Here is a 46106-nt window from a genome sequence, read left to right on the forward strand (position 1 = left end):
TTTGAGGGAACAAACCCTTAATTTTATACAGTCTGGTAATTATGGCGAGAAGGTCACACCCGTTCCCATCCCGAACACGGAAGTTAAGCTTCTCAGCGCCGATGGTAGTTGGGGGCTCTCCCCCTGCAAGAGTAGGACGTTGCCAGGCAAATGAAAAACACAGAGTGTATGCTCTGTGTTTTTTTGTTAAAAGATAATGAGATATAAAATTTGCGGTCTACCACGGTCATTAGGGCTATGGTATTTTTAAAAGATAAAATTTTGTCATGTCATAGTCCTTGATACTATGGTGTTTCATATATATATGAAGAAAATTATATTAAAACGTATTTTTTTCGCTCATCATCAACATAGGGAAAAATTTAAAACGAAAATAAAAAGGAAGATTCAATCAATAGTAATCAAGGAATTGGAGAAATTAAAGGATTGTAGTAATCCTAAAAATGGTTTCAAACTTTTTTTCTTGAGGGTATTGTTCTTTTTAAATTAGTCATTTTAAAAATGATTTTGTACCTTCTTTTGATATTCTCTTAAACTTATTATTTATAATCTATTATACATAACATAATGTCGATGGATGGGTATAAAAGAATATGCTCAATTAATATGAGAAAACTTTTATTTAGAACAATTATTATTAAAGATGCATAATCAAACGAAGATAGACCCTAGTAAAATAGTAAGAAAGTGTCTCATTAAAAAGGAAATTAATCAACAGAAAACTTTATTTAATTTGAGAAACGATGTCTATGTCTTGCACTGGGTATCCGAAAGGGGTTTGTATCAAAAAAATAAAATCCTTGGATATTAGAAAATCCAAGGATTAAAATAATCATTTATAAAATATACAAAGTTTACAGGGTTTAAAAAAACAAATACCAGACCCATAAGTAGATAATACTTCCACCAAATAAAACACCAATCAATATTGTTAAAAATACTGATGACTTTTTTTGTGGTATCTTACTGATAGAAACCATAAGTAAAATTAAAAACAAAACAGATATTACTAATAATTCTATTAACATATATATACAACCTTTTTAATCATATAGTAATTCGTGCAAAATAGTATTTAGAATCCTTGTATGCATTGTACATTGCTTTGCCTTCTGCATATGCAATTGCACCTGAAATAACTGTTAATAATCCAGCTAATATTTTTGTCCATGTAGGTTCTGGCACTAGATATAATGTAACAATTGTCGCAATAATTCCACTACCAACTTTAGCTACCATTTGATCTTTGTTACTCATAAAACTATCTACTGATGATTTAAAAAATTATTTAATTCGTCTTTATTTTTGGTTTTTTCTGTAGGATTTTTTGATACACCATTACGAAGTTTTGTTACCCAAATGTATTTTCCTGATTTCTTATAAATCCAATAACCATATACATCTTTTAATGTATTTTTTCTAATTAAAGATCCAGCCATAGTTTGTACTTTTAATTCGTTTTGAGAGGATGGTTTATCTGTTATTAATTCCTCATTTATCAATGTTCTATCTAAATTATATGTTTCGTACTTCATTTCACCGGTTTTTTTATAATATGTTGCAACAAAAATGTTATTGTCGTCTTTAGTTTCAACCTTTTTTACATCTTCATTATCTTCTAATGTCTTAGCTGTAATTCCATCTTTAAAAGTAATTTCCTTTCCAACAGACTTATTCTCTTCTGCATGAACTTGTGACAATGGAACTATTACCATAAATAATATTGATAATAAAGAAGCTAAAAATACTTTAATACTTTTCAAACTAATCTTCTCCTTGTTGAATATAAAATTGTGTCTATTAAATAATACATTATATTACTACTGAAGGATACTAAAAATAGATATATTTATGAATAAACAGTAAAAACGACAAAAAGTGACAAAATTTTAGTATCAATTTTTTTAAAGATTTCAACAAAGAATCATTGGCAGTTAAATGATCATACAATTTTCTTAAAGGAACAAAAAATCATAGCGAAAGGAGTGGGCAACATTCTGTATACGATTTTTGGATTTAAGCTTTGTCTTAACTACTCACATTATCTATGAAAGTGTGTTCACTTAAATACAAAGTTTTTCTCACCTTTTTATTGTTATGTCCTTCAGCAAGTAAATCTAGGATTATGTTTTCTCTTTCTGTTAGGTAAGGATTAGGAATTTATATTGCATCTCTGCCACTTCTAGATAAATAAAGCCCTAATCGAATTCCGTTCTCCTCTAGCAAATATTGTTCTTCTAATTCCTCTTTTAAATAATTAAATGATAACCATCCGATATTTGCTATTTAAACGTCATAGGTACAAAAATGGCGGGTGAAAGATTAAAAAATTCAATATACTCTTCCTTTAAAAACTCTTTAAGTTTTTTTATAGAGACACAAAACTTAACGTAATAGAATTCCTATAAGAAAGATTTATACAATAATCGTAAAATAAAATAAAGAGATTGATACTAGTGGGTATTAAGGATGCGGTATGACAAAATTAAAAAAATGTGTAATACCCAATTTTTTTAATTACATACATTTTGTTAGTAACAATTATTAATTTTACTCAAATAAATAATATTTCTTTTGGTTCTTCGATGTTAATGCAAGCTATTATATATTCTGGGTGTAGTAAGTCCGATGATTACTGCCCTAACAGTTATTAAGAAAACGAATTTTAAAGAGAATTTATTATGCAAAAACATAAGTGTTTTTCATTTTGATTTTAGCGGAAGCATATCAATTTATTCCATTTTATTTATCTATTTGGTGGAGAAAAAATTGGACCACTGTATCTGTTAGTTTTTGTATATAGTTTACATAAAAAAATGCAATGAAAAGACATTCTATTATGAAACCGTTTAAAAAATAAAAAGACCGATCAAAGAAGGGTGCAAACCAATCGAAAATAGTTACGAATCTCTCAAAATAAACGAAAATCCATTAAATCATGAAAAACAAATCCATCCAGTACGGAAAATCTTAAATAATTATTATTCATCACATAGATCAAATGTATAACCGGATAATTTTCAAATAAAAATATTTCTAAAAAACTTGTTTGTTATAAGCATTTTAGGAAAAATATAAAGAAAGAATGTAATTTTAAAGGAGTGCTTAATTTGCTTCAAAACAGCATTGTCATGGTAATTATTATATTAATTATAAATATCGTCTATGTATCATTTTTTACTATACGCATGATTTTAACTTTAAAAGGATACCGCTATGTTGCGGCTTTTGTAAGTATGATTGAAATTGTAATCTATGTGATGGGGCTAGGATTAGTGCTTGATAATTTAAATCATATCCAAAATGTCATTGCTTATGCAGTAGGATATGGGATTGGTGTCATTGTTGGAATGAAAATCGAGGAAAAGTTGGCATTAGGGTATATAACGGTAAATGTGATAACTAAGGAATATGATAAGGATTTGCCGAGACAGCTACGAGACAGTGGGTATGGGGTAACAAGCTGGGCCGCAAATGGTCTTGAAGGAGATCGAATGGCTTTGCAAATATTAACACCAAGAAAATACGAACTGAAATTGTATCAAAAGATAAAAGAATTAGATCCTAAAGCATTTATTATTGCATATGAACCGAAAACAATATATGGTGGATTTTGGGTGAAAAGTGTGAAAAGAGGTAAATTGAAACATGAGTAAAAAAAAGCAATTTGAAGTGTTAGCAAATGAAACAATAGCTGATTGTCTAACACGAATGGAAAATGAGGGATACCGTCCAGTCCGCAGAATTGAGAAACCAATTTTTAAAGAAGTGCTAAAAAATAATCAAACAGAATATCAACCCGTCAGCAGAAAAATAGTGTTTGACGCACTAAGGATTGAGTAAAACACGAACATTAATTATACCAAAATCCTAAATGTTCGATTTTTAGTTGACATGTAAATAGCCTATTGTTAAGATGTAATTGTCGAAGATAAATACAACTCTCATATATAATGGGAATATGGCCCATACGTTTCTACCCAATTACCGTAAATGATTGGACTATGAGAGAAAGTGGATTTTGGGAATTATTTTCCGTTTATTTGTGTTGTTTTTCCCCAGATGAGCTGCTTTCTCTTTATGAATGCAGTTTGTCTGGTTTTTTGATTTTATTTGAACCTTTAGTAAAAATTTGACGGAGGCCTATTATGATAACCAAAGTTGGAGTAATAATGGGAAGTATTTCTGATTGGGAAACAATGAAGCATACAAGTTCTATATTAGAAGAATTAGAGATTCCGTACGAAAAACAGGTCGTATCTGCACATCGAACACCAGAATTAATGTTTGAGTATGCAGAAAATGCGAGAGGCAGAGGAATTAAAGTAATTATTGCCGGTGCAGGTGGTGCTGCTCATTTACCGGGAATGGTCGCTGCGAAAACGACTCTTCCGGTTATCGGGGTACCTATACAATCGAAGGCATTAAACGGACTTGATTCTTTATTATCCATTGTGCAAATGCCTGGTGGTGTTCCAGTAGCTACAGTAGCAATTGGAAAAGCTGGTGCACAAAATGCCGGATTGCTAGCTGCGCAAATTTTATCAATAGATGATTCTGAGATAGCAAATAAACTAGAAAAAAGACGAGAAAAAATAAAAGAAACTGTAATCGAAAGTAGTGATCAACTTGAATAGGGAAATCATTCAGCCAGGGAAAACAATTGGGATTATCGGCGGTGGCCAGCTTGGCAGAATGATGGCTCTTGCTGCAAAGGAAGCAGGCTTTCGAATCATTGTTTTAGATCCTACGAATGACTGTCCATGTGGTCAGGTTGCTGATGAACAAATCACGGCGGGCTATGATGATTTACAGGCACTCGAACATTTAGCGAAAAAATGTGATGTTATTACTTTTGAATTTGAAAATATTGATTATGAATCATTACTTTCACTTTCGAGAATAGCAAATGTTCCTCAAGGTGCAGAAATTATTCGTATCACTCAAGATCGCATAATTGAAAAAAATACATTAGTAGCTTCAGGTGTAAAGGTGGCACCATTTAAAGTCATACACTCAGAAGCTGAAATGAATAAAGCTATTCAAGAGCTCGGATTCCCTTGTGTGTTAAAAACAAGCCGTGGGGGCTATGATGGTAAAGGGCAGCATGTCATCCAATGTGCGGACGATAGTATTGAGGCTAAAAAACTGTTAGAATATGGGGCATGTGTTCTCGAATCTTGGGTTGAATTCGAAAAGGAAATTTCTGTGATTGTTACTAGAAATGTAAATGGGGACATGGAATGCTTTCCAGTAGGGGAAAATATTCATGTTGATAATATTTTACACCAAACAATTGTCCCTGCTCATATCAATAAGCACATCGAGGTTGCTGCCTTTCAACTAGCGGAAAAAATAGCAGAACATATCGAACTCATCGGTACATTAGCTGTAGAAATGTTTCTTACAGCAGATGGTCAAATTTTTGTGAATGAGTTAGCACCTAGACCACATAATTCAGGTCACTATTCAATTGAAGCATGTGATTTTTCTCAATTTGACCAGCATATCCGTGCGATCTGCAATTGGCCTTTAAAATCGCCATCACTTTTAAAGCCGGTAGTAATGGTCAATATTTTAGGGCAACATGTGGAAAAATTAATGGAACAAATTCCTTTACAATCTGAATGGTCTATTCATTTATATGGGAAAAGTCAGGCGAAATATCAAAGAAAAATGGGACATATTACAGTTTTAACAGATAATATTGAGAGGACACTCTCACAACTAAATGATAGTGGAATTTGGAAGTAGAATCGGAGGAAATAATTTATGATCGAGCGTTATACACGTCCGGAAATGGGCGCAATTTGGACAGAGGAAAATCGCTTTAAGGCATGGCTTGAGGTTGAAATTTTAGCTTGTGAAGCATGGGCGGAACTTGGAGATATTCCAAGAGAAGATGTAGAGAAAATACGCCAACATGCAACATTCGATGTGGCAAGGATTAAGGAAATTGAGGAAGAAACACGCCATGATGTTGTTGCTTTTACAAGAGCGGTTTCTGAATCACTCGGCGAAGAGCGGAAATGGGTTCATTATGGCTTAACTTCTACGGATGTTGTTGATACAGCTTTATCGTATATTTTGAAGCAGGCAAATGAAATTCTTTTAAAAGACATTGAGAATTTTATCGGGATTATTGGTGAAAAAGCAAAAGAGTATAAGTACACCGTGATGATGGGGAGAACCCATGGTGTCCATGCAGAACCAACAACTTTCGGATTAAAGCTTGGCCTATGGTATGAGGAAATGAAACGCAATCTGGAAAGATTCAAGCAAGCTGCTGCAGGTGTTGAATTTGGGAAAATCTCGGGTGCTGTCGGTACATATGCAAATATTGATCCATTCGTTGAGAAATATGTTTGTGACAAGCTTGGCTTACAAGCGGCGCCGATTTCTACACAAACATTGCAAAGGGACCGTCATGCACATTATTTAGCAACGATTGCTTTAATAGCTACTTCTATTGAAAAATTTGCGGTAGAGATCCGTGGATTACAAAAAAGTGAGACTCGCGAAGTAGAAGAGTTTTTTGCAAAAGGACAAAAAGGTTCATCTGCTATGCCGCATAAACGAAATCCAATTGGCTCGGAAAATATGACAGGAATGGCAAGGGTCATTCGTGGATACATGATGACTGCATATGAAAATGTAGCATTATGGCATGAAAGAGATATTTCTCATTCATCTGCGGAACGTATTATCTTACCTGATGCGACAATTGCACTAAATTATATGTTAAATCGCTTTGCGAATATCGTGAAAAACCTAACTGTATTCCCTGAAAATATGAAACGGAATATGGATAAAACACTTGGTTTAATTTATTCGCAACGTGTATTGCTTGCGTTAATTGATAAAGGAATGGTACGTGAAGCAGCTTATGATACAGTACAGCCAAAAGCAATGGAAGCATGGGAAAAGCAAGTGCCTTTCAGAGAGCTAATTGAAGCGGATCCAACAATCCAAAGCAAACTAACGAAGGAAGAAATTGCCGATTGCTTTGATTATAACTACCACTTAAAAAATGTAGATTTCATCTTTGAACGACTTGGACTATAGCAGGATCACACTCACGGTGCCTGACACCGTGGGTGCCTGACACCATAGGGGGCATGTGTGATGGAAAAGCTAGGTTTATTGTATGAAGGAAAAGCAAAGCGGATTTTTGGTACTGAACGTGATGGTGTGCTGTTGGTGGAGTATAAGGACTCGGCTACAGCTTTTAACGGAGAAAAAAAGTCTGAAATTACTGGAAAAGGGCAGCTGAATAACGAAATTAGCAGTTTACTATTTGCTAGTTTAAAAGAAAGTGGGATTGATAGTCACTTTATTGAAAAGATTTCAGCATATGAACAACTTGTACAGCAAGTCTCAATCATTCCTTTGGAGGTCGTCACACGGAATATTGTGGCCGGCAGCTTATCAAAACGACTTGGTATCGAAGAAGGAACTCCATTAAAGCACCCAATTGTTGAATTTTATTATAAAAATGATGATTTAGGCGATCCATTAATAACAGAGGATCATGTTGAAGTACTGGAGATTGCTAGTCCGCAAGAGTTAACCCTTCTAAAGCAGAAAGCAATCAAAATTAATGAAGTGCTATCAAACCTGTTTTCAAAACTTGGCATCCATCTAGTAGATTTTAAACTTGAGTTCGGCAAGGATTCGAATGGAGAAATTTTACTAGCTGATGAAATTTCACCAGATACATGTCGACTTTGGGATAAAAAAACAAATCAAAAGCTCGATAAAGATGTTTTTCGTAGAAATTTAGGGGATTTGACAACGGTATACCAGGAAATATTAAACCGCTTGAGAGGAGAAACGACACATGTTTAAAGTAAAAGTGTATGTAACTTTAAGAGAAAGTGTTTTAGATCCACAAGGTACAGCTGTAAAAAGCTCACTTCACAGCATGAATTACAATGAGGTTGCTGATGTCAGAATCGGAAAATATATGGAGCTAACGATTGAAAAAACAGAACGTGATATTGAAGAAGTAGTTAATGAACTATGTACACGTCTTCTTGCAAATCCTGTTATTGAAGATTATCGATATGAGATTGAGGAGGGTGTTGTACAGTGAGGTTTGCGGTAATCGTTTTTCCTGGTTCTAACTGTGATGTAGATATGTTTCACGCCATTAAAGACGAACTTGGAGAAGAGGTCGAATATGTGTGGCATGATTCAGAAAATCTGGATTCTTTCGATGGCATATTACTGCCCGGCGGTTTCTCCTACGGTGATTACTTACGATCAGGCGCGATTGCTCGTTTCTCCAATGTGATGAAACAAGTGGTGAAAGCGGCGGAAGCTGGAAAGCCTGTTCTAGGTGTTTGTAATGGATTTCAAATCTTACTTGAATCCGGGTTACTTCCTGGTGCGATGAGACAAAATGAAAGCTTGCAATTTATTTGCCAAACTGTTCAATTAAAAGTTGAAAACAACAATACAATGTTTACCTCTCAATATAATCAAGACGAAGTCATACGAATTCCAATCGCCCATGGCGAAGGAAATTATTACTGTGATGCCGACACACTTAAGCGCTTAACAGATAATAATCAAATCGTATTTACGTATGACAACAACCCCAATGGCAGTGTTGCCAATATTGCAGGCATAACGAATGCAAGAGGTAATGTCCTTGGCATGATGCCTCATCCAGAACGAGCGGTTGATGATTTACTAGGAAGTGCAGATGGACTTAAATTATTTCAATCGATAGTGAAAAATTGGAGGGAAGCACATGTCGTTAATGCTTGAACCACATCCATCCCAAATTAAAGAAGAAAAGATTTATCGCGAAATGGGTTTAACCGATGAAGAGTTTGCGATGATCGAAAACATTTTAGGTAGATTACCAAACTATACAGAAACCGGCCTGTTCTCAGTTATGTGGTCGGAACACTGCAGCTATAAAAATTCGAAGCCTATACTAAAAAAATTCCCTACTTCCGGTGAAAGAGTCCTTCAAGGACCTGGTGAAGGTGCTGGAATTGTCGATATCGGTGATAATCAAGCGGTCGTATTTAAAATCGAAAGCCATAATCATCCTTCCGCGATTGAACCCTATCAAGGTGCAGCAACAGGTGTTGGCGGAATAATCCGTGATGTATTTTCGATGGGAGCAAGACCTATTGCTATACTAAACTCCCTTCGTTTTGGAGAGTTAGAGTCTTCAAGAGTGAAATATTTATTTAAAGAGGTAGTCGCAGGTATTGCAGGCTATGGAAATTGTATTGGAATTCCAACAGTAGGCGGAGAGATTCAATTTGATCCATCCTATGATGGAAATCCACTTGTTAATGCGATGTGTGTTGGCCTTATTGATCATAAAGATATTCAAAAGGGGCAAGCAACAGGTGTTGGTAATACAGTCATGTACGTCGGTGCCAAAACAGGCAGAGACGGCATCCATGGAGCAACGTTCGCCTCGGAAGAATTAAGTGAAAAATCAGAAGAGAAACGACCTGCAGTCCAAGTGGGAGATCCATTTATGGAAAAGCTGCTTTTAGAAGCATGTCTTGAACTTGTTAAATCGGATGCATTAGTCGGTATACAAGATATGGGAGCAGCAGGTCTTACAAGTTCATCTGCTGAAATGGCAAGTAAAGCGGGTTCAGGTATCGAAATGAATTTAGACTTTATTCCACAACGTGAAACAGGGATGACTGCATATGAAATGATGCTTTCTGAATCACAGGAAAGAATGCTGATCGTTGTAAAACAAGGGAGAGAACAGGAAATTATCGATTTATTTTCAAAATACGGCTTGGAAGCAGTTTCGGTTGGACGGGTAACCGAGGATAAAATGCTTAGACTCATTCATCATGGTGAAATTGTAGCAGATGTTCCAGCTGATGCACTTGCTGAAGAAGCACCTGTATATCATAAGCCTTCAGCTGAACCAACGTATTTCCGAGATTTTCAAGCGATGGAAGTGGAGATTCCGAAAGTAGTAGATTACAAGGAAACTTTGTTAAATCTTTTACAACAGCCGACGATTGCTAGTAAGGAATGGGTGTATAAACAATACGATTATCAAGTGCGAACAAACACTGTGGTTACACCAGGTTCAGATGCTGCAGTAGTACGAATACGTGGAACACGAAAGGCGCTGGCAATGACAACTGACTGTAACTCCCGCTATCTTTATCTAGATCCAGAAATGGGAGGGAAAATTGCTGTCGCAGAAGCTGCAAGAAATATCGTTTGCTCTGGAGGAGAACCGCTTGCAATCACTGATTGTTTGAACTTTGGTAATCCGGAAAAACCTGAAATTTTTTGGCAAATTGAAAAAGCAGCAGATGGGATGAGTGAAGCCTGTCTTGCGCTGAATAGTCCAGTCATCGGAGGGAATGTTTCCCTTTATAACGAAACAAATGGAGTAGCTGTCTATCCTACCCCTGTCGTTGGGATGGTCGGTTTGATTGAGGATTTAGACCATATTACGACCCAACATTTCAAACAGGCTGGGGACTTGATTTATATGATTGGTGAAACAATGCCTGAATTTGGTGGCAGTGAGCTTCAAAAAATGCAGAATAATAAAATTTTTGGGAAATCGCCAGCCATCGATTTAGAAGTTGAAGCTAGAAGACAACGACAATTGTTGACAGCGATAAAAGAGGGGCTTGTTTCCTCAGCCCACGATATTGCTGAAGGTGGAGCGGCGATTGCAATAGCTGAATCTCTATTTGGCACAACAGGCTTAGGAGCAGAAATCGTGTTGCAGGGTGATCCGGTTGTTTCATTATTTAGCGAAACACAATCTCGTTTTATTATATCGGTGAAAAAAGAAAATAAAGCTAAATTTGAAGCAATTGTCAAAGATGCAGTATTGATTGGTGAAGTAACGAGCAATGAAAGGCTTCAGATTAAAGATGAAAATAATTCAGTCTTAATTGAAGCTGATGTAAATGAATGTGAGAAGGCTTGGAAAGGAGCTATTCCATGCTTGCTGAACTAAAAGGGTTAAATGAGGAATGTGGTGTTTTTGGAATTTGGGGACATCCAGATGCAGCGAAAATTACTTACTATGGCCTGCATAGTTTGCAACATCGGGGCCAAGAAGGTGCTGGCATCGTTGTATCTAATGGCGGCAGACTGCAAGTTTTAAAGGGAGAAGGACTCGTTACTGAAGTTTTTAATGAAGGAAAAATTGAAAAATTACATGGAAAGTCTGCGATTGGTCACGTTCGTTATGCAACTGCGGGTGGGGGAGGAATTGAAAATGTTCAACCCCTCCTCTTTAATTCACAAAACGGCAGCTTAGCACTTGCTCACAATGGAAATATTGTCAATGCGAATGCACTGAAGCATCAGCTTGAAGCTCAAGGAAGTATTTTTCAAACAAGCTCGGATACTGAAGTATTGGCACATTTAATCAAAAGAAGCGGTTACCTATCGTTAAATGATCAATTAAAAAATGCGCTGACTATGCTTAAAGGGGCTTATGCGTTTTTACTAATGACAGAAACGGAAATGATGGTCGCCTTAGATCCTAATGGTTTACGTCCATTGTCAATCGGTCAAATAGGTGATGCTTATTGTGTTGCATCTGAGACATGTGCTTTTGACATTATTGGAGCTGAATTTGTGCGAGATGTTATGCCCGGAGAACTAATTGTCATTGATGATCGTGGTCTCCATTCAGAACCATTTACCCTTTCTACTTCAAGTGCAATTTGTACGATGGAATATGTCTATTTTTCACGACCAGATAGTAATATTCACGGAATTAATGTTCATACGGCAAGAAAAAGTATGGGGAAACAATTAGCGATGGAAGCACAAATAGATGCGGATGTTGTAACAGGTGTACCAGATTCAAGTATATCGGCTGCCATTGGCTATGCTGAATTAGCAGGAATCCCTTATGAGCTCGGGTTAATTAAAAATCGTTATGTCGGGCGGACGTTTATCCAGCCTTCTCAATCGTTAAGAGAGCAAGGCGTTAAGATGAAATTAGCTCCGGTTCGAGGTGTAGTTGAAGGCAAGCGTGTGATCATGGTTGATGATTCAATCGTAAGAGGAACGACAAGTCGGCGAATTGTGACCATGCTAAGAGAAGCAGGTGCGAAAGAGGTGCATGTATGTATTAGCTCACCCCCTATGAAAAATCCATGCTTTTATGGAATTGATACGTCAACTCATGAAGAATTAATTGCATCGAAACATAGTGTCGAAGAAATTCGAGAAATGATTGGAGCCGATTCCTTAACATTTTTAAGCGTGGATGGAATGTTAAAGGCGATTGGTAGACCTCAAGATGGAAATCAATGCGGTCAATGCTTAGCATGCTTTACGGGTAACTATCCGACAGAAATTTATCCAGACACTGTACTACCTCATGAAAAAGAACTTGTGCGCTAGGAGGCTGTGAAGGAAATGGCAAATACGTATCGTGATGCAGGAGTCGATATTGAAGCTGGTTATGAAGCGGTGGAAAGGATTAAAAAACATGCTGCACGTACTAATCGATTAGGTGTTCTTGGCCAATTAGGGAGCTTTGGCGGTGTGTTTGATTTATCATCGCTCAATCTTAAAGAGCCTGTGCTCGTTTCGGGTACAGACGGTGTTGGAACAAAGCTGAAATTAGCTTTTCAAATGGATCGGCATGACACGATTGGCATTGACTGTGTAGCGATGTGTGTGAATGATATTGTTGTCCAAGGTGCGGAACCTTTATATTTTCTTGATTATATTGCTTGTGGGAAATCCATTCCGGAAAAGATTGAAGCCATTGTTAAAGGAATTGCAGATGCCTGCGAACAGGCTGGCTGTGCACTAATTGGCGGGGAAACTGCAGAAATGCCGGGACTTTATGAAGTAAATGAATATGATTTAGCTGGTTTTTCCGTGGGGGCATGTGAAAAAACGGAACTTATTACGGGTGAATATCTACACGAAGGCGATATTTTAATCGGATTGGCTTCGAACGGCATTCATAGTAACGGTTATTCATTAGTAAGAAAAATCTTTTTTGAAGACCATCAGTTTTCTCTTGAAGAAAAGCTTCCTGAATTAGATGATCCCCTTGGCATTGAATTACTAAAGCCTACCAAAATATATGTTAAGCCAGTTTTAGATGCGATTACTCAATTTGAAATTAAAGGAATGGCGCATATAACTGGCGGAGGCTTCATTGAAAATATTCCGAGAATGCTTCCGGAAGGATTAGGGGTAGAAATTAAGCAAAACTCCTGGCCTATCTTACCTATTTTTAAAGCAATCGAAAAATATGGTGAAATCGATCAACTAGAAATGTTTAATACATTTAATATGGGGATTGGCTTTGTCGTTGCGGTTGATCAGGAAATAGCGAATCAAGCACTTGAATTCTTCGGTAATGATGCTTATAAAATTGGTGTAATTACAAAACAACCAGGTGTTCGTTTTGTTTCAGGGAGTTAACAAGATGAACAAAATAGCGATATTCGCCTCCGGAAATGGAAGTAATTATCAAGCAATTGTTGATGCCGTAAAAAATGGGGCATTAGATGCATCAATAGAGCTGCTTGTGTGTGACAAGCCAAATGCGTTTGTTATAGAGAGGGCCAAAAAGGAAAGTACACCTATCTTTGCATTTGAGCCAAAAACATATGAAACGAAAGCTGCATTTGAAAAGGAAATTGTGTTGGAATTACAAAAACGTGAGATTGAATTAATTGTGTTGGCGGGCTATATGAGACTGATTGGGCCAACATTATTACATGCATTTTCAAAGCGAATCATTAATATTCACCCATCACTTCTACCATCTTTTCCCGGAAAGAATGCGATTGGGCAAGCCCTTCAAGCCGGCGTTAAAGTGACAGGAGTAACTGTTCATTTTGTTGACGAAGGAATGGACACGGGTCCAATTATTGCCCAAGAGTCTTTAAAGGTTGAAGAATCAGATACAGAGCAATCGTTAGCTGAAAAGGTACATACAATTGAACACCGATTATACCCAGAAACGATACAATTACTATTTCAAAAAAGTTTTTTGTGGGAAAAGGAGGAAGCTTCACGATGAAACGTGCACTCATTAGTGTTTCAGATAAAACAGGAATCGTTGAATTTGCTCAAGGATTACTTGAATTAGGGTTTGAAATTATTTCAACAGGCGGAACGAAAAAAGCATTAGTTGAAGCGGGGTTAACGGTAATAGGAGTAGAAGATGTAACGGGCTTTCCGGAAATTTTGGAAGGTAGGGTAAAAACGCTTCATCCTTTTATTCATGGGGGACTATTAGCTAAACGTAACCCCAAACACTTGGAGCAATTAGATCAACAAGGAATTTCACCAATCGATCTTGTTTGTGTCAATCTTTATCCTTTCCAGCAAACTATTGCAAAACCAGATGTAACTGAAGCAGACGCCATTGAAAATATTGATATTGGCGGACCAACCATGCTTAGATCTGCTGCGAAAAACCATGAGTATGTCACAGTTGTTGTTGATTCCCACGATTATGAAGGTGTATTAGCAGAATTGAAGAGGAATGGGAATGTTTCTAAAGAAACGAACAAACGATTAGCCGCAAAAGTTTTCCGTCATACTGCTGCTTATGATTCCTATATCGCAGATTATATGACAAAACTTGTAGATGAGGAAAATCCTGAACGTGTCACGTTTTCATATGAATTAAAGCAAACGTTACGTTATGGGGAGAATCCGCATCAAAAGGCTAGTTTTTATGTCAATCCGATTGGTTCTCCGTTTTCTATTGCTCATGCAAAACAATTACATGGGAAGGAACTATCTTACAATAATATTCATGATGCAGATGCAGCCCTTCAAATTGTAAAAGATTTTTCTGAACCGGTTGCTGTAGCTGTTAAACATATGAATCCTTGTGGCGTTGGGGTTGGAAGTAGTCCATCGAAAGCATTTGCTAAAGCCTATGCTGCTGATTCAACCTCAATTTTTGGCGGAATTATTGCTTTTAATCGTGAGGTTGATAAAGAAACGGCCGAGCAATTACATGAAATTTTCTTAGAAATTATCATTGCTCCTTCATTTTCAGATGATGCCTTAGCAATTTTAACAGCCAAAAAGAATTTAAGGTTATTAACGGTTCCGTTTAATCATGAAAATAAAGGTGAACGTGTCATCACATCAGTTGAAGGTGGCTTACTCGTACAAGATCAAGATTCGTTTACTTTGGAAAACGCTAATATTACTGTTCCAACAAAAAGGGAACCAACTGAAGAAGAATGGAAGGCACTTAAATTAGGATGGAAAGTCGTTAAACATGTGAAATCAAATGCCATTGTTGTGACAAATAAGGAAATGACACTCGGAATAGGTGCCGGTCAAATGAACCGAGTAGGGTCAGCGAAAATTGCGTTGGATCAAGCCGGCGAGCAAGCGAAAGGGGCGATCATGGCCTCGGATGCGTTCTTCCCAATGGATGACACCGTTGAAGCTGCAGCAAAAGCCGGGATAACAGCGATCATTCAGCCAGGCGGATCGATTCGTGATGAGGACTCCATCAAGAAAGCAGATGAATTTGGGATAGCGATGGTATTTACCGGCATCCGCCATTTCAAACATTAAGGTTATTTTACAATTCAAAGGGACATGGGTTCGAATAAATAAACCATGTCCCTTACTTCCTAAATTAATGAGGTGAATTCCGATGAATGTTTTAGTAATTGGCCGTGGTGGAAGAGAACATGCAATATGTAAGAAGGTTAAAGAAAGTTCACTTGTTGAAAATGTGTACTGTGCTCCTGGAAATGCGGGGATTCGTAAGGATGCGGTAATCGTTCCAATTTCAGAGATGAATTTCTCTGATTTAATTGCTTTCGCAAAAGATAACGAAATTGATTTGACCATCGTTGGTCCGGAAGATCCTTTATCAGCGGGAATTGTGAATGAGTTTAAGCAAGCAGGTTTAAACGTATTCGGTCCAACTAAAGAAGCAGCATTAATAGAAGGAAGTAAATCTTTTGCTAAGGACTTAATGAAAAAGTACCTCATTCCAACCTCCGCTTATGAGACGTTTGAACAATATGATGAAGCTAAAAAATATATCCAAGAACATGGCGCACCTGTAGTGATAAAAGCGGATGGTCTTGCAGCTGGTAAAGGGGTAATCGTTGCTCTCACAGTAGAAGAAGCTTTAGAAGGACTTGAGCAATTAATGGTCAATCAAACCTTTGGCGTTGCTTCTACAAAGGTAGTGGTTGAGGAATTTCTTCTAGGCGAGGAATTTTCCTTAATGGCTTTTGTGAATGGGGAAGCCGTTTATCCAATGGTGATTGCTCAAGATCATAAACGGGCATTTGATGGAGATAAAGGTCCGAATACAGGTGGAATGGGGGCGTACTCTCCGGTTCCGCAAATTCCGCAGCAAGAAGTAGAACGAGCGGTGCAAGAAATACTTATTCCAACGGTCAATGCCTTAAAAGCGGAAGGCCGAAGCTTCTGCGGGATTCTTTATGCGGGATTAATCCTAACGAATGAAGGTCCGAAAGTGATTGAATTTAATGCAAGATTTGGGGATCCTGAAACACAGGTTGTGTTATCAAGATTGGAATCTGATCTTGTCCAAGTTATTCTTGATTTACAAAACGAAACAACACCGACGCTTTCTTGGAGTAATGATTGTTCTGTTGGTGTAGTCCTTGCTTCAAATGGCTATCCAAGTACGTATGAAAAAGGAATAGAAATACCGAATTTGAATAAATTCGAATCATCTACACTTGTTTTTCACGCGGGAACTGAACGAAATGAAGAGAATGCCATCGTATCGAACGGAGGAAGGGTATTACTCATTGCCGCAAAAGGAAATGATCTTAAGGACGCCGTTAAAAAGGTATATGTAGAAATGGATAAAATAAAATCAGACCGCTTTTTTTATAGAAGTGATATAGGATTAAAAGCGTTGTAAATAATCGGACTCGAAGTTGAGTCCGATTTTCACCTGTTAATTAATCTTCTAATTGATCTTGGAACTTTTTCATCTCACCCATCAAATCAATCTCATTTCCACCGCTTTGAGTAGATTGCTGTTGATGTTGACCTTCGTTGCTATTACTACTAGAAGTTGTTTGTTGAGGTTTTGCCCATGGGCAGTTTTTTAGTAGCTCTGTCACGGGACAAAATCTAACAATGCCTTCAGCAACTTTCATTGCACTTAACAGCATCACTAATACATATGAATTACATCGAGGTCTTTTGGATAACTTCGCAGTAGACCAAGCAAGAAAGGTCAACCCGCAGGTGATTCGAATCATTGCATTAACGATTCCGATGTTTTTGTTCACTTTCATCTCATTCCCACCCATTCACAAAATTTTTACAATTTATTTCAAAACTTTAATGCGTTAAAAGGTAAAATATGATACGATTGTAAATAAAAAGAGAAAACTCCCTAGGGAGGGATGTTCATGTTAGATCAACGATACCGATGGAAAAATAAGCAAATCCGTGATCATGTAGCAGTTGTCAGCGGTAAAAAATCCCCGACATTACTTTTGAAAAATGCACGGTATTTACACTCAATGTTTCGTAAATGGATGAATGGTCATATTTGGATATATGAGGATCGGATTGTGTATACCGGGGACGAGCTTCCTGAAAATACGACTAACTGTGAAGTAATTGATTGTTCAGGTCTCACACTTGTTCCGGGATATATTGAACCGCATGTTCACCCATTTCAGTTATATAATCCCCAATCATTCGCGCGATATGCATCACAATCGGGGACAACAACAATTATTAATGATAATTTAGTGCTTGCTTTACAATTAGGAAAAAAGAAAGCGTTTTCTCTAATTAGGGAACTAAGACATTCACCAGTAACAATGTATTGGTGGAGCCGATTTGATTCACAAACAGAGCTAAGGGAAGAAGAGACCATTTTCTCACATGGTGAGGTGAAATCGTGGCTTGAGCATGATGCGGTTTTACAAGGAGGAGAATTGACAGGATGGCCTAAGCTGCTTGACGGAGATGATTTAATACTTCACTGGATGCAGGAAGCGAAGCGAATGAGAAAGAAAATTGAAGGCCATTTTCCGGGTGCATCAGAGAAAACACTCGCAAAAATGATGCTATTTGGAGCTGATTGTGATCATGAAGCAATGACTGGTGAGGAAGTATACAAACGTCTAATGCAAGGCTATATGGTTTCACTTCGACACTCCTCGATCCGACCAGATCTTCCTGTGCTTTTGGAAGATATGAAGAGATTAGGGATCGATCAATATGAATCGATGTTTTTCAATACAGATGGTTCGACGCCAGCCTTTTACGAAAATGGAATTATCGATCGTTTGATTCGAATGGCCATTGAACATGGGGTACCTGTTATAGATGCATATCATATGGCTTCATTTAATGTGGCGAAATATTATAATATTGAACACCTCCACGGATTAATTGCAACCGGCCGTGTTGCCAGCATTAATTTCCTTGAGGATGAACACAATCCGACACCAATTTCCGTACTTTCTAAAGGGAAATGGCTAAAAAAAGATGGAACAGCAATAATAGAGGATAAGGATATTGTGTGGGAAGAGTATGGATTTGCTCCACTACAATTCGATTGGGAACTTGATCACGATGATTTACAATTTTCGATGCCATTTGGGATTGAAATGATTAATGATGTAATTACTAAGCCATATTCCGTTACTTTTGATATTGCAACGGATGAATTAACGACTGACCATGATGAAAGCTTTCTAATTTTGATTGGACGGGATGGATCGTGGAGAATTAATACAATGGTGAAAGGTTTTTCAAATAGCTTAATGGGCTTTGCATCCTCGTTTTCAAGTACCGGAGATATTATTTTAATTGGTAAAAATAAAAATGATATGGTTTGTGCATTTAATCGGATGAAAGAACTTGGCGGGGGGATTGTGATGACTGAAAAAGGAAAAGTCATTCACGAAATTCCATTAAATCTTTCCGGATTTATGTCAAATAAGCCAATGGATATATTAATTAAAGAAGAGAAGAGGCTTAAAGAGCTTTTAATTGAAAGAGGCTATCCGCATAATGATCCGATCTATTCGTTACTATTCTTCTCAGCGACGCATTTACCATATATCCGTATTACGCAAAGAGGAATATTTGATGTAATGAATAAAACGGTACTTTTTCCAACGATTATGAGGTAAAATTACATGTGGTAAAACGGCTTAACTAAAGGGGATGCATGAATTATATATGATCAAGAAAACTTTTTTACTTGCGATAGTACTTGTTTGTGTATTATCGGCTTGTAGTCATAAAAGGGAAACAGAAAAAAATGAAGCCGCTAAATCTCCTGAAAGAGGGGAAGTTTCAGGAAATAAAAAGCCAAACGTGAAATTCACTTTTCCATTAACAGGTTTAGAAGCTAATGAAAAACCAAGAACCCGTGCCGTTTCCGTGATGATCAACAATCACCCAAAAGCACGTCCGCAATCGGGTTTAACTGAAGCTGATATTGTTTACGAAATATTAGCTGAAGGTGATATTACAAGATTTTTAGCGATCTTTCAAAGCGAACAACCAAATAGAATTGGTCCAGTTCGTAGTTCAAGGGATTACTTTATCGAGTTAGCAAAAGGATATAATAGCTTTTATATTGCCCATGGCTATAGCCCTGAGGCTAAAAAAATGCTCGAGAGTGGATATATTGATAATATAAATGGTATCCAGTATGATGGTACTCTATTTAAGCGATCAAGTGATAGGCAAGCACCCCATAATTCCTATATTACGTATGAAAATATACGTAAAGGTGCAACAATGAAAAATTTCAATATGGATACACCACCGAAAGCTTTAAGTTTCGCTTCTGAAACGGAATTAAAGCAAATTACAGGACAAAAAGTAAAACATATACTCATTCGCTATTCAACTAATTCTATATTTAATGCTGAATATAAATATGATGAAAAATTGCAGAAATTTAAACGATTCTCAGGTAATGAGCAAACTATTGATTTGGAAACGAAGAAACCTGTTTTGCTGGATAATTTATTGGTTGTTGAAATGCAACACAAAATTATCGATGATTACGGACGTCGCAGTATTGATTTAACTTCTGGAGGAAAAGCTTATTTTATCCAAAAGGGGACATACCGTGAAGTAGAGTGGCGCAATGTAGAAGGGAAGATAATTCCTTACGAAAACGGGATTCCAGCTAAATTTGTACCGGGGAAAACATGGATCAACATCGTACCAAATTTAAAAGATGTGTCATTTTCAGAGTAATGGGTTAAAGAGGAGAGGATAAAATGCAAATAGATAAATTACGTGGGAAAGCATTGGATCAATTATTTGAATCCATACTTTCGCTAAGAGATAAAGAAGAATGTTATCGATTCTTTGATGACCTATGCACGATAAACGAAATCCAATCACTGGCACAGCGTTTAGAAGTAGCCAGAATGCTACGTGAAAAGAAAACCTATCACATCATTGAATCCGAAACAGGCGCCAGCACAGCCACAATATCACGTGTGAAACGATGCTTGAACTACGGAAACGACTCTTATGAGATGGTATTGGAACGGATTAAAGGGTCAGATCGGGAAGAAGCAGAGGAATAAAATTGGAATAAGGGCATGCTATTGCATGCTTTTTTGTTTGGAAAGGGGAAATAAAAAAAGAAGTAATTGGGATTACTTCTTTTTTAGTAACTCTTATGCGGCTTTTGGAACTTTAATAGAGAGTATGCTAGGTTCTCTTTCTCCGCCACCTGCAGCAATATTTTTTACATGAGAATTACTTTGATTATTATTTACAATAACTCCCCCGACAAGTAATAAAAACCCTGCGGATAATGATAAAATTAATTTTTTCATTATATTCCTCCTAAATTTGAACAATTTGTTTATAGGAAAAGTTAACCAGTTTATAATAGGTTGATGCACTTTTATACTTATGGATACTTTCAAAATGATTTCCAAGCATTTCTGCAAAACCTGCTAATTTTGCATAATTTTTTTGCTCTTTTAAATAAGGAATAAATTCATTAATCATAAGATTTTCAAATTTTTCATGTTCTTTCTCAATTAAATATAAATGGCTAAGTATTTCGTAATAAAAAGAAAGATACCTATTTTTATTTTCAGCATTTATTAAATTTAAACCTTGATTGATTCTTTTTTTTGTTTCCTGTATATCATTATTAATATATGATTCACCTATAATAGATGTTAAAGCTGCAAGGCGGTCAATTAATGGTGCATCTTTTTCATTTACAATAATATCAAGATGTTTAATTGCTTGATTATAATCTCCTTTTGTAAAGTAAAGATAACCCATATTTAAATGAGTAAGATGTACTAACCTTTTGTTATCTGTACTCTCCGCAAGCTGCTTAGCTAATTGATAATTTTTTTCGGCCTTCTGATGATTATTGATCCGTCTATAACAAATTCCTAAAACTATGTGGCACTCAGCACATCTCGAAAAATTATAAACTTGACGATAGTATTCTAATGCCCTATTAGCGTAACTTTGTGCTTCGGATGTTAACCGATGTTTACTGTATGTAACAGCAAGTGAATAGAGAATATCTGCTATTTCATCTTCTGGGAGGTCGAGATGCGGGATAAAATCCTCTGAAAGTACGTACTTTTGAAGGGCCTCATTCTCTTCCTCAACAATCGAATAGTAATTCCCATTAAACTTATACCAATAATACTTCTGCAAATTATTAAATGTACCGCTTACATCTTTTAAATTATTAATTTGTTCTAATGCTTTCGTTGTTTCGCCAATTTTTAAATAGTATCTGATCATGTGAATCTTGATTAATAACTGTAATTCGGAATCGTGTATCGTTTTAGATACTTCATTGATTTCTTTGTATTTCTGTTTAATTTCTTCGATGTTTGAAGAAGTTAGCAAGAGGTGAAACCATTCATTGCATATTACTTTTGTACTGTCATCAATCTGATTGTTGATTTGAATGCCTAGTTTGCGACAGAGAAGCTTTATGACTTCTTCATTAGGTTCAATTTTCCCATTTTCAATTTTTGAAAGATAGGAAATTGAGATAATTCCATCGGCTAGTTCCTCTTGTGTTAAATTTTGATTTATTCTATTTAACTTGATAATGGCACCGATATTCATAGTAATCACCTAAACCTGCATATTTACCTTATTATATATTAAAAATTATGTGAAGTGGTAATAATAAGATAATTTTTTTGAGATTACTATAAATCTAGTAGAAAAGATAGATGAGAATAGATGTATTACTTATTATATTTAGAATATCTCGAAAATATCCCAAAAACAATAAGAAAATAAAAGAAAGGGCTTTTGGTCTATGCCAAAAGCCTTTGTTTTATTATGCTTTTTGCAATTCGTTAGTTTTCTTTTCGCTCAATAATCGATCAATCTTGAATATCAATGTGTCGATTTCCCTTTTAGTAATTTTCGCTGGTTTCTTTTCTTTTATCATTTTTTCATCCTCCTAACAAATTTTATTGCTTGGTGGAAAAGTTCTTATCCTTATAATACCATACTTTCTAGGACATTTAACTTGGGAAAATAACACGAAATTATTGTGATAAATCACCATTAAATTTTCAAATTTTCCTAGCTTGAACTAATAATTATACAAATTCATACATTTACATGTAAATAATAGGACTTTTGCCTTTAATCAGTCTCTGTTGGGTAGTTCTAATTATATCGTTTCAAATAATTACCTTCTAATATCATTGGAAACTCTTTTTAGCTTGTTCAATCAAATGCTATAATGATGAAGGAATATAGAATGGAGGATTTTTTACGGATGTATGACGTTCGCGAGTGGCGCCACGCCTTTAAATTAGATCCTAATAAGGATATATCAGATGCAGATTTAGAAAAAATATGTGAATCAGGAACAAGTGCGATCATTATTGGTGGTTCAGACGGAGTCACATTGGAAAATGTTCTAAATTTAATGTCTCGAGTAAGAAGATATACGGTACCATGTGTGCTGGAAGTGTCTACTATTGAATCTATCACACCGGGTTTTGATTTATATTTTATCCCAACAGTACTTAACACGACAGATGCTAAGTGGATTAAGGGGATTCATCATGAAGCGGTAAAAGAATATGGGGTTTTAATGAATTGGGAGGAGCTTCTCGTAGAAGGCTACTGCATTTTAAATAATGATTGCAAGGCAGCGAAGTTAACAGGAGCTAATACTGATTTGAATGAAGAGGATGTTGTCGCCTATGCAATGATGGCCGAACATTTATTTAAAATGCCTATTTTCTATTTAGAATACAGCGGAAAATATGGAGATATCGATCTAGTAAAAGCTGCAAAAGCACAGTTAAATCAAACGAAATTGTTTTATGGCGGGGGAATTTCTTCTGCGGCTCAAGCGAAGGAGATGGGTCAATTTGCCGATGTAATTGTTGTTGGCAATGCCTTGTATGAAAATTTCGAGGAAGCACTGAAAACAGTCAAAGCTGTAATGGATTAAGGTAATAGACATAGTGTAAAATAAACATATATAATAGGAACAAATGTTCTGAATGGTGGTGTAAAATAATGCAATTTTTAACGGATCGACTTTTAAATGGGCTAAATCCCGAGCAACAAGAGGCTGTAAAAACAACGGACGGTCCACTTTTGTTAATGGCCGGTGCCGGAAGTGGAAAAACCCGGGTTCTTACCCATCGTGTTGCCTATTTAATGGTGGAAAAAGGCGTCAATCCTTATAATATTTTAGCGATTACCTTCACAAATAAGGCAGCGAAAGAAATGAAGGAACGGATTGGAAGTATTATGGGTGGGGCTGCAGAAGATGTATGGATTTCCACTTTTCACTCAATGTGTGTTCGTATTTTAAGACGTGATATTGATCGAATCGGGTTTAATCGTAATTTTACGATTTTGGACCCTACAGACCAACAATCAGTGGTAAAAGGAATCTTGAAAGATAAAAATATTGATCCGAAGAAATTTGATGCCAGGTCTATTCTCGGAACAATCAGCAGCGCCAAAAATGAATTAGTTGACCCAGAAGAGTATTCCAAACTTGTAGGGGGTTATTACGAACAAGTTGTCAGTGATGTGTATGAGGAATACCAAAAGCGGCTTCGCAAAAATCAAGCACTGGATTTTGATGATTTAATCATGAAAACTATTCAATTATTTCAGCGTGTTCCAGAAGTATTAGAATACTATCAACGGAAATTTCAATACATTCATGTGGATGAGTATCAGGATACGAACCGCGCCCAATACATGCTTGTGAAAATGCTTGCGTCAAGATTTCAAAATCTTTGTGTTGTCGGTGATTCGGACCAATCGATATACCGTTGGCGTGGTGCAGATATTGCCAACATCTTATCGTTTGAAAAAGATTATCCCCGTGCAAAGGTCATCTTATTAGAACAAAATTACCGTTCGACGAAACGGATTCTGCAGGCTGCTAATGAAGTGATTAAAAATAATGCAAATCGCAAACCGAAAAATTTATGGACGGAAAACGAAGATGGACCAAAAATCGTTTATTATCGTGCAGATAGTGAACAAACGGAAGCACAGTTTGTTGCAGGAAAAATTAAAGAATTAACTAATTCCGGCAAGCGGAAACTTTCCGACATCGCCATCCTTTATCGAACAAATGCACAATCACGTGTAATAGAGGAAGTCCTCTTAAAATCAAATATAGAATATAACATCGTCGGTGGAATCAAATTCTATGACCGTAAAGAAATTAAGGATATTTTGGCTTACTTACGGTTAATTGCAAATCCGAATGATGACATCAGTCTACAACGGGTAATAAATGTACCTAAACGAGGGATCGGTGCAACTTCATTTGATAAAATAGCCAGATATGCAGCCGATCATGACATTTCCATTATGGATGCGTTAAAGGAAATCGATTTTATCGGAGTAAGTCCGAAAATCGCCAACGCTGCCAATGGATTTTACGAGTTGATTAAAGGGTATACTGCAATGCAGGAATACCTCTCTGTCACAGAATTAGTTGAAGAAGTGTTAGAGAAGTCGGGTTATCGCGAAATGCTAAAAGCGGAAAAAACGATTGAATCACAAAGCAGGCTTGAAAATATCGATGAATTTTTATCCGTAACAAAGAATTTTGAAGAAGCTAATGATGATAAAAGCCTAGTGGCATTTTTAACAGATCTCGCCCTTGTTGCAGATATTGATCGACTAGACGAGGAAGAAACGAAAAATGAAACATGTGTATTAATGACATTGCACTCTGCCAAGGGATTAGAGTTTCCTGTCGTATTCCTAATTGGACTTGAAGAAGGTGTCTTTCCACATAGCCGTTCTCTTATGGAAGAAGCTGAGATGGAAGAAGAGCGTCGGCTCGCTTACGTTGGGATTACGCGTGCAGAGGAAGAACTATACTTGACAAATGCCGGTATGCGTACATTATTTGGACGGACGAATATGAATCCCGTTTCACGATTTATTAGTGAAATTCCTGAGGATATATTGGAACCTGTTCAAAAAGAAGCGAGACAAATTAATAAGCCATTCGGTTCCGCGCGTAAGCCTGCTATGAATCGTCCTGTGATGAGACCTGTATCAGCTAGTACGGGCGGCAATGAAGTTTCTTGGACAGTTGGCGATAAAGCGGAACATAAAAAATGGGGAATTGGTACAGTTGTTAGTGTAAAAGGGGAAGGAAAAAGCGTGGAACTGGACATTGCGTTCCCAAGCCCAGTTGGAATTAAACGCTTGTTAGCGGAATTTGCACCAATAACAAAAGTATAATACAACTAATGATAGTTGAAATTTGAATAGAAGTTGATGAATCGCGGAAATCGGCAATTTTGCCGATTTCTCCAACCTTGGGCCCAACCTCCAACTTCTATATGGAAGGGTTGTTGTTATGGAAAAAAAGGATGCTGAAAAACGAATAAAGGAACTTCATAATCTGCTGAACCAATATAATTACGAATATCATGTATTGGATCAACCATCGGTTCCCGATGCTGAATATGATCAGTTAATGAGAGAGCTTACTAACATTGAAGAGCAATTTCCAGAATTGATTTCACCCGATTCGCCGACCCAGCGTGTCGGCGGAGAAATTCTCTCGGCATTTCAAAAAGTGGAACATCATATCCCGATGCTAAGCTTAGGAAATGCCTTTAATGAAAGTGATCTTCGTGATTTCGATCGTAAAGTAAAGCAAGTGGTTGGCGATGAGGTTGAATACGTTTGTGAATTAAAGATTGATGGATTAGCGATATCACTTCGTTATGAAAACGGACTTTTTATACAAGGTGCAACAAGAGGGAACGGAACGATTGGGGAAGATATTACCGCTAATTTAAAAACGATTCGATCGATCCCGCTTAGAATCAAGCAACCGATGTCAATCGAGGTACGCGGCGAAGCGTATATGCCGAAAAAATCATTTGAACAATTAAATAAAGTGAAAGAAGAAAATGGGGAAGAGCCTTTTGCTAATCCGCGAAATGCTGCAGCGGGGTCATTGCGCCAATTGGATCCACGGATTGCAGCTTCAAGAAACTTAGATATTTTCCTTTATGCGATTGGAGATTTTAGTGAAACAGGCGTCACTACACAGCATGATGGATTGAATTTTTTAACAACACTTGGCTTTAAAGTGAACAAGGAAAGAGAAAAATGTGCAAATATTGATGAGGTTCTCCAATATGTAGAAAAATGGGTAGCAAAGCGGGCAAACTTGCCATATGAAATTGATGGAATCGTCATTAAAGTAAATTCATTTGAGCAACAAAAAGCCCTTGGTTTTACAGCGAAAAGTCCAAGGTGGGCTATTGCTTACAAGTTTCCCGCAGAAGAAGTCGTGACAAAGCTTCGTGATATTGAATTAAGTGTTGGACGCACAGGAGTAATCACACCGACCGCGCTACTTGATCCGGTTCGCGTTGCAGGAACAAAGGTTCAAAGGGCATCTTTGCATAACGAAGATTTAATCCGCGAGAAGGATATCAAACTTGGTGATTATGTTGTCATTAAAAAGGCAGGAGATATCATTCCTGAAGTCGTCAATGTGTTAGTTGAAAGACGTACGGGTGAGGAGAAAGAATTTTTGATGCCAACACACTGTCCAGATTGCGAAAGTGAACTTGTTCGTTTAGAAGGGGAAGTGGCCCTGCGTTGCATTAATCCGAAATGTCCTGCCCAAATCCGTGAGGGATTGATTCATTTTGTCTCAAGAAACGCCATGAATATTGATGGTCTTGGTGAAAAAGTGATTAGTCAATTATTTGCGCATGAACTTATTCATGATGTGGCAGACATTTATCATTTACAACAGGAACAACTTTTAGCACTAGAACGGATGGGTGAAAAATCTGTTTCTAATCTGTTAGCAGCAATTGAAAGCTCCAAAACGAATTCATTAGAAAAGCTCCTTTTTGGTCTTGGAATTCGCCATGTTGGTGCAAAAGCAGCCAAAACATTAGCACAAAAATTTGGAACGATGGATGCCTTAGCTGCTGCCACAAAGGAAGAACTTACAGCCATCCAAGATATTGGCGAAAAAATGGCCGATTCTATCGTTACTTATTTTGAAAATGAAGAAGCCGGTGAGCTTATTCAAGAATTGAAGAATGCGGGTTTAAATATGGAATATAAAGGTCCTATGCCCGTTGAAACAGAATCGATTTCCTCCATCTTTGCAGGAAAAGTCGTCGTCTTAACCGGTAAATTGGAACAGCTTACGAGAAACGAAGCGAAAGAAAAACTTGAAGCTTTAGGTGCAAGTGTTACAGGAAGCGTGAGCAAAAAAACTGATTTGGTTATTGCGGGCGCGGATGCAGGCTCGAAATTGACGAAAGCAAACGAGCTTGGAATCGAAGTTTGGGACGAAGAAAAAATGCTGGAAGAATTTAATCGTTAAATGAAACTTTATCTTACTATATAAAGTCTATTAAAATGATTAGTATTAAAAGTCCAGCCGAAGTAGGAATAACGGACGAAATAAAGGTGGCAAATAAGCATGAAAAAGTGGTTGCCGGTGTTCGCTGCTGTTTTGCTTCTTATAACAGGATGCGCACCAAAATTTGAAACAGAAAATAAAGTCTTACAAAATAAAAATAATAAAAAGGAAACAGCGATTATTCCAAATTATCAAGTTTCTGATCAATATTATCGAACAATCATACCTTTCAAACCAAGTAAGGCAAGAGGAAGAATTGTCAATAATTTAAATACTCGTTATGATATCCAAGAGTTTGAAACGGGATTGATGCGAGTTGCACAAAAATCTTTTTCAACGGACACGTACTTATTTCAAGAAGGTCAATATTTAGATAAAGATACAATTGATGCGTGGTTAAATCGGAAATATACTAAAAGCCAGCTTAAAGAAAAGAAACTATCAGCAAGTGAAAATGTAGGCTTGAACCCGGTAATTAATGAAAAAGGTTCGATTGAAGAACAAAATAAGAAAAGCCCGATTTACCTTGCACATATTTTAGAACATGACTATTTAATTAAAACAAAAAAAGGGACAGGAAAATTAGGTGGAGTGGTCATTGGTCTCGCCTTGAATACAGTCCATTATTATCAAAAAGAACAATATGGTGCCGTGTACCAGCAAGATATTAAAAACACGGAAAGAGAAGGGAAAAAGATTGCTCAAGAAGTCATTAAACGTCTTCGGAACATGAATGGTTTAAAAGATGTTCCCATTACGATTGCCCTTTTCGAGCAAAAATCGAAAGACTCCGTCGTGCCGGGTAATTTTGTGTCCTATGCGGAAGTAGGAGCAGGAAGTTCCACTATTGATAACTGGAAAAAGATAAAGGAAAAATATTATTTATTCCCTGACGATACAACAACGAAAGCATATCGAGACGATGCAAACATGTTTGAAAAATTTAAACAAGATATTGAAGAATATTTTCCAAACTACAATGGGGTTATTGGTCGTGGATTGTATAAAGATAAGCAACTAAGCCAATTAAGTATTGAAATCCCAATTCAATTTTATGGTCAGGGCGAAGTCATTGGCTTTACACAATATATTACGGGTTTAGTTATCAATACATTCCCTGATTATATCTCACTTGAAGTAAGTGTCACCTCCGTAAACGGACCAAAGGCATTAATTGTCCGTAATCCTGGAGAAAAAGAACCCGAAGTGCATATTTATCAATAAAACAGACGGAATTTCCGTCTGTTTTTTTTGAGGCAATAGGGTGGATAAATTGGCTAACCTGGTCAAATAAAAACAAAACCAATCCCACAAGAAATTATGGTAGAAGCTTCAGAAGGAAAAAGATTACTTTTTCACGAGCAATGACTCGGAACTTTGCCGAATCGAATTTTGTCGATTGATTTCTGAATATTTTTCAAAATTTCTGTTGCACTTTTGCTGTTCTGTTATATAATACAATTATTAATATTAATCTGTAGTATAACAATATTGAGGAGGGAATCATTTGGGAACCCAAACAGCTGGAATTGAAGTGAAAGGAACTATGAAACCAGGGTATGAAGAAATAGTAACTCCAAAAGCATTGCAATTTATCGAGCAGCTAGAGAGACATTTTGGTACAAGACGAAGAGAACTTCTAGAAGAAAGAAATAAGCGACAGAAAGAGATCGATCAAGGAAAGTTACCTGGATTTTTGCCAGAAACGAAACATATTCGAATGGGAGATTGGACCATTGCTCCATTGCCGGGTGATTTGCAAGATCGACGAGTAGAAATCACAGGACCGGTTGATCGAAAAATGATTATTAATGCCTTGAATTCGGGTGCGAAAGTTTTTATGGCATGTTTAGAAGATGCGACATCTCCGACTTGGGATAACATCATGGAAGGGCAGATTAATTTAAGGGATGCTGTGAATCGAACCATTTCATTTGAAGGAACGAATGGAAAACAATATAAATTAAATGAAAATCCGGCTGTATTAATGGTCCGACCTCGAGGCTGGCATTTGGAAGAGAAGCATGTATTAATGGATGGTCAGCCGATTTCGGGAAGTTTATTTGATTTTGGATTGTACTTTTTTCATAATGCCGTTCGATTAGTACAGAGTGGAACAGGACCTTATTTTTATTTACCGAAACTTGAAAGTCATCAGGAGGCACGTTTATGGAATGACGTGTTCTTATTTGCACAAAAATATGTCGGTATTCCAAAAGGTACGATTAAAGCAACAGTGCTCATAGAAACGATCATGGCAGCATTTGAAATGGATGAAATCTTATTTGAACTGAAAGAACATTCTGCGGGTCTTAATTGTGGCAGATGGGATTATATTTTTAGCTATTTGAAAAAATTGAAAAACACCGAGGATGTGCTTTTACCTGATCGTTCTGCTGTCACGATGACAGTGCCATTTATGCGTTCGTACTCATTACTAACAATCAAAACATGTCATATGAGAAAAGCGCCGGCGATCGGGGGGATGGCTGCACAAATTCCTGTAAAGAATAATCCGGAAAAAAATGAGGCAGCTTTTGCTAAAGTACGTGCAGATAAGGAAAGGGAAGCAAGCGATGGTCATGATGGCACATGGGTCGCTCATCCCGGTCTTGTTCCTGTAGCACTGGAAGTATTCAATCGGGAAATGCAGACACCAAATCAGATTCATTCAAGCAAACAGCTAAATATCACGATAACTGAGTCTGATTTGTTAGAGGTTCCAAACGGCGTGATTACTGAAAAGGGCGTTCGCCAAAACATTAATGTCGGAATTCAATATATTGAGTCGTGGCTAAGTGGCAGGGGGGCTGCACCGATTGACAACTTAATGGAGGACGCAGCGACAGCAGAAATTTCACGTGCCCAACTTTGGCAATGGATCCGTCATCCGAAAGGAATTTTAGAGGACGGCAGAAAGGTAACTTTTGAACTATATGAGCAATTGAAAGAAGAAGAGCTCGAAAAAATTAAAAATGAACATGGTAGCAAACTTCAACGTTTGGAAGAAGCAATTAAACTTTTTGACCAACTCATTAAAGAGGATGAATTCATTGATTTTCTAACCATCCCTGGTTATGAAATTTTATAAATAATAGATTAGGAGGAATATAGAATGACAAACGAAAAGGTGTCAAGATTACAAGAATCATGGGAGCTTGATGAAAGATGGAAAGGAATTGAACGTACGTATTCGGCAGAGGACGTATTAAAGCTTCGTGGATCGATAGACATTGAACATACATTGGCACGACGTGGTGCCGAGAAGCTTTGGCATTTGCTTCACGAAGAGGATTATGTGAATGCGTTAGGAGCCTTAACAGGAAATCAAGCGGTTCAACAAGTAAAGGCGGGACTAAAAGCGATTTATTTAAGCGGCTGGCAAGTAGCAGCAGATGCGAATCTGTCGGGACATATGTATCCGGATCAAAGTTTATATCCTGCAAATAGTGTTCCACATGTAGTCAAACGAATTAATCAAGCATTGCAACGTGCCGATCAAATTCATCATGTGGAAGGGGATCATTCCATTGATTGGTTTGCCCCAATTGTCGCAGATGCCGAAGCAGGTTTTGGCGGACAATTGAATGTATTTGAACTGATGAAGGCAATGATTGAAGCGGGAGCGGCAGCGGTTCACTTTGAAGATCAATTATCATCTGAGAAAAAATGCGGTCACTTAGGTGGAAAAGTATTGTTGCCTACCCAGACAGCGGTGAAAAATTTAATTTCCGCTCGTCTTGCAGCAGATGTTATGGGTGTACCAACATTATTGATTGCGAGAACCGATGCAAATGCAGCTGATTTAATTACAAGTGATGTGGATCCTTACGATGCACCATTTATCATTGGTGACCGGACACCTGAAGGTTTCTATCGTACAAAGGCGGGACTGGATCAAGCGATCGCAAGAGGTTTAGCTTACGCACCTTATGCAGACCTCGTTTGGTGCGAAACGTCCGAACCTAACCTAGAAGAAGCAAAACGGTTTGCCGAAGCCATTCATGAGAAATTCCCTGGCAAACTGCTCGCCTACAACTGTTCACCCTCATTTAACTGGAAAAAGAAATTAGACGAAGCGACGATTGCTAAGTTCCAACAAGAGTTAGGGAAAATGGGCTATAAGTTCCAATTTGTGACGTTAGCAGGTTTCCATGCTTTAAATAACAGTATGTTTGAACTGGCAAAAGGCTATAAAGAAAGAGGCATGGCAGCTTACTCCGAATTGCAGGAGGCTGAATTTGCAAATGAAGTGTATGGCTACACAGCTACGAGACATCAGCGCGAAGTCGGAACAGGTTACTTTGATGAAGTTTCGATGATTATCACCGGCGGTACTTCCTCAACGACTGCGTTAAAGGGGTCGACTGAGGCGGAGCAATTTGTGGATACGAAATAATTATGTGAAAAATACCTTTCTCAACGATAAGGGAAAAAATGATTAAGTAAAAAAGTAATGGGGGCAGCCTTTAATAAGGTCTGTCCCCTTGCCTATATACAAGCCATTCTGATATTATCAATAATATTATTACTGTTTCAAACCCACTTTCGGAGGTGAAGGAAATGTCGAGAATTTCAAAAGAACAAGTCAACCATGTCGCTAATTTAGCGAGATTAGAATTTGATGAAGAACAAACGGAAAAATTCACGAAGCAATTAGATGATATTATCAATCTTGCAGAATTGTTAAATGAAGTGGATACAACAAATGTGGAGCCAACCTCTCACGTATTAGATATTCGCAATGTCCTTCGTGAGGATAAAGCGGAACCAGGATTGCCGCAAGAGGAAGTATTGAAGAATGCTCCAGATAAGAAAGATGGACAAATTCGCGTACCATCAATTATAGAGTAGGAGGGGTAGAGTTGGCTTTATTTGATCATAAAATCTCTGAGTTACATGAATTTTTACATAAAAAAGAGGTCAAGGTTACTGAGCTCGTTGAAGAATCTTACCAACGAATCCAAGAAGTTGAAAGCAAGGTCCAGGCTTTTCTTACACTAGATGAAGAAACAGCACGTGCTAAAGCTAAGCAATTGGATGAAGCACTTGGTTCGGATGAATCGAATCACCCACTTTTTGGAATGCCAATTGGAATCAAGGATAATATCGTTACAAAAGATCTTCGCACAACATGTGCCAGTAAAATCCTCGAAAATTTTGACCCAATTTATAATGCGACAGTTATGAATAAATTACATAATGCAGGCACAATTACAATTGGTAAATTAAATATGGATGAATTTGCAATGGGTTCATCAACGGAAAATTCAGGCTTTCAGAAAACGTTTAATCCGTGGAATGTAAATACGGTTCCAGGTGGGTCTTCAGGTGGATCAGCAGCAGCTGTTGCCGCAGGTGAAGTGCCATTTTCTCTTGGTTCTGATACCGGTGGATCGATTCGGCAACCAGCAGCCTTTTGTGGAGTCGTTGGCTTAAAGCCAACCTATGGACGCGTTTCCCGTTTTGGTCTAGTGGCCTTTGCATCCTCGCTCGATCAAATTGGTCCAATCACACGTAATGTAGAAGACAACGCCTATCTTCTTCAAGCGATTTCCGGAGTGGATCCACATGATTCTACTTCTGCAAATGTCGATGTGCCAAATTTTGTGCAAAGTTTAACAGGTGATATTAAAGGATTGAAAATCGCTGTCCCTAAAGAATATATGGGTGAAGGTGTGAACGAAGAGGTTCGCCAGTCCGTTTTAGATGCATTAAAAGTGCTAGAAAGTTTAGGGGCTACATGGGAAGAAGTCAGTCTGCCCCATTCAAAATATGGAACGGCTGCCTATTATCTTTTATCATCATCAGAAGCATCTTCAAATCTAGCTCGTTTCGATGGAGTCCGTTACGGCTATCGATCACCGAATGCGAAAAACTTGATTGATTTATATAAAAAGTCACGCTCTGAAGGCTTTGGTGAGGAAGTAAAACGTCGCATCATGCTTGGAACCTTTGCGCTAAGCTCAGGTTATTATGATGCATATTATAAAAAAGCACAGCAAGTTCGAACACTGATCAAAAATGATTTTGAAACTGTATTTGAAAAATATGATGTAATTATTGGACCAACAACACCAACTCCGGCATTTAAAATCGGCGAAAAGACATCGGATCCTTTGACAATGTACGCAAATGATTTATTAACGATTCCAGTTAACCTTGCAGGTGTCCCAGGAATCTCCGTTCCATGCGGATTTACAAACGGCTTGCCACTGGGATTGCAAATCATTGGAAAACATTTTGATGAAGCTACTGTCTACAAAGTAGCGCATGCCTTTGAGCAAGCAACGAACTTCCATAAAGAAAAACCACAGTTGTAAGGGGTGAAAAAAATGAACTATGAAACGGTTATCGGACTAGAAGTCCATGTCGAGTTAAAAACAGATTCTAAAATCTTTTCATCAGCACCAGCCCATTTCGGCGCCGAGCCAAATACGAATACAACGGTTGTTGATTTAGGATACCCAGGTGTGTTGCCTGTTTTGAATAAACGTGCAGTAGAGTTCGGAATGAAAGCGGCGATGGCACTGAACTGTCAAATCGCACCTGAAACAAAATTCGATCGCAAAAATTACTTTTATCCAGACAATCCGAAGGCCTATCAAATTTCTCAGTTTGATAAACCGATTGGTGAACACGGCTGGATCGAAATTGAGGTAAAAGGTGAAAAGAAAAAAATTGGAATCACTCGTCTTCATTTAGAAGAGGATGCAGGAAAATTAATGCATACAGGTGACGGCTACTCACTTGTCGATTTAAATCGTCAAGGAACACCGTTAATTGAAATTGTTTCGGAACCAGATATTCGTACACCAGATGAAGCATATGCTTATTTGGAAAAATTAAAATCGATTATCCAATACACAGGAGTTTCTGATTGTAAAATGGAAGAAGGCTCCTTGCGTTGTGATGCGAATATTTCAATTCGACCGGTAGGCCAAAAAGAATTTGGAACAAAGACGGAATTGAAAAACTTAAACTCTTTTAACTTTGTACGTAAAGGGCTAGAATATGAGGAAAAACGCCAAATCGAAGTTGTATCTGCAGGTGGTGTAATCGATCAAGAAACACGCCGTTTTGATGAGGCAACAGGTAAAACATTGTTGATGCGTGTAAAAGAAGGTTCAGATGATTATCGTTATTTCCCTGAACCGGACCTTGTTTCCATTTTTATCGATGAAGAGTGGAAAGAAAGAATCCGTGCCGAAATACCAGAATTGCCGGATGCGCGGAAAAAACGTTACATTGAAGAGCTTGGCCTGCCAGCATACGATGCGAACGTTTTAACCGTAACGAAGGAAATGGCTGATTTCTTCGAAGCAACAGTTGCGGCAGGAGGAGAGGCGAAACAAGCTTCTAACTGGATCATGGGTGAACTTTCTGCCTACTTGAATGCAGAGCAAAAAGAATTGCATGATATCCCATTAACTCCGGAAAGCCTTGCTAGCATGATCAAGCTCATTGAAAATGGAACGATTTCTTCCAAAATTGCCAAAACCGTCTTTAAGGAGCTCGTAGAAAATGGCGGCGATCCTGAAAAGATTGTAAAAGAAAAAGGCCTTGTGCAAATTTCCGATGAAGGTGCGTTGTTGAAAATTATCGATGAAGTATTAGCATCCAATCAACAATCCATTGATGATTTCAAAAACGGAAAAGCGAAAGCGGTTGGATTTTTAGTCGGGCAAATAATGAAAGCGACAAAAGGTCAAGCTAATCCGCCTTTAGTGAATAAGTTATTAGTTCAGGAATTAAATAAGCGCTAAAAAATATGGACAGAACATAGTTTCTGTCCTTTGTTTTAATTTCAGAAAGGTGGGTATATATTCCGTGGATAATTAAATTGTAAAGGGTGAAACCAAACAATGTGTGAAGCACACTTTGATATTAAAACAACATGTTCATATTGTTTGAAAAAGGCTGGAAAAGAAATTGATACTGTATATCCCGTTTATGACTGGGAAACCGATAAATTATTAGGTTATTTTTGCAAAGAGCATTATATAAAAGTAAAAAGCTTAAACATTATGCATAGCCAAACAAATGATGAGAAAATTGGATAGTTCGGAGTTCAAAAATGAAATATTGAATGGTTTATGATATTTTTAAATCAATAACGGATAGGAGTGATAAATATGCCAACATTAAACGAATGGTTTGAAAAAGGAATTCCAGTACAAGACTTTGTTGATTCGATGAACGTACATAAAGAAAGCCTGCAATCAATCTATAATCGTTTCCAAGTTTCAGAAGCTGATCAAGCATTTTTTGAGGAATTGAAAGCAAAAGAGCTTCGTGCTATTGTGATTACGGAAGATTGGTGCGGAGATGCAATGATGAACGAGCCAATCCTTATGAGAATAGCGGAGGCTTCTAATATCGAAATTCGCATGGTTTTACGTGATTCAAACCTTGAGTTAATGGATCAATATTTAACGAACGGAACAGCACGCTCCATACCGATTTTTATTTTTATCGATAAAAATGGAGAAGAAAAAGCCGTTTGGGGACCACGCGCACCAAAAGTACAAGAATTCGTAACGGAATTACGTTCTGTATTGCCGCCTAAAGAGGATGAACGTTTTGAGGCAGAACAAAAAGAAGTGTTCAAGAAAATCACTCAAGCGTTTACCGAAGATGAAAAGTTGTGGAATGAAGTTTATAGCAGCTTGAAAGAAACATTAGCAAAAGCGTAGGAAGAAGGAAAAGACGTGTGATCCGGTTACACGTCTTTTATTATAATAAGGATAGGAATGCGATAGATTTATGAAGTAGAAGGTCAAAAATGTATAAGGAAAGCGGCTTTATATAAAGATTTATGGAGTAGAAGGCCAAAAATGTAAAAGGAAAGCCGGCTTGTATATAGATTTTCTGTTTAGAAGGTCAAAAATGTAAAAGGAACCCCTGGCTGTATATAAATTTTTGAAGTATATGACCAAGAATCGATAACTTCATTTGACGAAGGGGAAAATTTTTTATATAATTATCTCGAATTCGAGATAATTTCGCATTGACATAAATTACTCTTTTGAAAGGAGATACACATATGAAAAGTGTAGGAATCCATCATATTACTGCGATTGTTGGTGATCCGCAAGAAAACGTCCATTTTTATTCCGATATATTAGGCCTTCGATTAGTAAAGAAAACGGTAAACTTCGATGATCCTGGCACGTATCATTTGTACTTTGGGGACAAAAACGGCACCCCAGGTACAATTATTACCTTTTTTCCTTGGGAAAATGCCTATCCAGGTAAAATTGGAGATGGGCAGGTTGGAGTCACATCCTACGCGGTTCCAACAGGTGCATTACCATTTTGGAAAAGGAGATTAAACGAACACAATATTGAATTTATGACCATTATACGTTTCGATGAAGAATCCATTCTTTTTAAAGATCCACATGGATTACTATTGGAAATCGTGGAAAGAGAAGAAGGCAACACAAGTGAATGGAGTGTTGGTCAAATCCATTCCGAAGTAGCAATCAAAGGTTTTGCCGGCGCAACACTATTTTCAAGCTCACCTAATCAAACAATGAGATTAATAGAAGAAAACCTAGGCTTGCAAAAGGTGGGGGAGGATGAAGAATATATCCGATTTAAATCCGAAGCAGATATTGGCAATATCATTGATGTAAAACGCACTCCTTATGGTAGCAGAGGGAAAATGGGGGTCGGAACGGTACACCATATTGCATGGCGAACGAAAGATGATGAGGAACAAATTCAATGGCAAACGTATTTAAATGAACTAGGATATCAAGTAACACCTGTTCAAGATCGTAATTACTTTAATTCCGTTTATTTTCGCGAAACAGGTGGAATCTTATTCGAGATTGCAACTGATCCACCAGGTTTTATGATTGACGAGCCAGTGGATAATCTAGGTGATAAATTAATGCTTCCTCCAAGATATGAAATGTATAGAGAACGGCTAGAAACGGTATTACCACCGATTACACCAAGTAAAAGGAGTGAATGAAACATGAAACATTATTTTCAAAAGGGAACCAACAGTTCGAAACCTGTATTATTGTTACTACATGGAACAGGTGGAAATGAACATTCATTATTACAGCTTGCCGAAATGATTGACCCAGAAGCACCCGTGTTAAGTGTAAGAGGGAATGTGCTTGAGCATGGAATGCCACGTTTTTTTAAACGATTAAGTGAAGGAGTATTTGATTTAGAGGATTTAGAATTTAGAACAAAGGAACTCTCTAACTTCCTTGATGAAGCGGCAAAGGAACATGACTTTGATCGTAAAAATATTGTTGCGGTTGGCTATTCAAATGGAGCAAATATCGCTGCAAGCTTGCTCTTTTATTTTGAAAAAGCGTTACAAGGTGCGATTCTATTCCATCCAATGGTGCCAAGAAGAGATTTAAACATTCCTTCTTTAAAAAATACACCAATTTTTATTGGGGCAGGCACAAATGATCCGTTAATTCGTACATCTGAAACTGAGGAATTAAAAACAATGCTTGAAGAAAAAGAAGCAAATGTCACCATGTTTTGGGACCACTATGGCCATCAACTAACAGAAGCAGAAGTGATGAACGCCGTGAAATGGTATCGCGAAAATTTCTCATAACAGTAATAGAAGCAGCTTACTTTAGGCTGCTTCTAACTTGTTAAAAATTCTTCTACTAATATCGAGTATACCTTCAAATCGCGGTGTTTCCCTTTTATAAACATCCCTTTTCTAGTCGTTCCTTCGTACGACATTCCGATCTTTTCCATTACTCGCTGTGAACCGATGTTTTCAGTGAAGCATCTTGCCTGAACACGAACTAGTTCCATTTTATTAAATCCAAATGCCAGTAACTCCTTGGCAGCTTCCGTTGTAATTCCTTTTCCCCAGTATTCTTGGTGAAGAACATAGCCGATTTCCGCACTATTGTGTCGGGGCTGCCACCCGATATATTCAATGGTTCCAATTAATTTGCCATTTTCTTTATATTCTATTCCCCATGGTGCGGCCTTTTTGTTTTTGTATTGTCCAAGAACAAAATCAATGAATTCCTTTGTATCTTCTAACGTACGATGCGTATCCCAAGACACGTATTTCGATACTTCATCATTGGACCCATAAGAAAACATATCCTCTACATCTTCTCCGGTTATTTTTCTTAGTATGAGGCGGTCAGTTTCCAAAGTAGGCAGATCGCCATAGATTTTCTCAATATCCATAAAAGCACCCCAATGTTATTTTCTCTATTATATATGAAAATTTGAAAATATAAACCAATTTTAAACAAAACAAAAGCTGCCTTTCTATTGAAAAGCAGCCTGTTTGTACGATTATTAATCTGCGAATATCTCTTTCCATTCGTCTTTCTTCGCAAGTAATTCGCGAGCAAGCTCTTGGGCGCCTTCAAGGCTATGACTTGCAGCCCAGCCACATTGAATTTCATTACAAGCTGGAACTTCTTTTGCCTCTAATACGTCATTTAATGTTTTTTCTAACGCGTCAAGGATCCCATCATAATCATCATGGTTAAGGACGGCAAGGTAAAAGCCTGTTTGACAGCCCATAGGACTTAAATCTACTACATGATCGAGATGATTACGTACATTTTCAGCTAGTAAATGCTCTAGTGAATGAAGCGCAGGCATTTCCATATGCTCTTTATTTGGTTGCTTTAAACGGATATCGTATTTATGGATGACATCTCCATTTTGTCCATGAATCACTCCAGCTAAGCGGACATATGGTGCTTTTACTTTTGTATGATCAAGATTAAAGCTTTCTACATTCATTTTTTGTACCATGATATATTCACTCCTATAATAATTAAGTTAGATTTTGAATTATCTTTATATTATAACACATTATAAAGACTTTTCTTTTAAAGGCGGATTAGTAAGAATAGCCTTTTTCCTTTGAAGTTTTGGATATCCGACTAGTATCGCTATCACCCCGCAAATTCCCATCAAGATTGGATAGAAAGAATAAGGGAGTATGCTCACTGGTGAAATGGAAGCAATACTGGCAGCTGCGAGCAATTGACCTCCGTATGGAACAATTCCTTGCCAGCAACTAGAAAATAGATCGAGAATACTTGCTGATTTTCTTCCGTCAATTTCATATTCATCTGCGATATTTTTCGCTAATGGTCCAGTAATAATAATGGAAATCGTATTATTTGCCGTTGCGATATCCGCAACGCTGACTAAACTGGCTATCCCAAACTCGGCACCTTTTTTTGACCTAATTTTACTAGTGACAAAGTGTAATAGATAATCGATTCCGCCATTATATTTAATAATTTCCACTAAACCACCAATCAAAATTGCCACGATCGCAATGTCTTCCATACTCATGACGCCTTTTGCAACGGTTTGTAGAAATCCTAGAAAGTCATATGATCCATAAGCAATTCCGATGATTCCAGCAAAAATGGTTCCCCCCAGCAGTACAATTAAAACATTGACTCCGAGTAGAGCGGCGACTAAGACAGCTACATAAGGTAAAACTTTTACCAATTCATACGGATGATCGCCGGCAACACTTGCATGATTTCCAAGGGTGATGATTCCAAGAAGGATGGCTGTAACAATGGCACCAGGCAAAACGATAAAGAAATTCACTTTAAATTTATCCTTCATTTGTGTTTCTTGTGTTCGCACAGCAGCAATCGTTGTGTCTGAAATCATTGAAAGATTATCGCCAAACATCGCTCCGCCAACAACGGTGGCCATAGCTAATGCTGTAGGGATATCTGTTTGTGTGGCAATCCCCAACCCAATTGGCGCCAATGCGACAACGGTACCCATAGAAGTTCCCATCGAGGTAGAGATAAAGCAACCGATAATGAAAAGTCCCACCATTAATAAATTTGCAGGAAGCAAGGTTAATCCGAGATTGACCGTTGATTCAACCGCTCCCATTTCCTTGGCAACACCGGCAAAAGCTCCGGCTAAAACAAAGATGACACACATTAAAATAATATTTGAATGTCCAGCCCCTTTACAAAAGATATCAATCTTTTTAGTTAATGATTCCTTCCTGTTCATTAATAATGCGACTGTAGCCGCGATAATGACCGCCACACTTAAAGGCATTTTGGAAAAATCATTTGCAAGAACTCCCGTTCCGATAAAAAGAAGTACAAAAATTAATAATGGTAATAGTGCGAGAAGACTTCCTTTTTTTTCTTGTTGTTTTGTCACATTAATTCCTCCTTAGTTCATTGTCATTCCACCTGTTACGTTAATTCCTTGCCCGGTTATATAGTCGGAAAATGCTGATGCTAAAAAAACAACGACATTCGCAATATCCTGTACAATGACCACTTTTTCAGTTAAATCTAAACAATATATTTATTATTCTTATAAGAATAATTGGATATGATGATGGAATATTCCATGATTTTCTTCATTCCTTAAAAATAAAGGCTGTTTTCGTAAAGTTAGTTTTTTGAGAATGGACCGTTCCTTTCCGCTGCAGAAAAGCAACGACCTTTTAGAAAAGAACAAATAAAAGAGGCCACTCAATTTAAAAGAGGCCTCATCATACAAGAAATCGTCCTCTCTTATCTTTCAAAACAAGTGTTTTGCAGGATTTAGCACCGATTCATGATCATCATGAAAGGTTGCCGAGCTTCATAGGGCCAGTCCCTCCGCTACTCTTTATAAGAGATACAATATGAAATTAACGTTACATCTTATTTATTTAAATTACACAAATGCATGAGAAAAGTCAATTTAATTTTTTATAACAAAAAATTCCAGACATTGGCCGGATATAAAAGAGGGGATTCAATAAATAAAAAAGAATGAAACAAATTCCTTATTTCCTATGTCTATAAATATATAAAGAAATAAAAAATAGATTAATATTAAGTTTTTCTAACATACGATTCAATCATATTGCAGGATTTTTCACTTTTTGCGAGAATGAATAAAAGATATACTTTCTTAATGGCATAATGAAAGAGTGGTAAATGTGGAACAAACAATCGAGGACTATTTAAACTATTTAAAATTAGAAAAAGAAACTCCATCCTTAAATTATTTGCAGCGGTTGATACAACAACATTTATCACGAATTCCTTATGAAACCTTCAGTAAGTTTCATTATTTTCAGAAGCATTCAAACTATGTTCCTCCAATCGAGGTTTTTGTAGAAAACTTAAAGGAAAAGGGTTGGGGAGGAACATGCTATACATTAAACATGAATTTTTCTCGCCTATTATCCCAATTAGGCTTTACTTGTTCATTAGTAAGGGTAAACCCGGGCCATTTAGCCATTATGGTGACGCTTGATCAGAGGCAATATTATGTGGATGTTGGTTATGGCTCACCAATTATGAAGCCGGTTGAGCTAGAAGCAAAGAGAAAACATGTTTTACATGGTTTTGGTGAAGAAATTGCTTTTACCCAAAAAACGATGGATAAATTCGAAATTGATCGCCGTTCGAATGGGAAATCCTTCGTAAAAAAGGAAATTGAGTGGACGCCGTTATCTGAGACAGACATTATAGAAGATATTCAACAATCTTATGTTGATGATGATGCTAATACAACGATGAGAAGAATTTCAGCTGTCCGATTTAATGGGCATGAATGCTATTTTTTAAGAGATCACACGATAAAGGTGATGACCTACCGAAATATCCGAGAAATTCAAATGAAGGATTTTAATAAATGGAAAACGACGGTACAAGAGGTGTACCAGATCGATGAACATTCATTACTTGAATCTGTGCAATTTCTTAAAGAACGCGGAGTGGTATTGTTTGAAAAATAATTAATTTGTAATTTTTGTACTAGCCTTAATGTGAGGACTAGTACTTTTTTTATAGGGGTTTCATTTTTATGCATAAATAAATGCATCATAGTGAATAATATAATGATTATTTTGGATTCATTTATTGGGGGTAGCTTGTTTTGATGAAATGCGACAAAAATTCAATAGTACTAGATTTTTACAATCAAAAGCGGTATGATATTGTCGTTAGAATTAATAAGTTATAATGGTCTGGCTATGGCCAGATTTTCTATGTAGAACGAGTTGAGTAGTATACCTATTTGTTTCAAAAAAGTTGTAATATATACTAAAAAGAGATGAGTTTTTATTTATTTTGTAACAAAAAGAGTAGGATGATGAAAATGAAACGAGCACGAATAATATATAATCCAACCTCTGGGCGTGAAGTGTTTAAGAAACATCTTGCGACAGTTTTGAAAAAATTAGAAGTTGCCGGATATGAAACTTCATGTCATGCGACAACAGGTGCCGGAGATGCGATTGAAGCGGCAAAAGTTGCTGTTAAACGTAAGTATGACATTGTCATTGCGGCCGGGGGGGACGGTACCATTAATGAAGTCGTTAACGGGCTTGCCGAACAGAAATACCGCCCGAAATTAGGTGTCATTCCAGTTGGAACGACAAATGATTTTGCAAGAGCTCTCCATATCCCGCGTGATATTGAAGCAGCAACGGATATAATAGTACAAGGTGACACCATCCCAGTCGATATTGGAAAAATGAACGATAGTTATTTTATTAATATTGCCGGTGGTGGGCGATTAACTGAATTGTCCTATGAAGTCCCAAGTAAATTAAAAACGATGCTTGGTCAGTTGGCCTATTATATGAAAGGTATTGAAATGCTCCCATCGATCCGTGCTACAGAGGTAAGGATTGAGTATGATGGAAAATTATTCGAAGGGGAAGCAATGCTTTTCTTAGTAGGATTAACAAACTCTGTCGGTGGTTTTGAAAAGCTTGCACCAGATTCATCAATCAATGATGGACTCTTTTCGTTAATTATTTTAAAGAAAACGAACCTAGCCGAGTTTATTCGAGTCGTTTCTTCTGCAATTACAGGAAACCATGTGAATGATCCGAACATCATATATACTTCTGCGAATCATATTAAAGTGACTTCAACGGAAAAAATGCAAATAAATATTGATGGAGAATTTGGTGGACTAGTCCCTGCTGAATTTGAAAACTTATATCGACATTTAAAAGTATTTGTACCGATTGATCATATCCGTCCTGAAGATAGAGTTTAATAAAATCAAAAGGCCACCGATATTGGTGGCCTTCCACTTTACCCTTGTTTCAATAAGACTTTGCTTGCTTCGAATTCCTTTTCAATTTCCTCATTGTGTTTGTAGGTAGCTAAGCTAACAACAATACCAACGATTAAGTTTGCAATAAACCCTGGTACAATTTCATAAAGTATTTCATCAAGTCCAACAATATTCCAAATAATGACGGTGACAGCACCGGTAATCATTCCAAAGAGTGCTCCCCAGTTGTTCATCTTTTTCCAGAATAAACTCAAGAATACAACCGGTCCAAATGATGCCCCGAAGCCTGCCCATGCATAAGATACAAGTTTCAAAATGGTTGAATTTTGATCAAATGCTAAAACAGTGGCAATAAGAGCAACTACTAAAACGGCCATTCGACCGAAGAAGACAAGTTCTTTATCAGAAGCATTCCGACGGAACATCAATTTGTATAAATCCTCTGTTAATGCACTAGAGGTAACAATTAATTGCGAAGATACCGTACTCATAATTGCTGCAAGAACGGCAGCTAAAACAAATCCTGCGACAAGTGGGTGAAATAATATTGATCCTAATAGGATAAATACTGTTTCAGCATTGGCTTTTCCAAGTGGAGCACCAATATTATGGAAATAAGCAATCCCAATTAATGCTGTTAAAGATGTACCTAGTAATGAAAGAATCATCCAACTCATTCCGATTCGTCTAGCACTTTTTGTTTCTTTAATCGTTTTAATTGCCATGAATCGAACGATAATATGTGGTTGCCCAACATAACCAAGTCCCCATGCAAGAGCAGATATAATCCCTAATACACTCGTTCCTTTAAATAGATCTAGGAGTGTTGGGTCGATTGAGCGAATTGTATTAAATGTTTCGACAGGACCACCTGTTTTAAAAATTGCAATAGCCGGTACAAGTAAAAGTGCAATGACCATTATTAATCCTTGAACAAAATCGGTCCAGCTAACAGCAAGGAATCCGCCAAACAGCGTATAAGCAACAACTACTCCGGCAACGATGAACAATCCGGTAGTATAATGCAATCCAAAGGAGCTTTTAAAGAAAACAGCCCCTGATACCATTCCAGATGATACATAAAAAGTGAAAAATATTAAAATAACAAGTGAAGAAACTACTCTTAAAAGTTTCGTAGAATCTTTAAAACGGCTTTCTAAGAAAGATGGAATCGTAATCGAATCATTGGAAACTTGTGTATAGGTTCGTAAACGCGGTGCTATTAGAATCCAGTTTAAGTAAGCCCCAATCGTTAATCCAATTGCAATCCAAGCATCAGCTAACCCATTTAAATAAAGTCCACCAGGTAGCCCCATTAATAACCAACCACTCATATCTGCAGCTCCAGCACTCAATGCGGTAACTGCCGGTCCTAAAGAACGTCCGCCAAGCATATAATCGGTTAAATTACTTGTCTTACGATAAGCGTAAAATCCAATTAATAACATCAGCACCATGTAAAGGCCGATGGCAATAAGTTTATACACATCTTCTGTCATCAAATCATCTCCCTCTAGTTGTATGAATTTTCGTTATAATGAATACCTTTTCATTATATAATAAAAGTATGTTTTGTAAAATTATAATTTTTGCTAATAATCCAAATGGAGCTTATTCCCCTATTTCATGAGCGATTAGTAGATAGTTAAATTGATATTTTGAAATAATAGTTTTACAGTATCTAGAATCTAGCATCAGCATACTTGTCTAACGAACCGCTTCTTTAAATTTATCTGCTCGAAAAGGATGGATACGAGAACTTTGGGAAAGTGCCCCGAGGTTGAAGTGCCCGAATGGGATGGATGCGGGAACTTTGGGGAAGAGATCCGGAGTTGAAGTGCCCGAATGGGATGGATGCGGGAACTTGGAGCAAGTGCCCCGGAGTTGAAGTGCCCGAATCGGATGAATGCGGGAACTTGGAGCAAGTGCCCCGAGGTTGAAGTGCCCGAATGGGATGGATGCGGGAACTTGGGGCAAGAGATCCAGAATTGAAGTACTCGAATGGGATGGATGCGAGCACTTTGAGCAAGAGATCCGGAGTTGAAGTACTCGAATGGGATGGATGCGAGAACTTGGAGCAAGTGCCCTGAGGTTGAAGTGCCCGAATCGGACGAATGCGGGAACTTGGGGCAAGTGACTCAGTCAAGTCCATATTATTGTG

At 37.3% G+C, this 46106-nt stretch carries 43 protein-coding genes, 1 rRNA gene and 2 riboswitches; of the genes, 33 read left to right on the forward strand and 11 right to left on the reverse strand.

Annotated elements, in window-relative coordinates:
- The first annotated feature begins 31 nt into the window (after positions 1-31).
- A 5S ribosomal RNA gene (rrf, locus tag B5V89_RS14985) occupies positions 32-148 on the forward strand.
- A gap of 899 nt (positions 149-1047) precedes the next feature.
- On the opposite strand, the gene B5V89_RS14995 is transcribed toward rrf, so the two are convergent.
- The 3 genes from B5V89_RS14995 to B5V89_RS20755 form a co-directional block, all read right to left on the reverse strand.
- Positions 1048-1257, reverse strand: a complete 210-nt coding sequence (locus B5V89_RS14995) for a geobacillin-26 family protein (protein ID WP_108072739.1) — start codon at positions 1255-1257, stop codon at positions 1048-1050.
- Between the two features lie 8 nt (positions 1258-1265).
- Positions 1266-1763, reverse strand: a complete 498-nt coding sequence (locus B5V89_RS15000; protein WP_108072741.1) for a geobacillin-26 family protein — start codon at positions 1761-1763, stop codon at positions 1266-1268.
- 265 nt (positions 1764-2028) lie between these two features.
- Entirely contained in the window at positions 2029-2160 is a 132-nt protein-coding gene (locus tag B5V89_RS20755; RefSeq protein WP_425319839.1) for a LuxR C-terminal-related transcriptional regulator, read from the reverse strand.
- A 950-nt stretch (positions 2161-3110) separates the two neighbouring features.
- On the opposite strand from B5V89_RS20755, the gene B5V89_RS15005 reads away from it, so the two are divergent.
- From B5V89_RS15005 to purD, 14 genes are all read left to right on the forward strand, one after another.
- Positions 3111-3656, forward strand: coding sequence for a DUF2179 domain-containing protein (locus B5V89_RS15005; RefSeq protein WP_066227646.1), 546 nt, complete (start codon positions 3111-3113; stop codon positions 3654-3656).
- Positions 3649-3843 carry an NETI motif-containing protein gene (locus B5V89_RS15010; RefSeq protein WP_066227649.1) on the forward strand — a complete coding sequence of 65 codons (195 nt, stop codon included), beginning with the start codon at positions 3649-3651 and terminating at the stop codon, positions 3841-3843. The genes B5V89_RS15005 and B5V89_RS15010 overlap by 8 nt, the downstream gene beginning before the upstream one ends.
- A gap of 81 nt (positions 3844-3924) precedes the next feature.
- Positions 3925-4025: riboswitch (purine riboswitch) on the forward strand.
- 123 nt (positions 4026-4148) lie between these two features.
- A complete protein-coding gene (gene purE / locus B5V89_RS15015) occupies positions 4149-4637 on the forward strand; it encodes a 5-(carboxyamino)imidazole ribonucleotide mutase (protein ID WP_108072743.1) in 489 nt (162 codons plus the stop codon).
- Positions 4630-5754 (forward strand): 5-(carboxyamino)imidazole ribonucleotide synthase, encoded by a 1125-nt coding sequence (purK, locus tag B5V89_RS15020; RefSeq protein ID WP_066227656.1) that lies wholly within the window; start codon positions 4630-4632, stop codon positions 5752-5754. Before purE ends, purK begins: the two co-directional genes overlap by 8 nt.
- An 18-nt stretch (positions 5755-5772) precedes the next feature.
- The gene (purB, locus tag B5V89_RS15025; protein ID WP_108072745.1) at positions 5773-7065 is read left to right on the forward strand and encodes an adenylosuccinate lyase; all 1293 of its coding nucleotides are present in this window, start codon (positions 5773-5775) and stop codon (positions 7063-7065) included.
- Positions 7066-7125: 60 nt separating this feature from the next.
- Complete coding sequence (purC, locus tag B5V89_RS15030) at positions 7126-7848, forward strand: phosphoribosylaminoimidazolesuccinocarboxamide synthase (RefSeq protein ID WP_108072747.1); 723 nt, start codon at positions 7126-7128, stop codon at positions 7846-7848.
- Positions 7841-8095 (forward strand): phosphoribosylformylglycinamidine synthase subunit PurS, encoded by a 255-nt coding sequence (purS, locus tag B5V89_RS15035; RefSeq protein ID WP_066227665.1) that lies wholly within the window; start codon positions 7841-7843, stop codon positions 8093-8095. The genes purC and purS overlap by 8 nt, the downstream gene beginning before the upstream one ends.
- Entirely contained in the window at positions 8092-8775 is a 684-nt protein-coding gene (gene purQ / locus B5V89_RS15040; RefSeq protein ID WP_066227668.1) for a phosphoribosylformylglycinamidine synthase subunit PurQ, read from the forward strand. Before purS ends, purQ begins: the two co-directional genes overlap by 4 nt.
- On the forward strand, positions 8759-10981 hold the full coding sequence (gene purL, locus B5V89_RS15045) for a phosphoribosylformylglycinamidine synthase subunit PurL (protein WP_066227671.1): 2223 nt from the start codon (positions 8759-8761) through the stop codon (positions 10979-10981). The genes purQ and purL overlap by 17 nt, the downstream gene beginning before the upstream one ends.
- Positions 10966-12387: an amidophosphoribosyltransferase gene (gene purF / locus B5V89_RS15050; protein WP_108072749.1), complete on the forward strand. Its 1422-nt coding sequence runs from the start codon at positions 10966-10968 to the stop codon at positions 12385-12387. Before purL ends, purF begins: the two co-directional genes overlap by 16 nt.
- Before the next feature lie 15 nt (positions 12388-12402).
- The gene (gene purM / locus B5V89_RS15055; RefSeq protein ID WP_108072750.1) at positions 12403-13428 is read left to right on the forward strand and encodes a phosphoribosylformylglycinamidine cyclo-ligase; all 1026 of its coding nucleotides are present in this window, start codon (positions 12403-12405) and stop codon (positions 13426-13428) included.
- Positions 13429-13432: 4 nt separating this feature from the next.
- The gene (purN, locus tag B5V89_RS15060; RefSeq protein WP_066227678.1) at positions 13433-14032 is read left to right on the forward strand and encodes a phosphoribosylglycinamide formyltransferase; all 600 of its coding nucleotides are present in this window, start codon (positions 13433-13435) and stop codon (positions 14030-14032) included.
- The gene (gene purH, locus B5V89_RS15065; protein ID WP_108072751.1) at positions 14029-15558 is read left to right on the forward strand and encodes a bifunctional phosphoribosylaminoimidazolecarboxamide formyltransferase/IMP cyclohydrolase; all 1530 of its coding nucleotides are present in this window, start codon (positions 14029-14031) and stop codon (positions 15556-15558) included. The genes purN and purH overlap by 4 nt, the downstream gene beginning before the upstream one ends.
- Positions 15559-15640: 82 nt before the next feature.
- Positions 15641-16897 carry a phosphoribosylamine--glycine ligase gene (gene purD / locus B5V89_RS15070; protein WP_108072753.1) on the forward strand — a complete coding sequence of 419 codons (1257 nt, stop codon included), beginning with the start codon at positions 15641-15643 and terminating at the stop codon, positions 16895-16897.
- Positions 16898-16937: 40 nt separating this feature from the next.
- Here purD and B5V89_RS15075 read toward each other — a convergent pair whose 3' ends face one another.
- The gene (locus tag B5V89_RS15075; RefSeq protein ID WP_066227687.1) at positions 16938-17279 is read right to left on the reverse strand and encodes a YgaP family membrane protein; all 342 of its coding nucleotides are present in this window, start codon (positions 17277-17279) and stop codon (positions 16938-16940) included.
- A 117-nt stretch (positions 17280-17396) separates the two neighbouring features.
- On the opposite strand from B5V89_RS15075, the gene B5V89_RS15080 reads away from it, so the two are divergent.
- The 3 genes from B5V89_RS15080 to B5V89_RS15090 are packed head-to-tail and all read left to right on the forward strand — an operon-like array spanning position 17397 to position 20561.
- Positions 17397-19139: an adenine deaminase C-terminal domain-containing protein gene (locus tag B5V89_RS15080; protein WP_108072754.1), complete on the forward strand. Its 1743-nt coding sequence runs from the start codon at positions 17397-17399 to the stop codon at positions 19137-19139.
- A 49-nt stretch (positions 19140-19188) separates the two neighbouring features.
- A complete protein-coding gene (locus tag B5V89_RS15085; RefSeq protein WP_108072755.1) occupies positions 19189-20223 on the forward strand; it encodes a DUF3048 domain-containing protein in 1035 nt (344 codons plus the stop codon).
- A 23-nt stretch (positions 20224-20246) separates the two neighbouring features.
- On the forward strand, positions 20247-20561 hold the full coding sequence (locus tag B5V89_RS15090; protein WP_066227696.1) for a YerC/YecD family TrpR-related protein: 315 nt from the start codon (positions 20247-20249) through the stop codon (positions 20559-20561).
- Positions 20562-20654: 93 nt separating this feature from the next.
- On the opposite strand, the gene B5V89_RS20155 is transcribed toward B5V89_RS15090, so the two are convergent.
- Both B5V89_RS20155 and B5V89_RS15095 read right to left on the reverse strand, forming a co-directional pair.
- Positions 20655-20816: a hypothetical protein gene (locus tag B5V89_RS20155; protein WP_181294688.1), complete on the reverse strand. Its 162-nt coding sequence runs from the start codon at positions 20814-20816 to the stop codon at positions 20655-20657.
- 10 nt (positions 20817-20826) lie between these two features.
- Complete coding sequence (locus tag B5V89_RS15095) at positions 20827-22092, reverse strand: helix-turn-helix domain-containing protein (RefSeq protein ID WP_108072757.1); 1266 nt, start codon at positions 22090-22092, stop codon at positions 20827-20829.
- Positions 22093-22762: 670 nt separating this feature from the next.
- Here B5V89_RS15095 and pcrB point away from each other — a divergent pair.
- From pcrB to B5V89_RS15160, 13 genes are all read left to right on the forward strand, one after another.
- Complete coding sequence (gene pcrB, locus B5V89_RS15100) at positions 22763-23449, forward strand: heptaprenylglyceryl phosphate synthase (RefSeq protein ID WP_108072758.1); 687 nt, start codon at positions 22763-22765, stop codon at positions 23447-23449.
- 68 nt (positions 23450-23517) lie between these two features.
- Positions 23518-25728, forward strand: coding sequence for a DNA helicase PcrA (pcrA, locus tag B5V89_RS15105; protein ID WP_108072759.1), 2211 nt, complete (start codon positions 23518-23520; stop codon positions 25726-25728).
- 118 nt (positions 25729-25846) lie between these two features.
- Complete coding sequence (gene ligA, locus B5V89_RS15110; RefSeq protein WP_108072760.1) at positions 25847-27853, forward strand: NAD-dependent DNA ligase LigA; 2007 nt, start codon at positions 25847-25849, stop codon at positions 27851-27853.
- Between the two features lie 99 nt (positions 27854-27952).
- The gene (locus B5V89_RS15115; protein ID WP_108072762.1) at positions 27953-29116 is read left to right on the forward strand and encodes a CamS family sex pheromone protein; all 1164 of its coding nucleotides are present in this window, start codon (positions 27953-27955) and stop codon (positions 29114-29116) included.
- 283 nt (positions 29117-29399) lie between these two features.
- Positions 29400-30983, forward strand: coding sequence for a malate synthase A (aceB, locus tag B5V89_RS15120; protein ID WP_108072763.1), 1584 nt, complete (start codon positions 29400-29402; stop codon positions 30981-30983).
- 24 nt (positions 30984-31007) lie between these two features.
- A complete protein-coding gene (aceA, locus tag B5V89_RS15125) occupies positions 31008-32291 on the forward strand; it encodes an isocitrate lyase (protein ID WP_066227719.1) in 1284 nt (427 codons plus the stop codon).
- Positions 32292-32455: 164 nt separating this feature from the next.
- Complete coding sequence (gatC, locus tag B5V89_RS15130) at positions 32456-32746, forward strand: Asp-tRNA(Asn)/Glu-tRNA(Gln) amidotransferase subunit GatC (RefSeq protein WP_108072765.1); 291 nt, start codon at positions 32456-32458, stop codon at positions 32744-32746.
- Between the two features lie 11 nt (positions 32747-32757).
- A complete protein-coding gene (gatA, locus tag B5V89_RS15135) occupies positions 32758-34215 on the forward strand; it encodes an Asp-tRNA(Asn)/Glu-tRNA(Gln) amidotransferase subunit GatA (RefSeq protein ID WP_108072766.1) in 1458 nt (485 codons plus the stop codon).
- A 12-nt stretch (positions 34216-34227) separates the two neighbouring features.
- Positions 34228-35658: an Asp-tRNA(Asn)/Glu-tRNA(Gln) amidotransferase subunit GatB gene (gene gatB, locus B5V89_RS15140; RefSeq protein ID WP_107920180.1), complete on the forward strand. Its 1431-nt coding sequence runs from the start codon at positions 34228-34230 to the stop codon at positions 35656-35658.
- 99 nt (positions 35659-35757) lie between these two features.
- The gene (locus B5V89_RS15145; RefSeq protein WP_107920181.1) at positions 35758-35955 is read left to right on the forward strand and encodes a hypothetical protein; all 198 of its coding nucleotides are present in this window, start codon (positions 35758-35760) and stop codon (positions 35953-35955) included.
- A gap of 72 nt (positions 35956-36027) precedes the next feature.
- On the forward strand, positions 36028-36588 hold the full coding sequence (locus B5V89_RS15150; protein WP_108072768.1) for a thioredoxin family protein: 561 nt from the start codon (positions 36028-36030) through the stop codon (positions 36586-36588).
- 350 nt (positions 36589-36938) lie between these two features.
- Positions 36939-37877: a ring-cleaving dioxygenase gene (locus B5V89_RS15155; protein WP_107920183.1), complete on the forward strand. Its 939-nt coding sequence runs from the start codon at positions 36939-36941 to the stop codon at positions 37875-37877.
- Positions 37878-37880: 3 nt separating this feature from the next.
- Positions 37881-38489: an alpha/beta hydrolase gene (locus tag B5V89_RS15160; protein WP_108072770.1), complete on the forward strand. Its 609-nt coding sequence runs from the start codon at positions 37881-37883 to the stop codon at positions 38487-38489.
- A 32-nt stretch (positions 38490-38521) separates the two neighbouring features.
- On the opposite strand, the gene B5V89_RS15165 is transcribed toward B5V89_RS15160, so the two are convergent.
- The 4 genes from B5V89_RS15165 to B5V89_RS20630 form a co-directional block, all read right to left on the reverse strand.
- On the reverse strand, positions 38522-39088 hold the full coding sequence (locus B5V89_RS15165; protein ID WP_107920184.1) for a GNAT family N-acetyltransferase: 567 nt from the start codon (positions 39086-39088) through the stop codon (positions 38522-38524).
- A 114-nt stretch (positions 39089-39202) separates the two neighbouring features.
- Positions 39203-39670, reverse strand: coding sequence for an S-ribosylhomocysteine lyase (locus B5V89_RS15170; RefSeq protein WP_066227752.1), 468 nt, complete (start codon positions 39668-39670; stop codon positions 39203-39205).
- Positions 39671-39730: 60 nt separating this feature from the next.
- Positions 39731-41071 carry a Na+/H+ antiporter NhaC family protein gene (locus B5V89_RS15175; RefSeq protein WP_244913512.1) on the reverse strand — a complete coding sequence of 447 codons (1341 nt, stop codon included), beginning with the start codon at positions 41069-41071 and terminating at the stop codon, positions 39731-39733.
- Positions 41072-41083: 12 nt separating this feature from the next.
- Positions 41084-41194 (reverse strand): SDR family oxidoreductase, encoded by a 111-nt coding sequence (locus B5V89_RS20630; RefSeq protein ID WP_236011775.1) that lies wholly within the window; start codon positions 41192-41194, stop codon positions 41084-41086.
- A 236-nt stretch (positions 41195-41430) separates the two neighbouring features.
- Positions 41431-41539: riboswitch (SAM riboswitch) on the reverse strand.
- 307 nt (positions 41540-41846) lie between these two features.
- Between B5V89_RS20630 and B5V89_RS15185 the strand changes: the two genes are divergently transcribed.
- Positions 41847-42650 (forward strand): arylamine N-acetyltransferase, encoded by an 804-nt coding sequence (locus B5V89_RS15185; protein WP_108072771.1) that lies wholly within the window; start codon positions 41847-41849, stop codon positions 42648-42650.
- A 362-nt stretch (positions 42651-43012) separates the two neighbouring features.
- Positions 43013-43924, forward strand: a complete 912-nt coding sequence (locus tag B5V89_RS15190) for a diacylglycerol kinase (protein ID WP_066227762.1) — start codon at positions 43013-43015, stop codon at positions 43922-43924.
- 38 nt (positions 43925-43962) lie between these two features.
- Here B5V89_RS15190 and putP read toward each other — a convergent pair whose 3' ends face one another.
- Positions 43963-45444, reverse strand: coding sequence for a sodium/proline symporter PutP (gene putP, locus B5V89_RS15195; protein WP_108072773.1), 1482 nt, complete (start codon positions 45442-45444; stop codon positions 43963-43965).
- Positions 45445-46106: the final 662 nt, after the last annotated feature.

The sequence above is a fragment of the Heyndrickxia sporothermodurans genome (assembly GCF_003055045.1).
GTDB classification, from domain to species: domain Bacteria; phylum Bacillota; class Bacilli; order Bacillales; family Bacillaceae_C; genus Heyndrickxia; species Heyndrickxia sporothermodurans.

What these genes read in the sequence shown, in the direction of transcription:
- B5V89_RS15160 (WP_108072770.1), top strand. Translation starts at nt 37,881, where the DNA reads ATGAAACATTATTTTCAAAAGGGAACCAACAGTTCGAAACCTGTATTA.
- ligA (WP_108072760.1), top strand. Translation starts at nt 25,847, where the DNA reads ATGGAAAAAAAGGATGCTGAAAAACGAATAAAGGAACTTCATAATCTG.
- pcrB (WP_108072758.1), top strand. Translation starts at nt 22,763, where the DNA reads ATGTATGACGTTCGCGAGTGGCGCCACGCCTTTAAATTAGATCCTAAT.
- B5V89_RS15150 (WP_108072768.1), top strand. Translation starts at nt 36,028, where the DNA reads ATGCCAACATTAAACGAATGGTTTGAAAAAGGAATTCCAGTACAAGAC.
- purM (WP_108072750.1), top strand. Translation starts at nt 12,403, where the DNA reads ATGGCAAATACGTATCGTGATGCAGGAGTCGATATTGAAGCTGGTTAT.
- purN (WP_066227678.1), top strand. Translation starts at nt 13,433, where the DNA reads ATGAACAAAATAGCGATATTCGCCTCCGGAAATGGAAGTAATTATCAA.
- B5V89_RS15155 (WP_107920183.1), top strand. Translation starts at nt 36,939, where the DNA reads ATGAAAAGTGTAGGAATCCATCATATTACTGCGATTGTTGGTGATCCG.
- gatB (WP_107920180.1), top strand. Translation starts at nt 34,228, where the DNA reads ATGAACTATGAAACGGTTATCGGACTAGAAGTCCATGTCGAGTTAAAA.
- B5V89_RS20155 (WP_181294688.1), bottom strand. Translation starts at nt 20,816, where the DNA reads ATGAAAAAATTAATTTTATCATTATCCGCAGGGTTTTTATTACTTGTC.
- B5V89_RS15190 (WP_066227762.1), top strand. Translation starts at nt 43,013, where the DNA reads ATGAAACGAGCACGAATAATATATAATCCAACCTCTGGGCGTGAAGTG.
- B5V89_RS15090 (WP_066227696.1), top strand. Translation starts at nt 20,247, where the DNA reads ATGCAAATAGATAAATTACGTGGGAAAGCATTGGATCAATTATTTGAA.
- purD (WP_108072753.1), top strand. Translation starts at nt 15,641, where the DNA reads ATGAATGTTTTAGTAATTGGCCGTGGTGGAAGAGAACATGCAATATGT.
- purL (WP_066227671.1), top strand. Translation starts at nt 8,759, where the DNA reads ATGTCGTTAATGCTTGAACCACATCCATCCCAAATTAAAGAAGAAAAG.
- purF (WP_108072749.1), top strand. Translation starts at nt 10,966, where the DNA reads ATGCTTGCTGAACTAAAAGGGTTAAATGAGGAATGTGGTGTTTTTGGA.
- B5V89_RS14995 (WP_108072739.1), bottom strand. Translation starts at nt 1,257, where the DNA reads ATGAGTAACAAAGATCAAATGGTAGCTAAAGTTGGTAGTGGAATTATT.
- B5V89_RS15165 (WP_107920184.1), bottom strand. Translation starts at nt 39,088, where the DNA reads ATGGATATTGAGAAAATCTATGGCGATCTGCCTACTTTGGAAACTGAC.
- purE (WP_108072743.1), top strand. Translation starts at nt 4,149, where the DNA reads ATGATAACCAAAGTTGGAGTAATAATGGGAAGTATTTCTGATTGGGAA.
- B5V89_RS15010 (WP_066227649.1), top strand. Translation starts at nt 3,649, where the DNA reads ATGAGTAAAAAAAAGCAATTTGAAGTGTTAGCAAATGAAACAATAGCT.
- B5V89_RS15145 (WP_107920181.1), top strand. Translation starts at nt 35,758, where the DNA reads ATGTGTGAAGCACACTTTGATATTAAAACAACATGTTCATATTGTTTG.
- purC (WP_108072747.1), top strand. Translation starts at nt 7,126, where the DNA reads ATGGAAAAGCTAGGTTTATTGTATGAAGGAAAAGCAAAGCGGATTTTT.
- putP (WP_108072773.1), bottom strand. Translation starts at nt 45,444, where the DNA reads ATGACAGAAGATGTGTATAAACTTATTGCCATCGGCCTTTACATGGTG.
- B5V89_RS15075 (WP_066227687.1), bottom strand. Translation starts at nt 17,279, where the DNA reads ATGAAAGTGAACAAAAACATCGGAATCGTTAATGCAATGATTCGAATC.
- purB (WP_108072745.1), top strand. Translation starts at nt 5,773, where the DNA reads ATGATCGAGCGTTATACACGTCCGGAAATGGGCGCAATTTGGACAGAG.
- B5V89_RS15080 (WP_108072754.1), top strand. Translation starts at nt 17,397, where the DNA reads ATGTTAGATCAACGATACCGATGGAAAAATAAGCAAATCCGTGATCAT.
- B5V89_RS15085 (WP_108072755.1), top strand. Translation starts at nt 19,189, where the DNA reads ATGATCAAGAAAACTTTTTTACTTGCGATAGTACTTGTTTGTGTATTA.
- B5V89_RS15170 (WP_066227752.1), bottom strand. Translation starts at nt 39,670, where the DNA reads ATGGTACAAAAAATGAATGTAGAAAGCTTTAATCTTGATCATACAAAA.
- B5V89_RS15115 (WP_108072762.1), top strand. Translation starts at nt 27,953, where the DNA reads ATGAAAAAGTGGTTGCCGGTGTTCGCTGCTGTTTTGCTTCTTATAACA.
- pcrA (WP_108072759.1), top strand. Translation starts at nt 23,518, where the DNA reads ATGCAATTTTTAACGGATCGACTTTTAAATGGGCTAAATCCCGAGCAA.
- aceA (WP_066227719.1), top strand. Translation starts at nt 31,008, where the DNA reads ATGACAAACGAAAAGGTGTCAAGATTACAAGAATCATGGGAGCTTGAT.
- purH (WP_108072751.1), top strand. Translation starts at nt 14,029, where the DNA reads ATGAAACGTGCACTCATTAGTGTTTCAGATAAAACAGGAATCGTTGAA.
- gatC (WP_108072765.1), top strand. Translation starts at nt 32,456, where the DNA reads ATGTCGAGAATTTCAAAAGAACAAGTCAACCATGTCGCTAATTTAGCG.
- purS (WP_066227665.1), top strand. Translation starts at nt 7,841, where the DNA reads ATGTTTAAAGTAAAAGTGTATGTAACTTTAAGAGAAAGTGTTTTAGAT.
- B5V89_RS15095 (WP_108072757.1), bottom strand. Translation starts at nt 22,092, where the DNA reads ATGAATATCGGTGCCATTATCAAGTTAAATAGAATAAATCAAAATTTA.